Here is a 57,196-nt window from a genome sequence, read left to right on the forward strand (position 1 = left end):
GCGGATTGGGATACAGAGGCGTCGCTCAGGATGGGTGATGTAAACTATCTGGGTGCTTTGCGTGTGTTGGGTGAAAGCGTCCCGGACCTTGTTAAGGCAGGTCGGGGGGATATTACGCTGATCGGGTCGCTCGCGGGCTATCACGGGTTGCCAGCGGCCATCGGATATGGGGCCAGCAAGGCGGCACTGATTTCCCTGGCGGAAACGATGCGCCATGATCTGGCGGGCACCGGCGTGACCGTGCGGATCATTAATCCCGGCTTCATCAAGACCCGTCTGACTGAGAAAAACAGCTTCAGGATGCCCATGCTGATGAGCCCCGAGGATGCCGCGGGTCATGTGCTCAAGGCGATGTCGCGGCGTCGTTTCCGTACGGATTTTCCTGCACCATTCTCGTGGTTTATCCGTCTGATTGACTATCTGCCGGATCTGTTGGTGTACCGAGGGAAATAGACCCTAACCAAACTGCCCGTGACAGAACCAGCCTGCAGACATGGTTCCGCCATGGCCATAAAACAGCCACAACCGCTCGCCCTGCTGTGTCACCACAACCCAGTAGTCCCGCACGCCGCTGCGCCAGTTCGGGTCATCCAGCCACCATTCCGGTGCGATCCGTTCCGGGCCGGTGGCCTGCGCCAGCTGCCAGTTACGCCTGCGCCAGCGAAAGGCGCTGGGCACGTCAGGGGTTTCCGGTGCCATTACCGGCTCAGGCTGCCACATCAGCAGGGGGCGGGGGCGTGGCGGCGCAGGCCAGTCGCGGGGAGGTTCCGACCATGCCGCCGCCAGCGTTTGCGCCGTTTTCTCAGGGATGTGCGAGGCCGCGGGATGGCGCCGGGTGATCGCCTCAAGCCCCACCCGCGCGCCCAGCTTGCCGATCAGGTCATCCACGGCGGTATTGCCCGCCAGTCGGTTGCGGGCCACACGGCGGGCTTCGGCATGGCCGGCCACGGTGCGCGCGTGGATGGGTTCTGTCTGAACCGCCTCAAGCCGCAGCATGTCGATGCCGTAGCCTGCGTCGATCTTGTCAATTTTCATCTCTAACAAAGGACGAATGCGGTATTTATCGTAAGTTGGGCGGGCCAGACCGACCTCGATAATCTCAGCCGCCTGATCGGCGCGGTGCGCCTCCAGCCGCAGGGTGCGGGCACCGCGCCCCTTTTCTTCCAGCTTGGTGCAAAGCGTTGGCAGAACCCGATCAACCGCAGCCATGACATCCTCAACCAGACCAATCGGGTTGGGCAGGGTCATCCGCACCGCGAAATGGTGCGGCGGGCGGGCGGGCGAAACAGGCTCGGGCGCGCTGCCCATGGCCTGATCCAACCGCAGAACCAGCCTGCGTCCAAACCTCCGCGCAAGGCTGGCGCGGGGTTGACCCAGCAGATCGCCGATGCGGCGCAGGCCCAGACGGTTCAGCTGCACGACAACCTGATCTTCCAATCGCAGCGCGGCGATAGGCAGGGGGCTGAGTGCGCCATAAGATTGACCCGGCGGTGCGATCCGCGCGCCTCCACCCAGGGCCCTCACTTGCGGCGCGGTGCCGCCTTTGGTCCAGTGCCGCCGTTTGCCCGCCCGGGCGCGGGTGGCACGGGCCTCCTGACTGATGGCGTCGCCATTGCGGTCGGATGTGGCCGCCTGCCCCGCATAGCGCGCCAAAGCCCAGGCTGCGCCCAGCGTGTCGGCGATACCCATTTGTACGCTGAGACCCATATCCGCGCAGTCGGTTTCAAGAACGTTCAGCAACGCCTCCTCTCCGCCAAACAGATGGGCGCAACCTGACAGATCGACGATCAGCCCGTCCGGGGCCTCTTCGGCCACCCATGGGCTGAACTTTCCCGCCCAGCGACGCAACGCGGCCAGGAACGCGGCTTCGGCCGGGGCGTTACGGTGCCGCGTGATCAGGTTGGCACACATGGCATGAGCATCCCGCACCGGCTGGCCGATACGCAGCCCGGCAGCCTGCGCATCGGCATTCACCGAGGTAATAACCTGCATGTTCGACTGTTCGGCCACGATGGCCAAAGGCCCGGTATGCAGCCCCCGCGCAGCGCGGATCAGCCGTTCAGCCCCCAGACGGGGGAACCATAGCGAAAGTATTCGGCGTTTGGGCATTTGCAGGCATCACAATGTTCTTACTTTGTTCTTAAATGAGAATCGATGCCTGAGTCGAGTCCGCCCTTATCCGCAGGTCAGCCGCAGGATGATCCCGTCGCCATTCACGTACACGTTCAGCCGGTCGATGCGGTAATCCTGTGTGGCGATGCCATCCGGGCCCAGCACGCGCGACCGTGCGGGCAGGTTTGCCTGAATGTTCGAAACCGGCTGGCCAACGGTATCGGAAAAATCTTCTCCCTGACAAAAGGCCAGATCGACCGGGGCAGGTTCCGGCGGCAGCAAAGCGTCTTCGGGCGCGGGCGGGGTTTCAGCACAGGCCGCCAGAAAGAACAGGATCGGGAAAAATCGGTGCATTGGCGTTCCTCATTCTGGCAATGTCGTTTCTGCAATATCAATTAATTAGCCAACCTGCCATGAAAGCACGGTTGAAAACACCCTGTAATTGACGCAGGGTCGGGGCAAAAGTGACAGGGAGATAAGTAGCATGCGTACCCGTGCCGCCGTCGCCATTCAGGCAGGCAAACCTTTGGAAGTGATGGATGTGAACCTCGAAGGCCCCAAGGCGGGCGAGGTTCTGGTCGAGATCAAGGCCACCGGTATCTGTCATACCGACGAATTCACCCTGTCGGGTGCCGACCCCGAAGGCTTGTTCCCGGCCATTCTGGGCCATGAAGGCGCAGGCGTGGTGGTTGAAGTGGGTCCGGGCGTAACCAGCCTGAAGTCGGGCGATCATGTGATCCCGCTTTACACGCCGGAATGTCGCGAGTGTGAATACTGTCTGCACCCCAAGACCAACCTGTGTCAGGCGATCCGGGAAACCCAGGGCAAGGGTCTGATGCCCGATGGCACCTCTCGTTTCTCGACCTTGGATGGCGATCCGATCCTGCACTACATGGGCTGCTCGACCTTCTCGAACCACACAGTTCTGCCTGAAATCGCCCTGGCCAAGGTGCGCGAGGACGCGCCGTTCGACAAGATCTGCTATATCGGCTGTGGTGTCACGACCGGTATCGGCGCGGTCATCAACACCGCCAAGGTGGAAATCGGCAGCCGCGCAATCGTGTTTGGTCTGGGCGGTATCGGCCTGAACGTCATTCAGGGTCTGCGTCTGGCCGGAGCAGACCAGATCGTCGGCGTCGACCTGAACCCCTCCAAAGTGGAAATGGCCACCAGGTTCGGCATGACCGACTTCGTGAACCCGTCCGAGGTTGAAGGCGATCTGGTGCCGTATCTCGTCAACCTGACCAGGGGCGGTGCGGATTATACGTTTGACGCCACAGGCAATGTCGGCGTGATGCGCGCAGCACTTGAATCAGCACATAAGGGCTGGGGTGAGTCGATCATCATCGGCGTGGCACCTGCAGGGGCCGAAATCTCGACCCGGCCATTCCAGCTGGTCACCGGCCGTTCGTGGCGCGGTACCGCATTCGGCGGCGCGCGCGGGCGCACGGATGTGCCCAAGATCGTCGACTGGTACATGGAAGGCAAGATCGAGATTGACCCGATGATCACCCACACCATGGGTCTGTACGACATCAACCACGGCTTCGACCTGATGCATAAGGGCGAAAGCATTCGGTCGGTGGTTATCTACTAAGAGTAAAATCCACATTTTCCAACCACGGCGCGCTGATCGGCGCGCCGTTTTCGTTGGACCTACTTTCCAGGCCGTGACGCCCCGGTATCTGAACGCGGCGACCGAACCCGCAGAACCGGGGTATTGGCCGAGGTGGTGTTGGCCCGGCTTTCTCGCCAAACAACATAGACACCGGATGCGATGATGATGCTGGCACCGACGGCGACCCAGATGTCAGGGCGCTCGTCGAAGAAGATCATGCCAAACAGTGTTGCCCAGATGATCTGGCTGTATTGGCTGGGGGCGACGACACCGGCGGGTGCGGCGCGGTAGGCCAGAATGATCAGGTGTTGCGCGATGACCGAGAACACCCCAACCAACGCCATCATCGCCAGATGCAGCAGGGAAGGCGGCTGGTATACGGCCGGTTGGGCAAGGCTCATGACCACGATGGCCAGCAGCATCGGATAAAGGATCAGCACGGCCGAGCGCTCCTCATTCCCGATCTTGCGCACAAGGACCGAGGCAAAGGCGCTGCAAAAGGCGGCCATCAGGGCGGCCATATGGCCCAGTGTGATATCCGTTGCACCGGGGCGCAGAACGATCAGGACGCCGATCAGGCCGACGCCAACCGCAGCCCAGCGCTGAACGCGGACCACTTCACCCAGTATCGGGATCGACAGCACCGTGACGATCAGCGGGAATGAGAACAGCAGGGAATAGACCTCGGCCAGTGGCAGAACCGAAAACGCGTAAAACGCGCAGGACATAGCCGTTACCATCAGGCCCGAGCGCAGCAGAACGAGCCATGGATGATGCGGCAGAAAGTTTCCCGTCGTGCGGTCGGTCAGGATCGTGACGGCCATTGGAACGAACGAAAACAGCGTGGCGAAAAAGATGATCTGCATCACTGAATAGGTGCCGCCCAGCACCTTGATCAGCGCGTCGTGGCTGGCAAAGACGGCAAATCCCAGAAATGCATAGCCAAGCCCCCGCAGGGTGTTGTTTTGAGCACTCATCAATCCGGCCTCGGCCTATGTTGGTATGGTGACGATACATCATAGCAGCGCAGGCAGGGTTCCCGGCTGTCCGTAGTGCTGCTTAACCCTATTCCGAGGGCGCGAATAGCCCTTATTTTATCGCTAACATCGCATGGCCGCCATGATCCGGGATCATCGCAGGATCGGCGGCGCGTCTTTGGGCTGTCGTGCGGATTGGACACCTGCCTTCATGCCGACACCAATGCGGCGGGCCAAGGCGACCCACGGGGTGGCCGTTTCCGCGGGCAGAGTCCGGGTGGCGACCTCCTCGAACAGATCCAGCCAATGGGCAAAGAATTCCGGTTTCACATCGGGCCGTTCGATATGGACCCGTTGCGGATTGCCGTCATAGCAGCGCTCATACAGGATGGCATTGCGCCAGAAGGCGGCGATCTTGTCTTCATGCGCGGGCCAGTCGGTGACGTGGTTGGCAAATACGGGTCCAAGAACCGCGTCTTGCCGGACACGGGCATAAAAGGCGCGAACTTGCGCGTTGATCTGCTCGGGCGTCGCGGGAAAGCGCGGGGGAAGGATGGGTCTGGTCATGACGGCCTGAATTTCGACTCTGTTTTTGGCAGATAGGGTGTTCCGGCGTTACGGAACAGAGGTGGTTTTGTCGCGCCCATCCGGCGTCAGCAGATACCGCAGCAGGGCCACCGGGTGCGCCCGCAGGCTGAGGCGGGTGGCGACGTAATCTTCGACCACCTGCTCGCCCAGCGTCATTTGCGGCAGATAAGCCTCGGGTTCGTCCAGCGCCTCGCCCTCCAGATCTTGCGAAAACAGGGGCAGAGGCTTGGCTGTGGCAATTGCCTTGGCCTGCCACAGCGCCTCGCGCCGGGTCAGGTCGCAGGCGGCGAAGGCATCAGCCTCGGCCAGCCGTTCGATCACCGATGGTCCAAGGCCTGCGCGGCGCCAGACATCGTCGACCTGGGTGTAGCCGTTGCCGCGCGCGGCGGTCAGCCAGCTGGCGTCTTCCTCGCTCAGGCCCTTGATCTGGCGAAAGCCCAGCCGCAGCGCCAGCCCGCCATGGCCATCAGGCTCCATCACATTGTCCCAAAAGCTGGCATTGATGCAGACCGGGCGCACCTGTACCCCATGTTCGCGCGCATCCCGCACAATCTGGGCCGGCGCGTAGAACCCCATCGGCTGCGAATTCAGCAGGGCGCAGGCGAAGATGCCCGGATGGTGGCATTTGATCCAGGCCGAGGCATAGACCAGCAGCGCAAAACTGGCCGCGTGGCTTTCGGGGAAACCGTACGAGCCGAAGCCTTCGATCTGGGAAAAGCAACGTTCCGCGAAATCCTGTTCATACCCGTTGCGTTTCATCCCGCGCAAAAAGAGCGCGCGGAATTCGCTGACATTGCCATGTTTCTTGAAGGTCGCCAGCGAGCGGCGCAGCCGATCGGCCTGTTCCGGGGTGAAGCCCGCGCCGACAATGGCGATCTGCATTGCCTGTTCCTGAAACAGCGGTACGCCCAGCGTTTTGCCCAGCACCTCGCCCAGCGCGTCCGAGGGGAAGCTGACCTCCTCCTCTCCGTTCCGGCGGCGGATATAGGGGTGGACCATGTCGCCCTGAATGGGGCCGGGGCGGATGATGGCAACCTCGATCACCAGATCATAGAAATTACGCGGCCGCATCCGCGGCAGGAAGTTCATCTGTGCACGTGATTCCACCTGAAACACGCCGATGCTGTCCGCCTTGCAGAGCATGTCATAGACTGCCGGATCCTCGGGTGGCAGGGTGGCAAGGGTATAGCTGGTCTGGTGGTGCTGGCCGATCAGGTCAAACGCCTTGCGGATGCAGGTGAGCATCCCGAGGCTGAGGACATCGACCTTGAGGATGCCAAGACTGTCGATATCGTCCTTGTCCCAGCAGATGACCGTGCGGCCCTCCATCGTGGCGTTTTCGATGGGGACAAGCTCATCCAGCCGACCCTCGGTGATGATGAATCCTCCCACATGCTGCGAGAGGTGGCGGGGAAAGCCGTCGATCTCATAAACCAGCATTAGAGTCTGTTTCAGGCGCCGATCTTCGGGGTCGAGGCCAATTTCGCGCATCCGTTGCGCCTCAAGCCCCGAGGCCGAGAAAAAGCCCCAAAGCTGTGAGGAAAGCGCCGAGATTGTATCTTCGGTCAGGCCCATGGCGCGTCCAACCTCGCGGATGGCGCGTTTGCCGCGGTAATGGACCACCGTGGCACAGAGGCCCGCGCGTTCGCGGCCATAGCGGTCATAGATGTGCTGGATCACCTCTTCGCGGCGTTCATGTTCGAAATCGACGTCTATGTCTGGCGGTTCATCGCGCGCCTCGGAGACGAAGCGTTCAAACACCATGGTGCCCATCTCGGGGCTGACCTCGGTGATGCCGAGGCAGAAACAGACGACCGAGTTGGCAGCCGATCCGCGCCCCTGGCAGAGGATGCTGCGCGACCGGGCGAAATGGACGATATCGCGGACGGTCAGGAAGTAGGGTTCGTATTTCAGCTTGCCGATCAGCGTCAGCTCATGCGCCAGCATTTTTTTCGCCTTTTCGGACGCCCCGGCGGGATAACGCCATTTCAACCCCTCATGCGCCAGACGGTGCAGGCGCTGGGTCGGGGTTTCTTGCGTGCTGCCCTCGTTGGGGTATTCATAACGCAGCTCGTCCAGCGAGAACGTGAGTTGTTCGCTGAGCGCATAAGCGCGGGCAACGGCCCCCTCATGACCTTTGAAGATGCGTAGCATCTCGGCCTCGGAGCGCAGGCGCTGTTCACCATTGGCCAAAGCGTCCCGGCCCAATGCGTCCACCTTGCGGCGCAGGCGGATGGCGGTCAGCACATCGCCCAGTTTGCGGCGGGTGCCGTGGTGCATCATCGGTGTTGCGCTGGCGAGCGTGAGGATGCCAAGCTGCTTTGCTTCGGTCTCTAATAAAGAGAAATACGAACCATCGGCGCCATCATACCGGGGGTGCATCAACAGATGCATCCGCCCGGCAAAGCGGCGCGTCAGCTGCTGCGCCTGTGTCCGCCACGCGCCCGCGCCGCCCGGAGAGCCCGCCGCCTGTGGCCACAGCAGCAGGTGGAGGCCATCGGAAAATTCGAGCAGGTCAGACAGGTGCAGGATGCAGTCGCCCTTCTCGGCGCGCAGACGGCCTTTGGAGAGGATGCGGCACAGGTTGGCCCAACCCTGCCGGTTCAGGGGCAGGGCGGTGACCATGGGCGCATCGGTGAAGATCAGCCGCGCCGCCGGGATCAGGCGGGGAACCGCGTGGATGGGATAGGAGGGCGGCTTGGGGATATGATCGGGGCAGGGTGGCCCGATTGAGGTATTCTGCTCCTCCCACGCCAGCCGTTCGCGGACCTTGCGGGCGATCTCGCACGCCTGAGTGTGGGCGCGGACGATCCCGGCGACCGAGTTGTCATCAGAAATCGCAATGGCGGGCAAGCCCAGGGTGACGGCACGCTCCATATACTCCTCGGGGTGCGAGGCCCCGGTGAGGAAGGTAAAATTCGACGTGATCGACAGCTCGGCATACATGGCGATTCCACATTATATTCACGTTTTGTTCTTTTTCGAGTCCTTTGCGCAGGAAACGGGTCGATTGGGTCCGGTCGCACGGGCATGGTCAGCAAAAAAGGAGATCCGAGATGTTCAAAATCACCGCTTTGCCCACCAACGATGTACGCGCCCTTCAGGCAGGTGGCGCGGATGCATATGGTTCAACGCCGGAACGCGCTGTTTCGACGGGTGCAGGTAACCCGTGCCGCCACTGCCTGCGACATATCCCCGAGGGCGATGAGATGCTGATATTGGCACATCGACCTTTTTCAAAGACACATCCCTATGCGGAAACCGGCCCGATCTTTTTGTGTGCAACACCATGTGACCGGTACGAGGAAGACGCGCTGCCCGAAATTCTGTCCACCTCGCCCGACTATCTGATCAAGGGCTACGGTACGGATGACAGGATCGTCTATGGCACCGGGGCGATCACGCCGACGGATCAGATCGGCGCAAAAGTCAGGGATATCTTTTCCCGATCCGACGTTGCCTATATTCACGTGCGATCTGCGCGGAATAACTGCTATCAGGCGCGAATAGACCGGGCTTAAAGCTTGACGCGGTGGATGCCCCGGCGTGGCTGATCCTGATCATCCGCCGGATGATCTTCGGTACGGGACGAGGTCAGGGCAAGGAATACGTCCTCAAGATCGGCCTCTTCGGTGCGGACGTCGCGGATGCGGATATTCGCGGCGCGTACCGATTCCAGAACCTGTTCGGCGCTGGTCTGGATGTTTCGGTATTGCAGGACAAGGCTGCCATCATTGCGGAGAGCTGCCTCGACGCCTTCTGACGCAGGCAGATCAATGATCGGGCTGTCGGGCACAATCACCATGGTGCGGCTGTCCATGCGGCCCAGCAGGTTGGCGGTGCTGTCCTGCGCGACCTTTTCACCGTGGTTGATAATGGCGATCTCGTCGCACATCTCCTGCGCTTCTTCCAGGTAGTGGGTGGTCAGGATGATGGTCATGCCCTGTTCGTTCAGCTTGCGCACATTGGCCCAGAGCATCTGGCGCAGTTCGATATCCACTCCCGCTGTGGGTTCATCAAGCACAAGGATTTTCGGGTGATGCACCAGTGCCTTGGCCAGCAGCAACCGCCGCCGCATACCGCCCGAAAGAGTGCGGGCATAGGCCTCGGCCTTGTCGCTGAGACCGACCAATTCCAGAATCTGATCACTGCGCCGTTGGGATTTCGGAACGCCATAGAGACCGGCCTGAACCTCAAGCGCGCCGCGCGGGGTGAAAAACGGGTCGAGGTTGAGCTCTTGTGGCATTACACCAATGGCCGATCGCGACTGGCGTGGATTCTGATCCTGGTCGAAGCCCCAGATCGCCACGCGACCCGCCGATTTTACCACCAGACCAGCCAGAATATTGATCAGGGTCGATTTTCCGGCACCATTCGGGCCCAGCAGACCAAAAACCGAGCCGCGCGGGACGGTCAGGTCAATGCCTTTCAGCGCATGCTTTTCGGGCTGACCCTTGCCACCGCGATAGGTTTTGCGCAGCCCTTCGATCCTGATCGCCGCGTCGCACATGTGGCACTTGCCCCCGGTTTGATCATCGCTCATAAACGCACCTAATACATGCCCGCGTGGCCGACAACCGAAGAAGGATCGCCAGCCGTGACCATCGAAGCGCCGGAAACCAAGATCGTCGAAACCGCCCGTGTTGCCTGTGATGGCGGCGAAGGTGCGTTGGGCCATCCGCGCGTGTGGCTGCAAATTCCAGAAGACGCAGGCTGGGTCGAATGCCCCTATTGCGACTGCAAATATGTTCTGGCCGGGCATCAGACTGACGCCTGAGCCTGTGTTGCCCTGTGTGGGCATTGAGTATTTATGAAAAGATGAAGTTTGCGGCTGCGGTGCGGGTGGCTCTATCGTTGCACCCGTGGCATTAGTGTTTTCGCAAACGATCAGAGAGGGCGCGTAATGACCACGAATTTCGGAAAAGGGTGCCACCTGCATCTGATCGACGGATCGGCCTTTATTTTCCGGGCCTATCATGCGCTGCCGCCACTGACCCGCAAGTCGGATGGGTTGCCGATTGGGGCTGTTTCGGGCTTTTGCAACATGCTGCAGAAATATGTCGAGGGAAACACCGGGGCAGATGCGCCGACCCATGTGGCGGTGATCTTTGATAAAGGTTCTCATACTTTCCGGAACGATCTTTACGACCTCTACAAGGCCAACCGCGAGGCGATGCCCGAGGATTTGCGCCCACAGATGCCGCTGACCCGCGAGGCGACAAAAGCGTTCAACATCGCCTGCAAGGAGATGGAGGGTTATGAGGCTGACGACATCATTGCGACGCTCGCCGTTCAGGCGCGGGATGCAGGTGGCCGTGTGACCATCGTGAGTTCCGACAAGGACTTGATGCAGCTGGTCGGGGACGGCGTCGAAATGCTGGATGCGATGAAGAACAAACGCATTGACCGGGATGGCGTGGTCGAGAAGTTCGGGGTCGGACCGGAACGTGTGGTCGATGTTCAGGCGTTGGCCGGTGACAGCGTCGACAATGTTCCGGGGGCGCCGGGAATCGGGGTCAAGACGGCGGCTTTGCTGATCAACGAATTCGGCGATCTGGAGACCCTGCTGGACCGGGCAGATGAGATCAAGCAGCCCAAACGCCGCCAGACCCTGATCGAAATGCGAGACCAGATCGAGCTTTCGAAGAAACTAGTTCAACTGGACGAGAATACTCCGCTGGATTTCACCTTGGACGACCTTGAGGTGAGGGACCCCGATGCAGACACGCTGTTGGCGTTTCTGGCCGAGATGGAGTTCCGCACCCTCACCAAGCGCATCGCTGACAAGCTGGGGGTTGAGGCTCCGGTGATTGCCGACGCGCCTGCGCCAGCGGTGGCAGAGGTCGAGGCCGAGGTGATCCCGTTTGACAGTTCGAAATACGAATGCGTACGTGATGCAGCGGTCCTGCAAAAGTGGATTGACCAGGCCTATGAGCGTGGTTGGGTGGCTGTAGACACAGAGACCACGGGTCTGAACGAGATGATTGCCGGTCTGGTGGGTATTTCGCTGTGCGTCGAGGCCGGAGAAGCCTGTTACATCCCGTTGACCCACCGCGATGGATCAGCGGATGATCTGTTTGGATCGGATGCCTTGGCCGATGGGCAGATGCCATTGGATGAAGCCCTGAGGCTTTTGAAACCGGTGCTCGAGGATCCGTCGGTCCTCAAGATCGGGCAGAACATGAAATATGATGCTAAGATCTTCAGGCGGTATGGCATCGACGTGTCACCCATCGACGATACGATGCTGATGTCCTACGCCATGCATGGCGGTGAGCATGGGCATGGGATGGACACCCTGTCCGAGCGTTATCTGGGCCACACACCAATCCCGATCAAACCGCTGCTGGGGTCGGGAAAATCGGCAATTACCTTCGACAAGGTCGCGATTGACGAGGCCACGGCTTATGCCGCCGAAGATGCGGACATCACCTTGCGTTTGTGGCAGCTGTTCAAGCCGCAATTACACCGGGCGCAGGTGACCACGGTCTATGAGACGCTGGAACGGCCGCTTGTGCCGGTGCTGGCCGAGATGGAGATGCATGGCATCAAGGTCGACCGTGATGTCCTGAGCCGGATGTCCAACGCATTTGCCCAGAAAATGGCCGGATTAGAGGCTGAAATTCACGAGCTGGCCGGGGGAAGCTTTAATGTCGGATCGCCTGCTCAGCTGGGCGAAATTCTGTTCGACAAAATGGGTCTGGAAGGTGGCAAGAAAGGCAAGACCGGCAAATACTCGACCGGCGCTGATATTCTGGAAGACCTCGCAACCGAGCATGAACTGCCGCGCCGCGTTCTGGACTGGCGGCAGCTGAGCAAGCTGAAATCGACCTATACCGACGCGCTGCAGACCCATATCAACCCCGACACAGGTCGGGTGCATACGTCTTATTCGATCACCGGAGCAAATACAGGGCGTCTGGCCTCGACCGATCCGAACCTGCAAAACATTCCGGTGCGGACAGAAGAAGGGCGGCGTATTCGTGAGGCTTTCATCGCCGAGCCGGGCAATGTGTTGGTAAGCCTCGACTACAGCCAGATCGAGTTGCGGATTCTGGCCCATATCGCCGATATTTCGGCTCTGAAACAGGCGTTTTCGGACGGTTTGGATATTCACGCCATGACCGCGTCCGAGATGTTTGATGTGCCGTTGGATGAGATGACGCCTGATATCCGCCGTCAGGCAAAGGCAATCAACTTCGGCGTGATCTACGGCATTTCGGGTTTTGGACTGGCCCGGAACCTGCGTATTCCACGGGCCGAGGCGCAGGGCTTTATTGATCGTTATTTCGAACGTTTCCCAGGCATTCGCCGCTATATGGACGACACAGTCGAATTCGCGAAAGAGCACGGCTATGTGCAAACCCTGTTCGGGCGCAAGATCCACACGCCCGAGATCAATGCCAAGGGGCCACATGCCGGGTTCTCGCGCCGCGCGGCGATCAATGCACCAATTCAAGGTACTGCGGCGGATGTGATCCGGCGCGCGATGGTGCGAATGCCGGACGCGATCGCCGGATTGCCTGCCAGGATGCTGTTGCAGGTTCACGACGAGTTATTGTTCGAGGTGGCCGAAGATGCGGTGGATCAGGTGATCGACGTGGCCCGTGACGTGATGGAGGGCGCCTCGGATCCTGCGGTCAAACTGGATGTGAAGCTGGTCGTGGATGCCGGGAAGGGGGCGAACTGGGCCGAGGCGCACTAGCGGCGTTGTTCATCAGGTCTCGGCGGGCTGTGCATGCATCGGGTCAGCCCTGCGGCCTTACCATGCGGTTCACCATTCGTTGCACAGACGGGCCAAACAGCAGGATTACGGTGAAGGCGATGGGCCAGCAAAAAGCCCAGGACGCCATCCAGTCGCCAACTGTTCCAGGGTTAAACCCAATCGCTTTGACCGTCGCGATCCCTGTTACAATCAAGGACATGAGGCCGGACATGATCAGGCTGAAAACGGCACGGGCATAGCGGGCTGGTATCATGGCAGGCATCCTAATGGTCACAATGCCGCTGATGTGCGGTATTTGAATGAAAATTACCAGTGTCAGTCCCGCATCCAGTCAAGTGTGTCGCAGGTGCGTTGTGTTGTGGGTGTGTATTCCGCGCTGACCCAGCCGCTATAACCTACCGCGTCCATGGTCGAGAACAAGGCCTTGAAATCCGTTGGTCCACGACCCGGTTCCGTGCGATCCGGGGCTGCGCCAACTTGGGCATGGACCACCTGCGGATGAAAGCGGTCCCAGACAGCCAGCGCGTCGCCATGAATCATATGAGCGTGAAAGCTGTCAAATTGCAGGCCGACATTCGGGCGATCCACCTGGTTGAGCACATCTGCCGCCAGATCGTAATCGTTCAAAAAATACCCGGGCTGTGAAACCGGGTTGAGCGGTTCGATGGTGAATTTTTGCTGGGGGGCGAAATCGGCGGCCCATTGCAGGTTTTGCACAAAACAATTCAATGCATCCGGCCCTGTGGCGTATCCGGACATGACGTGGATCAGGCCGGGGCGCAGCACCCCGGCATATCGCAGGACACGGCGGATATCCGACTGGAACCGCGATTGACCGTCGGGGATCGCGGCGTAACCCGGCGCACCGCCGGTGTAGTTGGGCGGTGGCGCGTTGATCAGCACAAGCTCCAACCCGTTGGCAAGCAAGGCACGGCGGGTTTCCGTCGCGGCGATGTCATAAGGAAACAAGACCTCGACCGCTGTGAACCCAGCATCTGACGCAGCCTGAAATCGCTCCAGGTAAGGCATTTCGGTAAATAGCAGTGAAAGGTTGGCAGCAAATCTGGGCATGAGCGGTCAGTGGTTGTGTTGATCCGACCATAACCAAGGGATGATTTTCGGGGAAGGGATCGAAAACGACAGATTGTCGAAAATCGACCAGATCGCTTGCACCGAATCAGCAAGGGTCCGCTCAGCACGGCGCGTCATTACGGGTGCCGTCTTAACAAAAGGTCCGAATCCAATGGCGATGAGCCCGGAACCCGTACGCGGGGCAACTACCGTTTTGTCTGGTGGCCGAAACCCTGCGTTGTCAGGGAATGGGCTGGCGGTTGCCTCCATGATTACCTGGGCAGCGGGGTTCCCGGCGGCGGAAGTTTTGCTGCAAACCTGGCCCCCTGTTGCATTGCTGACCGCGCGCCTGGCGCTGGCGATTGCCGTTCTGATACCGGTCTGGATCCTGCTGGATGGCCCCAGCAGAGTGTTACGCGCAAGATGGGGTCGGGCGATGGTTGTCGGCGGCTTTGGTTTTGGCTTTGCCATGTTTCTGCTGATCGTTGCGCAGAAAATGACGGACCCGGTGACAGTCGCGATCATTGCATCCTGCGCGCCTTTGCTTGCAACGGTACTGGAGCTGATGGCAGGAACCCGACGGCTGAAGTGGACCTTTGCGTTGGGTGTTCTGGTGTCGGTTCTGGGTGGGCTGATTGCAACCAGCACCGCCGCGCCCGAACAGCTGGGGCTGGGCGCGGTTCTGGCGATCCTTGCAACGGGCCTGTTTTGCTGGGGTAGCATGGCCACTGCGCGCGACTTCCCCGAACTCAGTCAGATCGGGCGCTGTACAATTACTTTCGTCGGTGGGTTGCTCATGGCCGCAGTGCTGAGTTTTGGGGCGGCCCAGCTGGGCATGGATGTGCTGCCAACCGCCGCCATTGATGGGCAGCAATGGGGGATGCTTGGGATCTATGCCTTGATATCACTGGGGCTCAGCCAAGTGTTGTTCATCTCGGCCGTGGGAAAGCTGGGCGTGGCGCTGGCTTCGTTTCACATCAATATCGCCCCGTTTTACGTGATGCTGATCATGCTGATGCTGGGGGAAGACTGGAACTGGACCCGTGCGCTGGGCGCGGGCGTAGTTGCTTTGGCTGTCGTGCTGGCCCAGGATCGCGCGCCGCGGTCAGCCGAGATCGGCTGAAGGGATCAGCGGGAAGAACTGCCCACCTGACCAGACACCGAACCAGCCCTCATAGTGGCTGCCAATCTCGACAAGGCGATAGAAGCTTTTGCGATCTATGCGCGCTTCGAGGTTCGTGCGGATCAGTATGTAGGGTGACGGTTCTTCTGTTTCAGGATCGATTACAATCCGGATCGGATGCGCGGGCCCTGCAACAGCGATGTCGTCCACTTGTGTGCGAAAGGTCAGGTCTTGCGTCCGGCCTTCGCCGGTTTGCTCGAAATCCACGGCGATGAACGGCGCGTCCTCGACAGTGATTCCCACCTTTTCAACCGGCGTAACCAGATAGTATTTTCCGTCTTCTTTCTTAAGAATTGAGGAAAAAAGCTTCACAAGCTCGAACCGATTGATGGGCGAGCCTAAATAACTCCATGTACCATCTTTTGCGACACGGATGTCCAGATCGCCACAAAACGGAGGATTCCACAGGTGAACGGGCGGTAAACCCCGGGTTTTGGCGGCTTTTACCGATGCGGCCAATCCGTCGGGCGAGGGTTTCACAGGTTTTTGTCCGCTCATTGCTTTTGCCATTTCCTCTCAGCGCGATACACTTCAATCATATTCGTCCACGGAAGGGAAAGTCATGAACGAACCTGCCGACCTCGTAGCCGAGATCGAAGCGCTGGAAAACAAGCTGCAAGAGGCCAAGGCCTCGATCACCCGCCGCTTCATCGGGCAGGAAAGGGTCGTGGACCTGACTCTGGCTGCGCTTTTGTGCGGTGGTCACGCGCTTCTGATCGGTCTGCCGGGCTTGGGTAAGACACGGTTGGTCGAGACACTGTCGACCGTGATGGGCCTGCATGGCAATCGCATTCAGTTTACGCCCGACCTGATGCCCGCTGACATTCTCGGGTCCGAGGTGTTGGATACGGCCGACGATGGCAGCCGCCATTTCCGTTTCATTCCCGGCCCGATCTTCTGTCAGCTGCTGATGGCGGACGAGATCAACCGGGCAAGCCCGCGAACGCAATCCGCGCTGCTGCAAGCGATGCAGGAGCGTACGGTGACAGTAGCCGGTGAGGACCGCTCCCTTGGTGTGCCATTCCATGTTCTGGCCACGCAAAACCCGATCGAACAGGAAGGCACCTATCCCCTGCCCGAAGCGCAGCTGGACCGGTTTCTGGTGCAGGTCGATGTAGAATATCCCGACCGCCAGACCGAGCGGGATATTCTGCTGGCCACGACCGGTGTTGAAGAAGACAAAGCGTACCAGATTTTCAGCAAGGAAGAGTTGCTGGCTGCGCAGGTCCTGTTGCGTCGGATGCCGGTCGGGGACTCGGTTGTCGAGCTGATCCTTGATCTGGTGCGGGCCTTCCGCCCAGAAGAAGCTGGCGTATCCGAACGGGTTGCCGAAACCGTCGCGTGGGGTCCTGGTCCACGCGCGGCGCAGGCGCTGATGATGACGGTTCGGGCACGTGCGATGTTGCAGGGGCGTCTGGCACCCAATGCCGAGGATGTGCTGGATATGGCGCGCCCGGTGCTTAGCCACCGGATGGCTCTCAACTTTGCGGCACGGGCACGCGGTGACAGTCTGGCTGACCTGATCGACTCGACCGCTGTCGGGTTGATCCGGACCGAGGCGGCGGCGTGAATGCCGCGCTGACCCTTCGCGAAAGATCCGAGGCCGAGGCATCGCGGTTGCCGCCCCTTTTGGCGCGGGCGGAACATCTGGCTGGTACCGTTCTGCTGGGAGACCATGGTCGGCGGCGCTCTGGCATGGGGGATGATTTCTGGCAATACCGCCCCGCGCAGATCGGGGACAGCCGCCGGATGATCGATCACCGTCGTTCGGCGCGTGGAGATCAGCAATATGTGCGGGAACGCGAATGGCAGATCGCGCAATCGGTAATGCTTTGGGTCGATCAGGGGGCGTCGATGCGGTTTGCGTCCGACAAATCGTTGCCGACCAAGGCGGATCGCGCCCGGCTATTGGGGCTGGCAACGTCCATCTTGCTGGTCCGCGGCGGTGAACGTGTGGGCCTGACAGGGACGACCTTGCCACCCCGGCGTGGCAATGCACAGATCATCCGGCTGGCGCAAGCCTGGTCCGAGGATGATCAATCGGATTACGCGCCACCCGAACATCGCGCCATGATCCCGCATGCCCGTGCCGTGTTCATTTCGGATTTTCTTGGTCCAATGGATGAAGTTGAACTGGCCCTGACCAAAGCTGCCGACCGTGGTGTTCGCGGCGTGATCCTTCAGGTGCTGGATCCGGGAGAAGAGACATTTCCCTATCGTGGACGTACGATTTTCGAAAGCGTCGGTGGGTCCGTCCGACACGAAACGCTCAAGGCCGCAGAGCTGCGGGACCGCTATCTGCAACGCCTCGCCCACCGTAAGGATGCGCTGACGCAGCTTTGCCGGGCGACTGGCTGGCAAATGGGTCTGCATCACACGGGCGCTAGCGCGCAAGCGGCTCTGTTGTGGATATATCGTGCGCTGGACGGGGGAACGCGATGACGGTTCTGGCGGGCATCGGCTTTACCGCTCCATGGGTGCTGCTGGGTCTTCTGACCCTGCCGATCTTGTGGCTGATCCTGCGCGCGGTGCCGCCGGCGCCGATCCGCCGGATGTTCCCGGCGGTGACGTTGCTCTTGGGCCTGAAGGATGACGAAAGCGTTTCGGACCGCACGCCGTGGTGGCTGTTGCTGCTGCGGATGCTGGCAGCTGCGGCGGTGATCATAGGTCTGGCCGGTCCGGTTCTGAACCCGTCGCGGGATGAGATCGGGTCCGGGCCGCTGCTGATGGTGCTGGACGCCAGTTGGGCAGGCGCGACCCGATGGCCCGCCACGCTGGATCAGATCGATGCGCAACTGACCGAGGCTGGTCGCGCGGGGCGCACAGTGGCTATCCTGCGCCTGACCGAACCAGAAACACCCGTTTTTCAGGCGGCCGAGGCATGGCGAGGGCATTTGCCGGGATTGATGCCCAACCCATGGCAGCCGACCGAACCTCAGATCGCACAGACCATTGCGGCACTAAATTCAATTGATGGCGGGTTTGATACCCATTGGTTCAGTGACCGGCTGGATTACGCGGATCATGCGGCGCTGGTCTCCAGCTTGCAGGCTCGTGGCGATGTGGTGGTTTATCAGGCGGCGTCCCGGCCCATGGCGATCCTGCCTGCCGCTTATCAGGACGGGTTGATCCAATTGACAGTGCAGCGCGCAGGCCCCGGACCCGAGGAACGTGTGACTGTATTGGCACAAGGGCGCGACCCGGCCGGAACGGCGCGTGTGCTACATTCAGTGGAACTGACCCTGGAAGCCGGGAACGCTTCGGCGCAGGTCGATCTGGCGCTGCCTTCCGAACTCCGCGCCCGGATCACGCGGTTCGAAATCCAGGGCCAAAGGTCCGCCGGGACCGTGACCTTGACCGATGACAGCCTGCGTCGGCGCGAGGTCGCGCTGATTGCCGGGAGTTTGAACCGCGAAGGTCTGGAGCTGCTGTCACCCCTGCATTATCTGACGCAGGTCCTGAGCCCTACGGCGGATTTCGTCGATGGTGGCCTGACTGAGGTTCTGCCCGCCAATCCGGATGTCATTGTTCTGTCGGATGTGGCCCAGATGTCGGAACCTGAAAAGGCGGACCTGATTGAATGGGTCGAACAGGGCGGTTTGCTGTTGCGCTTTGCCGGCCCGCGTATGGCGGCCAGCGATCTTGGGCGTGACACCGAAGACACCCTGCTGCCTGCGCGGCTGCGCAGCGGTGGGCGATCTGTCGGCGGCGCGATGAGCTGGGGTGAGGCCAAGACCCTGGCACCATTCCCCGAAACCTCGCCTTTCTATGGATTGGACATCCCTGATGACGTGGTCGTTTCCACTCAGGTCATGGCGCAACCAGACCCTAACTTGGCGGATCGTGTGATTGCCTCGCTGTCTGACGGCACGCCTTTGGTGACACGTAAGGCGCTGGGGTTGGGGCAGGTGGTGTTGTTCCATGTGACCGCCGATGCAGAATGGTCCAGCCTGCCACTGTCGGGCCTGTTCGTTGAAATGCTGGATCGGCTGGCCGTGGCCTCGGCCGCAAAATCACGGCAAGAGGCTCAGTTACTGGGAACAACATGGGAGCCCGTACAAATCATGGACGGGTTTGGCACCTTGTCAGATGCCGGAACCCTGGCCGGTGTCGACGGGGTTGAACTGATATCGGGCCAGATCGGGCCGGAACTGCGCCCGGGTCTTTATGAAAGCGGCAAGCAGAAGCTGGCGTTGAACGTCGTCTCGGAAGAAACCCAGCTGCGTCCCGTTGTCTGGCCCGCGAATGTGCCGATCAAAGGGCAGGAGGTCAGTACGGAAACGCCGCTCGGTGGCCTGTTGCTCAGCCTTGCGCTGATTTTGCTGACAGTCGATGTTATTGCATCGCTTGCTTTGTCGGGCAGGTTGGGTCTGGCCCGGACGACGGCCGCTGCGCTGGCTGCCTTTCTGCTAGTACCCGAAGGTCACGCGCAAACGCCTGAGGACACCGAGTTTGCATTGGCTGCGACCCACGAACTGGTATTGGCGCATGTCCTGACTGGCGACGCTCAGGTGGATGATATTGCGCAAGCCGGGTTGCGGGGACTTGGTCAAACCCTGTTCTATCGCACATCGGTCGAACCGGCAGACCCCATTGGTGTTGATCTGGAACGGGATGAACTGGCGTTCTTTCCGTTGCTTTATTGGCCGATCTCAGCAAGCCAGTCGCAACCTTCGGCCGAGGCTTATGTGAAGCTAAACGCCTATCTGCGGTCCGGGGGGATGATCCTGTTTGACACGCGTGACGCGGATATCGCCGGTTTCGGTGCCTCCAGCCCAAATGGCCGCAAACTGCAACAACTGGCCGGACCGCTGAATATACCTGCATTAGAGCCGATTCCGCGCGATCATGTTCTGACACGCACGTTCTACCTGTTACAGGATTTTCCGGGCCGATATTCAGGCACCGAGGTTTGGGTTGAAGCCGCGCCGCTGGATGCAGAACAGATCGACGGGATGCCTTTCCGCAATCTGAACGACAATGTGACGCCGGTGGTCATCGGCGGCAATGACTGGGCCGGTGCCTGGGCGGTGGATCGCCACGGGCAGGCCCTGTTGCCCGTCGGGCGCGGTTATGCCGGGGAACGGCAACGCGAGTTGGCCAATCGTTTTGGTGTCAATCTGGTGATGCATGTGCTGACGGGGAACTACAAATCCGATCAGGTTCACGTGCCCGCCCTTCTGGACAGGTTGGGACAATGACAGGAACCGTCATCTTCGATCCGCTGATCCCGTGGGCGATGCTGCTTGTCGTGGGTATGATTGCCGTGGCCGGGGTCGTGATGGCCTTGTGGCGCGGATTGTCGGGATGGGCCTTGCGTGGGTTGGCGGCGCTGGTGATCATCGCTGCGCTGTCCGGCCCGGTCTATCAGATCGAAGATCGTGCACCGCTGACAGATATCGTTCTGATGTTCGAGGATGAAAGCGCCAGCCAGTCGCTTTCAGATCGGGCGGAACAAACAGCAATGGCCGCAGATGACCTAGCCGCAGAGATCGAGGCACGCGACAATACAGAACTGCGCCGTATCCGGGTTGGCGATGGTGAAGGTGATGAGGGCACGCAGATCATGGCAGCCCTGAACGAAGCCCTGGCGGAAGAGCCGCGCGCGCGTATCGCAGGTATCCTCGTGGTGTCAGATGGGATCGTGCATGATGCCGATCAGGCCCCGGATCTGCCCGCGCCGATGCACCTGCTGCAAACCGGGCGGGAAAGCGACTGGGATCGCAGGCTTATTGTCCGAAACGCCCCTGCTTTCGCCATCATTGGTGAATCGGTGACCTTGACCCTGCGCGTCGAAGACAGCGGAGCTGCCCCCGCAGGTGCAACATCTGCACCGTTGGAAATTTCGGTGGATGGGGGCGAGCCCGAGCAGTTCAGCATTCCAATCGGTCGCGATGTCGAACTGCCCGTCACATTGCCCCATGGCGGGCGCAACGTGATCCAGTTTTCCGTTCCTCAGGCTGAGGGCGAGTTGACCGACCGCAACAACACGGCCCTGATCCAGATGAACGGCGTAAGGGACCGCCTGCGCGTGCTGCTGGTCTCGGGTGAACCGCATCCGGGTGGTCGCACGTGGCGTAACCTGTTGAAATCCGACAGTTCTGTTGATCTGGTGCATTTCACCATCCTGCGCCCGCCTGAAAAGCAGGATGGTGTGCCGGTGGACGAGCTGTCGCTGATTGCCTTCCCGACGCGTGAGTTGTTTCTGGAAAAGATCAACGATTTCGACCTGATCATCTTTGACCGCTACAAGCGGCGCGGGATTCTGCCTGCGATCTATCTGGACAATGTCACAAGCTACATCAACGAAGGCGGCGCGGTCCTGGTTGCCGCCGGACCTGATTTCGCCGGTGCCGACAGCATCTTCCGCTCGCCCCTGGCGCCAGTTCTGCCAGCTCAGCCAACCGCGCGGGTGATCGAGGAACGATATGTGCCGATGGTCAGTGATCTGGGGCATCGTCACCCGGTCACGACCAACCTTGGAGAATCCGAGGATTGGGGGGCGTGGTTGCGACAGATCGACGTGAAACATCGCTCGGGCGACGTGCTGATGACCGGGGTCGAGGATCGTCCGCTGCTTGTCCTGAACCGTGTCGGCGAAGGGCGCGTTGCGATGCTTGCGTCTGACCATGCCTGGCTTTGGAGTCGTGGCTTCGAAGGAGGGGGTCCGCAGCTGGAGCTGTTGCGCAGGCTGGCCCATTGGATGATGAAGGAACCGGAACTGGAAGAAGAGGCGTTGTGGGCCGAGGCCAACGGTCAGTCCATGCGCATCATTCGTCAGACGCTCGGGACAGAAGTCGGCCCGGTAACAGTCACCTTGCCGAATGGCGAGACGTTGGAGATTACTTTGAAAGAGGTTTCTCCGGGTCGGTTTGAAGCGCAGTATTACGGCCCCGAGATCGGCCTTTATCGTTTGCAGGAAGGCGACCACATGGCTGTGATCGGCCTTGGCCCTGCTGCACCGAAGGAGTTCGAGCGCACCATCGCGACTGGTGATGTCCTTGAACCGGTGCTGGCCAGGTTGCGGGGCGGTGTGATCCGGTTGGAAGATGGGCTGCCGTCGATCCGCAACGTACGCGCCGGACGCCCCGCCGCCGGTCGGGGTTGGATCGGTCTGACCCCACGCAACGCGTATGAGACGCGGGATGTCACGCAGGCCGGGTTGCTGCCGCCCTGGCTTGTCTTGCTGCTGGCTGGAGGCTTTCTGCTGGGCGGTTGGCTGCGGGAAGGGCGGCGTTAACGCTGGCCCATTGCTGTTCTTTAACGGGAACCGGGCGCGCTCTGGTCGATCCGGAACGAGGCCCGGTCGGATTGGCCCTGTGCATCCACCACCACAAGTGAGGTAAATCCGGGTCCGGGATTGGGAATTTCGAATTCTCGCTGCCGTTGCCCGGTCAAGACAGGCACGCCGTTGGTCAAAACGGAAAACGGCCCGACACCACCGCGTAGTTTCACCGTGAGAGGGCTCCCGAAAGTCTCTAACACAGCGTTTTCTGGTGGAAACAACAGATCAGGTGCGGTTTGGTCCGTTTCGAAAGCCGCCGCGCGGGGCCGGAAACGTTGCAACGGTTGCGGCAATTGCGCCGCGCCAACCAACAGTGTTGATGGTGGCGGTGGGCGCAGGGGCGTGAGTTCGGGTTTCAGCAGGCCAAAAGCCTCGGTCAGAAGCGGCGCGGCAACGTCCCCTCCGAATGCGCCGGGAACAGGTGTGCCATCCGCGCGTCCCAGCCAGACCCCGATGACATGCTGCCCGTCAAAACCAATGGCCCAGGCATCGCGGTGCCCATAAGAGGTTCCCGTTTTGAAGGCCAGCGCCCCTGAAGTGCTGCCCGTGGGTGGTGTGATCCCGGATAGGATATCCGCAATCTGCCATGCTGAGGTTTCGGACAAAACACGAGAGGTGAGCCGTGCATCAGCCAGGGCGTCATGGCGCAGAATCGGGCCTTGCCCACCAGCGGCCAGCGTCACGTAGATCTGCACAAGATCATGCAAGCTCAGACCGACGCCACCCAAGGATATTGCCAATCCGGGTGTACCACTGCTCAGGCGCGGTTCTGATCCTGCTGTCCGCAGTGCCGCCATCACGCGCGCAGGGCTCAGCTCGTGCGTCAGGCGCACGACAGGGATATTCAGCGACAATTGCAGCGCGTCCCGAACCCTTACATCGCCCCGGAAAACGCCATCAAAGTTACGCGGGGCGTAACGCCCGAACATCACCGGGCTGTCGCTGATCAGGGTTTCCGGATGGGCCAGCCCCTGATCGAATGCCAGCCCGTAAACCAGAGGTTTCAGCGTCGATCCGGGCGACCGCACGGCTTGCGTCATATCCACGAACCCTTGTCGCGCATCCCGATACCCGGCTGACCCGACCGAGGCCAAAACCTTGCCGTCGCGATGATCTGCCACGATCAGGGCCCCGGACACGCGCGGCCCTACGCGCGCCGCGGCCCGAGCGACCAAAGTTTCCAACCGGGCTTGCACCCCTGCATCCAGGGTCAGATCAAATACACCGGTTGCACGGGTTTGGCCTTTCACGCGGTCGGTCAGATGGGGTGCAAGGCGCGGAAACGGGATCATTCGATCAGGAATGGTTTCCGTCAGGGCAGCGTGCATTTCAGGCTTGGTCAATACGCCGTGGCGCTCCAACCTGCGCAAAATCCGGTCTCGGGCAATTTGGGCTGCCTCGGGTCTGCGATCCGGGCGTCGTGCCTCCGGGGATTGCGGCAAAGCGACCAGCAGGGCCGCCTGTGCGGCGGTCAAACGGGTTGCTTCTTTGCCGAACCAGGCGCGGGCACCGGCACGGATACCTTCCAGATTGCCGCCATAGGGGGCATGGGTCAGGTAGAGGTTCAGGATCTGTGTCTTGCTCAGCTGTCGCTCCAGCGCCAATGCGACCCTAATCTGGCGAAACTTGCCACTCCAGCGTCCGGTCGATCCATCTTCGATCAGCCGCGCGACCTGCATGGTCAGGGTTGACCCGCCTGAAACAGCGCGCCCGCTCCAAAGGCTTTGCCCGGCTGCGCGCAGCAACGCGACAGGGTCCACGCCCGCGTGGGTCCAGAAACGTTTATCTTCGTACCGGATCAGCATAGCGGTGAAATTGGGATCGACCGCGCCGGGCTGCAGCCTCCAGATGCCATCTGCAACCGGAAACACACGCAGGAGGTCACCGTTACGATCCCGCATCTCGACCGAAGTTTCAGTCAGAATGGGCGGCAGCACTGTGGCGTCGACCCAGCGGTCAACACCATCCCGCGCCAACGCCGCCAGATAGAGAGCACCGGCCAACGCAAATAACAGGCGCGGCACCCTAGGCATGAGAGCCGCCCAAACAGGGGTATGAAAGATGGCCGGTCACTGCACCTCGACCCGTCCCGTCGCCGTTCGCGCACGGTTCTGGGGGCGGTACATATCCTCGACCGAGGCCGCGGGACGGTGGAACACGCCCGGTGTGACGGCACGGGCGACATAAGCCAAAGTCACGGTCTGGCGTCCAGACAGGTCAACCGCAGCCAGGAACCTGTCAGAGCGGAACTCGGTATGCGTGGCATCAGACAGATTCAACCAGTCCAGCGACCGTACATCGCCCGATCGCAGCAGGTTCGGGTTGTCGATCTCGATCCCGGCGGCAAGAGGATCGTCTACCATCAGACGCGCCCCACCGCTTTCAAACGGCGTGACCGTCAGAACCGTTACAAACCGGTCCCCCACGGCAAAGCGGCTTGCGTCAATCAGATCACCGTCCATCGAATAATACTGCCGTTCGATAGCATAGCCGGTGCCACCGGCCTCAGGCGGATCTTCGGGGATTCCGGTCACCGTCAGGGTGATATCGGTGGCCTGACCGTCGGTCGCAGTGATGTTGACCTCTTCCGCCTGCCCGGATTGCAGAACCTGAACAAAGGGGCCGGAAACTGACACGCCGTTGACCGTCAAGCCGGACCCGGAAGGGTCTGACACCAGCGCGTGCGCTGCTAACAGGGACCACGCGGCCTCTTGTGTGGACAGGGGCGTTCGGCCCGTGCTTACCCGTTGGATCAATGCGTTGCGGTCAATCGCCTCGCTGCCTGCATCTATGGCCAGGGTCAGCAGGCCCGCCGCATCCCGCAGGCGGGTGCCGTAATCCGCGCGCCAGTGGTTTTCTCGATCGTTCGGCACCTGGTGCAGCATCCGTGCCGCACGAGTGAACATCGCGTCTGCGCGGGTCTGGTCCCCGTACGACGCCAGCGCTGCGCCCAGCTGTGCGGCGGCCAACGGCGTGTCGAAAGCATCCCCTTTGACATCCGCATAATAGCGCAGATCGCCCATCGCCGCCGCGCCTTCCCGCGCAAGAACCATCAGGGCATAAGCGATATCCTGACCACCTTCGTCGAAGTCCGGCGCATAGTTGACCCGATTGCGCAGGTTATCCATGGCCTGCGCAAAAGCCCGATTCGGCACCGGGTTCCCCTGCGCACGGGCGCGCGACAGGAAATCGGTCACATAGGCGTCCAGCCAGAAATCACCGCTGCCTGCGCGCCACAGGCCAAAGGCACCGTTTGCAGCCTGACGAGTCAGAATGCTTTGGATCGAATCCGTGATGCGCTGTTCCACCTCCGGGCCATTCCCCAGCCCCGAGGCCTGCGCGACGGATGACAGGTAGAGCAGCGGCAGTGCCTTGCTGGTGATCTGTTCGGTGCAGCCATAGGGGTAATGGTTCAGCTGATCCAGCAGACCGGGCGTGTCAAATTTGGCCAACGCTCCGGCTGACAGAATGGCCTTGGCCGAGCCAGGTTGAAACCCATCAAAAACATCCTGCGAAAACAGAAAGCTGTCCCCCGCACCCAGCGCAAAGCGCCGCGTCCGGGCAATTACGGGATCGTTGGCCCGCACCGGCATCCGCAGGGTTTGCGACAGATCGCGCCCGTCTGATGTGGTGATGGAAACGCTGATCTCTGGATCGCCAATAACATGGGCCGTTACAGGGATGTCGAACACCGCTTTGCCACCGTCCTCCAGCTGAAAGCGTGCCGGTACCGGGCCCAGTTCCAGCCCACCGGTGGTGGTCAGGCCAAGCGCCATGTCTCCGGATGCGCCATCCGCATGGACAATCTCAAGCCGCATCCGACTGTGATCGCCGGGGGCCAGAAACCGCGGCAGGCTGGCCGTAACCACCACCGGGTCGCGGACGATCATGTCAGCCTCGGCCTGACCGACGGCTTTTTGTGACCACGCGATGGCCATCAGGCGGACTGTACCATTGAAGGCGGGCAGGGGGATGTCGACCTCAACCTTTCCATCCGCACCGACCTGAACCGGGCCGCTGAACACCGCCATCAGATCTTGCGTCGGTGGCGGGGATTGGCGGCGCATCCCGTTGTCATTGTCGCCGCCAGAGCGAACCGTACCCATCGCTCCGTTCATGCCGTCGATCAGCCGCCCGTAAACATCACGCAGGTCCACACCCAGCCGACGTTGCCCGAAATAGTACTCTTGCGGGTTTGGGCTTTCGAACCCCGTCAGGTTGAGGATGCCCACATCCACAGCGGCAAGGGTCAGCCACACTGGATCATCGCTTATAAAATTTTCGACCCTAACAATGGCCTTCTGTGTTTGACGGGGCGAGGTAACCTCGGGCACCTCAATGGCAACTGACAGCGTGCGATCCGCGGGATCAACGGCGGCATAGGCGACGCCCATGGCGCGTGCCGGGTTCTGACCACCCGAAACATTCATCGGTCGGATCACTGTGGCCGTGACATAGGCACCTGCCCCCCAATCTTCTGTCACCTCTATCGGGATAACTGTCTCGCCTTCCGTTACGGCAACCATCTGGCGATGGATCAGACGGTTCGAAAGCACCTCGACCTGAGCGATACCTGCCATGCGCGGAACGATGCGCAGCTGTGCGGTTTCCCCGGCGCGATAGCTGTCGCGATCCAGCGACATCTCAAGCCGGTCAGGCGTGGTCGAAGCATCTGCGGCCTGATACCAGCCTGCGTGGAAATCGACAGCGGTTTCCGTAAAGGTGCCATCAATACGTTGGACCACCAGTTCATAACGGCCCCAGTCCACGGGCTGGGACAACGCCAAAGGATCAGTAGCGACGTCAATCTCTCCGGTGGCAACGCGAGTGCGTCTGGTTGTCGGTTCCCAATTCCAGTTTCCGTAAAGCTGATACCATTGATACCGCGTTTCGATCTTGTTCAGCGTCCAGCGCAGGCGCATCGGGCTGGGGCTCAGGTCGGGTGCAAGGCCAATGATCTGAAACGCTGCCTCGGTACCTTCGGGGAGTACGTCCTCGAACAGGGGTTTGACACCGATTACAGGTTGCGGCGGCAGGACAGGAACGCTCAGGCGACGTTCAACAGGGCGGCCTGAGCCGTCAGCCAGTCGCGCAATAACCTCGGCTTCAATTGGTTTCCCTTCCGTCTCTAACAAAGGGATTTCAACGGCAATAGATGCTTTGCCGTTTGCATCTGTGCGCATGTCACCAAAATAGGTGCTTTTGATCGATGTCTCGGCGTCATAGCGGCCAAAGCGATACCCGTCGTAGCCCGGCACTGTGTCCGCCGGGCGTGCGATAACCTGACCGTCGATGCTCAGGTCGGACCCCGGCGCACCAAACAAATAGCGCGCGTCGATCGAAAGCGGAGGGCTGTCGCCGGGACGCAGGGGCGCGTCCGGCAGGGTCAGCTCAAAATCTATACGTTCCGGCAGGAAATCTTCTACCAGCACTGTCTGACTCGCCAACGCATCGCCTTTGGGATCAGACCTGATCTCGATCCGCCAAGCGCCGCGTGGTGCATCCTCCGCAACAGGCAGGGCAAAGATATGTCCCCCGGCGACGCCGCCATCCGAGACGGTTCGGCGGTATTCCACGCCGTCAGGGCGATACAGGATCGCAATCAGGGGCAGGCCCTCGATAGCCTGCGCCTCACCATCGCGCGACAAGGCGGTGAGGTGTATCACCTCTCCGGCCCGATATGCGCCGCGATCCGTGGCCAGAAAAACATCAACCGGCCCCGCAGGTGCACGCCCTTCAACACCACGATCTGACAGGTCAAAGGCGGGATCGGTCAGGGATAGAAAGCTGAAATCGCTGTCTCCAGTTGACGCCATCACCAGTGCGGGAGCGCTGGCCCCCTTGCCGCGCGTCAGACCGGGATCGAACCGGACATAACCTGATTCATCCGTTCGCGCTTGGGCGATGACCGCATTTGCGCTTGTGACCAGTGAAACCTCGACACCTTCACGGGGTGCCGCGTCGCTCAACCCGCGCACCGTGACGTGCAACCCGTCGGTGCCAAGCACGCTGCTGATCCCAAGATCGGACAGAACAAACCATTGCGTCGCGCCCGGGTCGTCATAGGGATCAGCCCCCGGAACACGGGCGGTCAGAGCATAAATACCGGCGGGCTGATCCGCGATCGCCTCGGCCATGGGCAGGCGCGCCGTCATGGTCTGGTTCAGTTCGTTGGCCACTTCGGCGGTACCGGTCCAGATATCCTCGGCAATCTCTTCGGAAAATTCTGCTTCCTGCCATTCACTGAGCGGGCGACCGAAGAAATCCTGCTGAACCGCGCGCAACAGGTTCCGGTCGCTGACCCTCCGCAGGATCAGGTTCAGCTCGGTGACGTTGACCGTTTCAACGGGCAACGCAGCATCAGCGGATTTCGGCAGAACGTAGCTGCGCCCGGGAAACCGGACCGAAGGCGCCCGGTCGCGCACGTAATGGGCAAGCTCAACATTGCGGTTCAGCGCCTCGCCCGAGGCGGAGGGCAAGCCTTCGCGTAGCGTCAGGCGATAGCGCTGACCATGGGCGACACCGCCAACGCACAGCTGCCTGCCCTCAGCCTGTACCACCAACCCGTCATCGTTGCGCTGGACAAACGGATCATAGTCGACCCCCGCCTTGACCAACGGTTCCGAAAACTCGACGCAGATCCGCGGCGCGGCGGCGTCGCTTTCGACAGAACTGTCGACCACGCGAAACCCGTATTTCCCGATGGCATCATTCAGTGCGGCCAGTACATCCTCGCGCGGTTGGATTTGCTCGGCCAGCCGCAGCACCGGGATCATATCGCGCCCACGCTCGACCTCCTCCAGGGCGCGGGCCAATGTCATCAGGGCGGCAATCTGCGTGCCGGGAGCGTCCGCGCGCAGATAGCCATTGGTTGCGGCATTCAGCGCACGGTTGCGCAGGTCGCGCCTTTCACTCCAGTCCGAAGAGTTTGTCTGCAACAACAGGCGCGCGTATTCCACCCACAGATCAGGCGCATCGCTGAGCGATACGGCCACACCAGTCCAATTCATCACCTGCCGCGGGCTGCTCGCGCTGCGCGCCGCGTCCAGAACAGCCTGCAGGTCGTTACCCTGTGCCATATGCAAAAAGCCCAGATCGCGTGCCTGATCTGCGGCCTGCTTCAGGTCAGCAGTACCAAGTACATTCAACGCATTTGCGCGCGTTTTTGCCAATGTTTGGATCTGATCTGGAGTAAGCACCTTCTGAGCAGACACAGCCCCCTGATAGGTCTCTTGCCGGTTTACACCGCTTTTTGGAAAACAGGCATTGGATCGGGTGTTGTAGGTGAACGCGGTGCAAAGTGTATTGGCGGAACAAGCCTGAATGCAGGACTTCAGATCGGTATCGAAAAGGGCGTCCAGATCCGAGCCATAAAAATCTGCGTCCCGTGTCGTGATGTAGCGGAAATCAGGCACTGCATCTTGCGCCTGGGTGGCGCCGGGCAGGACCAAAAGTGAAAAGACGTAAGTTATTGAAATAAAAACAAAGCGGCGCATGGTGCCCTCCTCTTTGGGCACAGCGTTGCATGGTGTACGCCTGTTGTGCAACGGCTTAAACAGTTTTTCATCTTCCATCGGGATGCTGGGAGCAGAGCGTTCTGGAATCAATCAAATGAGTCTTGCACATAAATTGGCACAGGAACGGCGCGCGCGTTTGGCAGCTGAACGGATGCTGGCCCTGAAACAGGCCGAGCTTTCGGCAGCCAATCGCAAACTGGGTCAACATGCCATGGCGTTGACCAAACGAATTGGCGAAACGCAGGCTGAGGTTGAAACCGTTCGGGATGAAAACGAAAAGGTCAAATCCGATCTCTGCGTGGCCAACGCCAAGATCGAGGTTGCCGAACGCCGTTTGTGGCACTCGATTCAGACAATTCAGGACGGATTTGCCTTTTTTGACGGTGACAACCGGCTGATCGGCGCAAACACCGCGTATCTGAGCGTTTTTGAAGGCCTGGACGAGGTCGCGCCGGGGATATCATACCCGCGTATTCTGCATTTGCTGACGTCAGAAGGTATTGTCGATATCGGGGATGAATCCGCGGAAGACTGGCAGGACAGAATGCTGGCCCGCTGGAGCCGCGCCAACCCGCCACCAATCGTCATGCAGCTTTGGAACGGTCACTATATCCGCCTGATCGACCAGCGCGGCAGCGGTGGCGATATGGTGAGCCTTGCTCTCAACATCACAGCGTCGGTCCGGCACGAAATCGAGCTTAAGGCGGCGCGCGAGAGGGCCGAAGCAGCAAACCGGGCCAAGTCGGCCTTTCTGGCCAATATGAGCCATGAAATCCGCACCCCGATGAACGGCATCGTTGGCATGTCCGAATTGCTGGACGAGACACCGTTGGACGAAGAGCAACGGCTATACGTCAACACGATCCGCAATTCGGGCGAGGCGCTGTTGGTCATCATCAACGACGTTCTGGATTATTCCAAGATTGAGGCGGACAAGCTGACTCTGCACCCCGAACAGTTTGATCTTGAACGTTGCATTCTTGAGGTTGCGATGCTGCTACAGCCCAGCGTGCGGGATAAGGGGCTGACATTGCTGGTGGATTACGACTTGTTCTTGCCAACCCTTTTTGTGGGCGATCCTGGTCGGATACGGCAGGTTCTGACCAATCTGGTCGGCAACGCCGTCAAGTTCACTTCTGAAGGGTATGTGCTGGTCCGGGTGACCGGGGTGCCCAACCCGGATGCGCAGATCTGCGACATCCATATTGCCATTGAAGATACTGGAATTGGCATCGACGCCAAGAAAATCGACCACATATTTGGCGAGTTCAATCAGGTCGAAGACGAGCGTAACCGCCAGTTTGAAGGCACCGGGCTTGGTCTTGCCATCACCAAGCGGCTGATCACCTTGATGGGCGGCACAGTCTGGGTTGAAAGCGAACCGGAACAGGGATCCTGTTTCGGTTTTCGCGTGACACTGCCCACGGTAGAAGGCCTGCAACCCGAACCTCCGAACTTGGCGGATTGTTTGAAACATGTCCTGCTGGTCGAAGATCTTGCCGTGAACCGGGCCATTCTTGCCAAGCAGCTTGGACGACTGGGGGCCGAAGTGACGGTTTGCACGTCGGGGACCGACGCACTGTCACAGATGAATGATCAGATTGATCTGGTTCTTTGCGACCACGATCTGCCGGACATGGATGGGCTGGACCTTGCGGTTTCACTCAGGGATCGCGGGTGGGGTGATATTCCGGTGGTTGTGATGTCCGCAAACCCCGGATTGATTCACGCGCATCCTGCCCGTGACCTGATCGACGGTGTCTTGCAGAAACCCATCCCGCGGTCCGAGTTGTATGGCAGGCTGATGGCACTCGACGGCTCATCGTTGGAAACGGGCGCTCTAGATGTGGGTAAAACTGTCTCTAAAAAGCGAGATTCTGAATCTGCGCACCCCCGACGCATGAGGGTTCTTGCCGCAGAAGACAACCGCACCAACCAATTGATCCTGAAGAAGATGGTCAAGGATCTGAATATCGATCTTCGCTTTGCCTCCAATGGGATTGAAGCGGTTGAGATCTTTCAGGCGTTCGAGCCAGATCTGATCTTCATGGATATTTCAATGCCGAAGATGGACGGCAAACAGGCAACAGCGGAAATTCGCGGGCTTGAGGTTGCAACCGGTCGTCACGTTCCTATCGTTGCCCTGACGGCCCATGCCATGGCGGGGGATGATCAGGGTATTCTGTCAGCCGGCTTGGACCACTACCTGACCAAACCGCTACACAAGAACCGAATTCACCAGATGATCCTGCAACACCAACCCGATTGCGTCTGCTCGGTCGCGGACACCATGCCCAGTGTCAAAATCCGGCGTGAGCGGGGCGAAAACCCAAATCCGACCTCGTCGGGCTGACACTTCAGGCGTTTGTCATCGGGATGCAAGTTCAAGTGACCTGGGTTTCAGGCCGCATAAGGTCTGACGAAAACGGGCTTATCCGCTTCCGACAGATCAGGGCGGTATTCATAGCCGCCACTGTCGAAATCCAGCAGTCCCTTAGGGTCGGTCAAGCGGTGTTGGATGATATACCGCGCCATGGCACCGCGCGCCTTTTTGGCAAAAAAGCTCACAATCTTTGGGGTGCCGCCCTTATCTTCCATGAAGACCGGTGTGATGACGCGCAGGTTCAGGGCATTCAAATCCACCGCACCAAAATACTCCTGACTGGCACAATTCACCAGAATGTTGCTGTTAATCTCGGCACCTTGTGCATTCAGTGCCTTACTCAGCTGATCGCGCCAGTATTCGTAAAGGTTCTTCCCTCTTCGGGTTTTCAGTTTGCTGCCCATCTCAAGCCGGTAGGGCTGTATCGCATCGAGTGGTCGCAACACACCATAAAGGCCGGAAAGGATGCGCAAGTGGTCTTGCGCCCATGACAGCTCGTCTTCGTCCAGCGATGCAGCTTCAAGTCCTTGATATGTGTCGCCAGCAAAAGCAAGCGCAGCCGGGCGTGTGGCCTTGGCGTCGGGTGCATCCGAAAAAGCGCGATACCGGTCGCGGTTCAGGCGTGCCAGATCGTCGCTCAGATCCATCAGTTTCTTCAGATCACTCAGCGTCAGGTAGCGAGCGGTTTTGGACAGCCGGATCGCATCCTCCTGAAAATCGGGCTGCGTTACCCCGACATTCCGCTCTGCCCAGTCCAGCCGTTTGGCCGGGGAAATCACGATCAGCATATCCGCCCTCTTTCTTGCCTGTTCGGGGGTATCTAGCCCGCCTCACGCAGCACGTCCAGAAAAGCGGCGCCAAACCTTTCGTGACGTCGATCACCCAGCACCTGCGCAATCCCACGGGGATCGTCTGGGCGGAGTTGCGCAACTTTTGCCAATTGTGAGGCCGAGCAGGTCAGGGGCTTGTCGATCCCGGCTGGACCGCGCGACAGCAAGGACTGAACTTCCATCAAACGGTCGTAAATCTCACCCTGATTGCGGCCAGCCAGTTTTCGGCGCGCCGGATGAACGCTTTTTGCTTCGCCCGCGATTACTTCAAGGAACGTATCGCCATAGCGTTCCAGCTTTTTGGCGCCTACACCGCCGATCCGGGCCATATCGTCCAGCGTTACAGGGCGCTTTTCGGCCATCTCGATAAGCGTGCGGTCGGGAAAGATGACATAGGCCGGAACACGTGCAGCTTCGGACAGGGCACGGCGTTTGGCCTTGAGCGCTGACAGCAGCGGGGCGTCTTCTTCGGACACCATAGCCTTGACCGCAGGCCGACGTACCGCATTGCGCAGCGTATCCTTGCGCAGGTTTATCTTTGCCTCGCCTTTCAAAATTGGTTTGGCCGCCTCGGTCATGCGCAATGCGCCGTGACGTTCAGGGTCTGGGCGCACCAGATCGTGGCCCATCATCTGGCGGAAAATGGCCTGCCATTGCGGGCGCGTCCAATCTTTGCCGATGCCAAATGTGGACAAATCCTCATGGCGGCGGGCGCGGATTTTGTCGGTCTCGTTTCCCAGAAGGATGTCGATCAAGTGGCCTGTCCCGAACCATTCCTCGGTCCGAAGGATCGCGGACAGGGCCATGCGTACCGGAGTTGTGCCGTCGAAAACTTCGGGCGGGTTGTCGCACAGATCGCATTTGCCGCAGCGTGCTGTGGCCTCGCCAAAGTAACCCAACAATGTCTGGCGGCGGCATTCCAATGCCTCGGCCAGACCCAGCAAGGCGTTCAGGCGCGCATGATCGGCCATGCGCCGCTCGGGCGGCGCTAGACCCTCGTCAATCTGTGATCGCCGCAGGCGAATGTCATCGGGGCCAAACAGGGTCAGCGTTTCGGCCGGGCCGCCATCGCGTCCGGCGCGCCCGATTTCCTGATAATAGGCTTCGATCGATTTGGGCAGGTCCGCATGGGCGACCCAACGGATATCGGGTTTGTCGATGCCCATGCCAAAAGCCACGGTTGCGACCACGATCAACCCGTCCTCGCGCGCGAAACGGGTTTCGACAATGCGGCGATCTTCGGGGTCCATCCCGCCGTGATAGTGGCAAGCCGAGTGCCCCTCGGCGCGCAGGGCCTGAGCAATCACCTCGGTTTTATTTCTGGTGCCGCAGTAAACGATACCGGACTGGCCTTTGCGCGCATCTGCGAAATCAAGGATCTGCTTGCGCGGTCCGTCCTTTGCGGCGAAAGCCAGATGAATGTTAGGCCGGTCAAATCCGCGCAGAAATTTGCGTGGCTCAATGCCATCGAACAGTTTTTCGACAATCTCATCCTGCGTTTCGGCGTCCGCCGTGGCGGTAAACGCGGCCAGCGGAACCTTCAGGGCGCGCCGCAACTCTCCGATCCGCAGGTAATCAGGGCGAAAGTCATGCCCCCATTGACTGACACAATGGGCTTCGTCCACGGCGATCAGGCTGACGTTGATCCGACGGAGCATCCCAAGCGCCGACCCGGCAGCCAGACGTTCGGGTGCCATGTAAAGCAGCTTTAGCCGCCCGTCCTCCAGCGCGTCCCAGACGGCCTCGGTTTCCTCGGGCGTGTTGCCGGATGTCAGCGCACCGGCCTCGACCCCGGCCTCTTGCAGCCCCCGCACCTGATCACGCATCAGGGCAATGAGCGGAGATATAACGACCGTCACGCCATCGCGGAGCAGTGCAGGGAGTTGAAAGCAAAGAGACTTCCCGCCACCTGTGGGCATGATCGCCAGCACGTTTTCACCTGCCGTCACGGCGTCGACAATCTCTTCCTGCCCGGGGCGGAAGGCGTCGAATCCAAAGACATCTCGCAGCAAGGGTGCGGCGTCGAACATATGCGGGGGTGCCCTGTTTTAAGGTTTATCTGCTCTTAAAACAGGACAATCACATACTAAGATTCAGTGAACAAGAGGTCAGTAGAAATAGGGCGCGTTGTTGATAAGGATGATCCGCAAGGCATAAACGCCGATCAGCACCACCAGCGGGGTCAAATCCAACCCACCCATATTGGGTAGAACGCGGCGGATCGGCCCGTAAATAGGCTCTAATATCCGATTTAATCCGTACCAGATTTGTGCAACCAGTTGTTGGTGCAGGTTGAGAACCTGAAAGTTGATCAGCCAGCTCATGATCACATGGGCCAGAATGATGAACCAGACAATGTCCAGGATCAGCAGCAGGATTTGGATCAGCGACAGCATGGGATCTCCGTTTTCTTGTTGGACGAGACCTAAGCACCCTTTCAGCAAAGAGCAAGTAGGCTGAACTCTGCGCTTGCGAATTGCCCCAAAGCCCCGTCTTATGACCGCAACAAGAAAACAGGGGCAGAAATGGCAGAAATATCCAAGCGCAGGCGTATCTGGGGCTGGTGGTTCTTCGATTGGGCCAGTCAGCCCTATCACACTCTTTTGGTCACGTTCGTGTTCGGCCCTTACTTCGCGGGCGTCGCTGCGGAATATTATCTGGCATCCGGCCTGGACGCGGGGTCTGCGGATGCACAGGCGCAGGTGGTCTGGGCCAACTGCATGACCATAGTTGGTTTGATTATTGCCTTCGGTGCACCGCTGATGGGGGCGATGGCCGATGTGTCTGGTCGGCGCATCCCCTGGATATTCGCCTTTTCCGTGATGTACGCAGTAGGTTCCGGCGCGCTTTGGTACACGATGCCCGATGGCTCGAACATGTGGTTGATGCTGTCTGCCTTCGGTCTGGGTTTCATCGGCGCGGAATACGCCCTGATCTTCATCAATTCCCAACTGCCCGATCTGGGTGACGACAGCGAAGTGGGCGAAATCTCCGGCTCGGGCTTTGCTTTTGGCTATTTCGGCGGCCTGATCTCGCTGGCGATCATGCTTGCGCTGTTTGTGGAGCAGGCCAACGGCAAAACGCTGATCGGGATGGACCCCTTGTTTGGGCTGGATGCGTCGCAACAGCAGGGTACGCGCTTTGTTGGGCCGTTTACCGCCGGATGGTTCATTCTGTTCATGGTGCCCTACTTCCTTTGGGTCCATGACGACGAAACGACAAACAAAAAGGGCAGCGTTGCCGAGGCGCTGCGGCTGTTGGCAAAATCAGTGTCTAACCTGCGCCATCGCACCAGTTTGGCCAGTTACCTGGGCTCATCCATGTTCTATCGGGATGCGCTGAACGGGCTTTACAGTTTTGGCGGCGTCTATGCCCGGCTAGTGTTGGAATGGGACCTGATCAAGATCGGTGTTTTCGGCATCGTCAGCGTTCTGGCTGCAGCGGCATTTTCCTGGGTGGGCGGCAAGCTGGACAAGAAATATGGTCCCAAGCCCGTGATTATCGTTGCGATCTGGGTGTTGATCCTTGTCTGCATCACCATCGTTTCAATGGACCGGTCCCAGATATTCGGTATCGCCATGTCCGAAGGGTCGGGCTTGCCGGATATGGTTTTCTTTGGTTGCGGTATCCTGATCGGAGGCATGGGCGGCATTCTGCAATCCTGTAGCCGGTCGATGATGGTCCGGCATACGGACCCGGCAACCCCCGTCGAAAGCTTTGGCCTTTATGGTCTGTCGGGTCGTGCCACCGCCTTTGCTGCGCCACTTCTGATCGGGATCGCCACCACGGTGACAGGAAGTGCTCGTCTGGGGGTGTCACCCATCGTTCTGTTGTTTATTCTGGGTCTATTCCTGATGCGCTGGGTGAGACCGGAAGGGGATCAGAGCAGATGATAATAAAACGTTTTTTGGTAATTTTGGCGGCGCTTGCTTTTGCAGGCACTGCGACGGCAGAACCGCTGGCAAAGCAGTTGTTCGGGGCGCAGAAACAAGGTTCACAGCAAAAACCGGCCGCTTTCGGCAGTTATTCGCGCGGATGTGCTGCGGGGGCAGTTCAACTGCCTGAAACGGGGCCTACTTGGCAGGCGATGCGCCTGTCGCGTAATCGCAACTGGGGGCATCCGCAGACGATTGACTACGTGCAGGACCTCAGCAGGTTTGCAGCCAGTCAACCGGGATGGAACGGTCTCTATATAGGGGATATCAGCCAGCCACGCGGCGGGCCGATGACCTCGGGCCATCGCAGCCATCAGCTGGGGCTGGACATCGATATCTGGATGCTGCCGGGCGAAAACATGCGCCTGAGCCGCAAGTCACGCGAAAACATCTCGTCCATCTCTCTTCGTCGTTCCAATGGCGCTTACGTCAACGGCAACTGGACCAAGCAGCATCATGCACTGTTGCGTGAAGCGGCAAAAGACAAGCGTGTGGCCCGGATTTTCGTGTTTCCCGGGGCCAAGGTTCAGATGTGCGATGACGAAAAAGGCAATCGCGCCTATCTGCGGAAAATCAGGCCCTGGTGGGGGCATCACTATCATTTCCACGTGCGCCTGAACTGCCCCAGAGGGTCAAAGGGTTGCGTGAATCAAGACCCACCCCCCAAAGGCGATGGCTGCGCCGAGGCCCGGCAATGGGTGCAAAACATTTTGAACCCGCCGCCACCCGATCCGAATGCACCGCCGCCGAAGAAACGCCGGGAATACGTTCTGGCCGACTTACCGCAACAATGCTCCGCCGTTTTGCAATCCAACTGAGTGCTGCGCTGATCCTTGCCCCGGTGGCTGCTGCGCTGGATGTGAAATCCGCTGCCCACTTGAACAGTTTCGCGTGGCACTATCCAGCAAGTTGGTTTGGCGGGTTTTCTGCGCTTCACGTCTCGGATGACGGACGCCAGATGATTGCGCTTAGCGACCGGGCGCGGATCGTGACCGCGCGGATTGAGCGGCGCGAAGGCCGGATCGCGGATATTAACGTACTTGGTCAATGGCCGGTGCTGTCCAGCAATGGGCATGTCATGAAAGGCGGCGTCGGCGATTCCGAAGGCATCGCGGTGACGCCGGATGGCGGGATATTCATCTCGTTCGAAGGGGTGCATCGTGTCGCCTATTACCCTGCACCGGGCTCAAGCGCGCGTGTGTTACCTCGCCCGAATGCGTTTCGGGACCTTGCCGACAATGGTTCTTTCGAAGCTCTGGCCATTGATGGGCGCGGCTGGCTTTACACTTTGCCGGAAAAGAACCGCACCGCTAAAGGGGACATTCCGGTTTACCGTTGGAATGGCGGCACATGGTCGACCCCGTTTGTTCTGCCACAGCGCAGCGGCTTTAAACCCGTTGCCGCGGATTTCGGTCCCGATGGACGGTTCTACGTTTTGGAACGCAAGGTATCCTTGGTCGGTTTTCGATCGCGACTGCGGCGATGGGACGTGGTAGACGAGAAACCAGGCACCGAGGAAACCCTGTTCGAAACCGGAACGGGCGCGCATGACAACCTCGAAGGATTGTCGGTCTGGCGCGACGGGCAGGGCCGGTTGCGCGCCACGATGATTTCAGATGACAACTTTCTGGCGTTGCAGCGGACCGAACTTGTGGAATACCTGCTGCCCGATTGACAGAGCGCAGGCAAAGGTCTAAAGGCACGGCTTGCCTTGGGACGGTCCCTTGGCCAAGTCGCCGCTACCTTGTCAAAACGGGCATCAAAACATGCAACGTAACTTCATTCCCGGCATTATTGCCATGGCCACCATTGTTGTGGCCTCGAACATTCTGGTCCAGTTCCTGATCCTTGACGGGCTGCTGACATGGGGTGCTTTCACCTATCCGCTGGCCTTTCTGGTTACAGACATCATGAACCGCGTCTATGGCGTGGGTCCGGCCCGTAAGGTCGTGTTTGCCGGCTTTGTCACCGGTGTTATCTGTTCGCTGATCGGCAGCCAGATCATGTTGCAGGGTGACGGGTTCACCTATGCTGCCGTACCGCTGCGCATCGCCGTTGCATCGGGAACCGCCTTCCTGATCGCGCAACTGACGGATGTCACCGTGTTCAATTCCCTGCGCGGTGGTCGCTGGTGGCGTGCACCGCTGGTGTCGACGCTGGTGGGGTCGGCACTGGATACCGCGATCTTCTTCACCCTCGCCTTTTCGGCTTCGGTCACCTTCTTCGGCGCCAATGCTGACGCCGCAATCAACTGGGCGTGGGAACCTGTTCCGTTCATGCTGTCCGGCCCGATGGCACCACTTTGGGTGACGCTGGCTTTTGCGGACTGGTTGGTGAAGCTTTCACTGGCGCTGATCGCCCTGATCCCGTTCAAGGTGATCGTTGCGCGGCTGACTGTGCAGCCTGTGTAAAAAAACGCTTTGAGAATGGCACAACTTGTGGCACGCTTCTTTTCAACCGCAACAGATAGAAAAGGAGGTGATCCAGTGTCAAGAAAGAGATTGGAGAGAGGTGTCGGAACAACCGGGGGGATCGCCCGTTAGGGCAGCCCTTGGCGGAGCGCTCGCTCCGGCTGGTCGATTGATCTAACCGACCCGACCTCCTGAACTTTCGAAGGGCCGTCCCGCTGGGGCGGCCCTTTTTGATCCCTTCACTTTCTGGGGGTGTTCAAAACTTACCGTGCGCGGAGGCTGGCTGCGTTCGACGCAGCATAAAGCTTGGTCGCGGCAACGGCGTGAATACGTGTCGTCAAAGCTTCGGTGTCTGGCCGCGTGCACTTGATGTCTGGCAAAGCTGCCGCGCGGCCTGACCCGGATATCCTTCTTCCTCGCTTTCATCGAACACGACATAGGCGGCATAAGCGAATCTGGGTGCCATTTCGATCAACTTGAGCCACCCGTTGCAAAGCTCCGGTTCGACAACACGCCGTGGGAAATATCCGGCCGAGGGAACCGACCGAAGATATTGCAGGCCGAGGGTGCCAATGCCCAGCTGAAGGCGCGGTGCATCAAGTTCCGGAAAGTTCAACATATGATCGGCGCGAAACTCCGGGCCCCAGTCTATCAGGACATAAGCGTTGCCCAGATCAGCGGGCAGGGCTTCCGGGCCGCTGCTGACAAGAACAAACTCGTCCTCGAAAAGCTGGAGCGCGGACAAGCCCGGTGCGTTTCGCGGCCGGTACATGATGGCAAGATCCAGGCTGCCTTCCTCGATTTCGCGCGTGAGTGTTTCCGACGAGGCCGCTGTCGCCCGGATGGCGACGTCAGGGAGTGCCGCCATCAACTCGGGCAGGGCGTTGATTAGATAGCCGTCCCAAAGACTTGGTGTTGCGCCGATTTCCAAGGCGGCTGCCATCGAAGCAGGCAGACCGGCATCCAGCTTAGCCTGGGTCCACGTTCGCACCAGAACCTGCGCATGTTTGAGGAAATGCCGCCCGGCAATGGTCAGGGTCGCACCAGACTTGCTGCGTTCAAAAACGGGCTGTCCAAGCTGTTGTTCGAGCGTTCGAATCCGCATGCTGACAGTCGATTGCGTAACATGGACCTTGTCCGCTGCGTCAAGAAAAGTACCGGTTTCAACGACCGCAAGGAAAGTTCGGGCGAGCTCAATGTCCATCGTTCACCTATTTGAATATTCGATATTATGGGTGATATAAATTCGTTATTCAACGCTATGCGGATGTGCGATATATGCTGCGTAGCGCGAAAGTGCCCCCACCGGATCGGACCGCCAATCAACAGTTTTCATCGTATAGTGGACAACCCGATCTGCGGAACAGGTGTAATCTGTCTGCCGTAGATAAGCCTCCGACACCCAAGCGCTGCACCAACCCCTCAATGGGTAAACTGCCCTTTCCCTGATGGAGAACAAAATGAGTCGAGTTTCTGTTGTTGCTCTGCTCGCGTCATTCCTTGCCCTTCCGGCCGCTGCCTTGCCGGTAGGACTGGACACGGACGGTGATGGTCTGGCTTCGCTGACCGAGCTACAGACAAAGTATCCCGATATTACCAGTGAGAGCTTTGCCGAAATTGACACGGATGCCGACGGTTTCGTCAATGACGAAGAAATGGTCGCTGCGGTCGAGGCAAAGTTGCTTCCTGATCCCAAAGGTGACGAATAAGCCAGGGTTGCCAAGAACATGAGAAACCCCTCTCCACCCTACAGGTGGATGCTTGCCGGAATGGGTATCTGGTTAGTGCTGTCCCCATTTGTACTGTTCAGCCAGAAAACCCTAGCTCACGGTTCGTCTGACCGTGAGTCGCTCGCCTTCATGACGATCGGTATTGGTGTGTTGGTCATGTCAGGCGCTAGCGGCCGGGGCCACCTTCTCGCACGGGTGGCTCCGGTATTGGCGGTCGGGGCATTGCTGATCGCCGCGCCCGAGGTGCTGCATTTTACCGGTCATGGTGTGGCAGTGGCAAATGCTTGGCTCACGGGATCTGCGCTGATCGCGCTCGCCGCTTGGGAGGCGCTGGCGAGTAACAGATTGCGTGCGATCCTGTAGGCTGGCGCGGGGCAGGCAACTGCCCCGCGTTTCTTTCGGCTCCGGCGTCTAAATGATCTCGTCTTCATCGAACATCGGATCGCCTTCAAGCTGGCTGGCGATTGTATCGACCCGCATTTCGACATCCGAGCCGGTCGTTTCCGCAATATGAAACAACGCGTCACCTTCATGAACGACAGGCAGATTAGTGCGCCCCACGATGATACCCGTGGTTTCGCAGATGATATCGGTCCTGAGTTCTCCGAACGGGTCGGAAATGCGTCCAAGCAGGTCACCGGAAGCCACATATTCTCCGGTCGCTTTGAAAGTCCGCAACAGGCCACCGGCGGGCGCGCGCATCCACGAGCTTGACCGGACATGGACAGGCTTTTCGCGCACAGCGGCGATGCCACGCTTGGCAACCATGCCCTTTGCGTTCATCACCCGAAGGATGCCAGCGACCCCCGCCCGTGCAGACAGTTCGTCGAAACGCAGACCCTCACCGCCCTCGAACAGCAGGATATCCACACCACGCTCTTGCGCGGCCTTGCGTAGCGACCCGTCGCGCAGCTTTGAGATCATCACCACGGGCGCACCGAACGAATCCGCGTATTTAAGGGTGACATCCGAAGCCGGAGAGACGCGGATCTGCGGCAGATTGGTGCGGTGAATCGCGGCAGAATGAAGATCGATCCCCAGGTCCGACCGCTCGACGATCTCGGTCATGAAAAGATGCGCCAGCCGACCGGCCAGCGATCCCCCCTCACTGCCGGGGAAGGAACGGTTCAGGTCGCGCCTGTCGGGAAGGTATCGGGAATGTGTCATGAAACCAAAGGCATTCACGATCGGTATAACCAGCAAGGTACCCGCAAGCTTGTCAAGCTGTGGCGCCCGAAGCAGTCGCCGCGCGATTTCCACGCCGATCACCTCATCACCGTGAACGGCGGCACTGACGAACAGGACCGGTCCGGGGCGGCGGCCGTGAACCACGTGTACTGACATGCTCACCGGTGTATGATCCGACAGAACGCTAACCGGCAAATCCAGAGTGGTTCGTGTACCGGGCGGTACGCGAAAACCTCCGATTTCAAAGGGACCGCGCATTGCCTCTACCCACGGCCTCGTGTCTTTGTGTTGCCTTTGGCTGCATTCTTTTCGAGAAACTCGATGATTTTGCCCGCGACATCAATGCCGGTGGCCTTTTCAACCCCTTCAAGCCCGGGTGAGGAGTTCACTTCCATCACCACCGCACCGTGATTGGCGCGCAGCATATCGACACCACACACATTAAGACCCATGGCCTTGGCCGCACGCACGGCTGTCGAGCGTTCCTCGGGTGAGATTTTGATAGGCTTGGCGCTGCCACCGCGATGCAGATTTGATCTGAACTCGCCCTCGGCCCCTTTTCGCTGCATCGCCGCAATCACTTTTCCACCAACCACAAGCGCACGAATATCCGTGCCGCCTGCTTCCTTGATGAACTCCTGTACCATGATGTTGACCTTGGCGCCGCGAAACGCCTCGACCACGGATTTTGCCGACCGGTTTGAATCCGCAAGCACCACGCCGATGCCCTGCGTGCCCTCCAGCAGCTTGACCACCAGCGGAGCGTCCCCCGCCAGTTTGAGAACTTCGTCGGTCTGTTTCGGGTCATGCGCGAAGGTGGTGACCGGCAATCCGATCCCGTCACGCGCCATCAGCTGCATGGATCGCAACTTGTCACGGGATCTGCCAATCGCAACCGACTCGTTGAGCGGAAAGACACCCATGATCTCGAACTGCCGCAAAACGGCCAGCCCATAGAATGTGACCGAAGCGCCGATCCGCGGGATCACAGCGTCATAGCGCCCTAACTTCTTACCATCGTAATAAACCTCGGGTCGGCGCGACGCGATATTCATGTAACAGCGCAGCGTGTTCACAATATCCAGCTGGTGCCCGCGTTGTTCTGCAGCCTCTTTCAGACGCTGGTGGGAATACAGGTTTGGGTTCCGGGCAAGCATGACAAATTTCATTAGCGTCGTTCCTCTGCGTCCTTGGATCTTGTCTTGCTCTTCATCTTTTCCGGGTCTTTTCTTGCATCCAAAAGATATGAATGACCGGGATCGACAAGGATCCCGCGCCTTCGAATGGCGGTACGGCCAAGGATCAGATCAAACTCCATCTTCGCACGATTGGCCAGCGAAACGTCGATCAGCCAGCGATGCCGTCCAAGCAGAAGTTGCGTTCTGACAATCAACCGGCGTTCCGGAATGCCACCAGTGTTCTTGATTTCCCGCTCGTCTACAACCCGCGTGCGCACCCGACCCGATGAACGGCGATTATGGACCGGGATCATGAACTCGACCCATCGTTCGCCATCAACCTCGAACACGGTCTGGTCCACGGCATGCAGGGCCGCGGTTCTGGCGCCTGTGTCTATCTTTGCTGGAATATGCTCGATCCCGAACTCGGGCAGGCTGATCCGCTCGCGCCATCCTATGACTTCGGTGTATCCTGTTTGTTTAGCCATGGCGACTAAGCCACGCAGTCATCATTGGCGCGCCGGTAATTCACAAACGAATTCGCGCTCATCACAACGTAAAAACTATCCATATCGATTAACACATACCCAAGTTCAAAAAGTGCGATCGACAGGGCGCGGATATCTGCTTCATACAAACGCCTGCGCCCGGCGATCCGACGCACCAACTTGTCCGGAATGCGATACCGTCCGCTGGCCTTGCCGCCAAACTCCTGATCGTACAAGACCGCCAGACGCTCGGCTGCGGCGGATATCCAGTCATTTTCCTGCATGCGCCTTCTTACAAATCAAAAATTTTTTTGTCTATAGGCAAAAAATTTCTGCTATATCGGCGTAAGTTAAGAATCTTGTACCCCCACAGGTCGGCGGATGAGCGATACGGACTCCTTACCAAAGGAAACAGGGACGCAGCTTCAGCTGGCGTTGGAAAATCGCGACGGGGCGGCGCTGGCAAACCTGCTTGATCCGCTTTCGTTAAGCGATGCACTGCGGGAATTGCTCAACCTGCCCGTTGACCAGCGAAGCGCCGCGCTCTCGTTGCTGCCACCGGAACGTGCGGCCGAACTGGTCGAAGAAGCGCCAAACGCGCTGGCGGTCGATCTTGTCGAACGCTTGGTATCCGATCAGGCCGCCGAGATCATCCTTGAGCTGGATTCCGACATTCAGGCGGATGTGATCGGTGAACTAGAAGACGCCGATGCAGAAGCGATCCTTGCCCGGATGGACCCGGAAGATGCGGCGGATGTCCGGCGGCTGGTTGAATATGACGACGATGTCGCCGGCGGTCTGATGGTGGCCGAAGCCTTTACCTTTTCCGATGGCGATACAGTCGGAAAGGTTCTGCGGCGTTTCGCTCATGAAGAATACGATCTGGAACGTTACCGTGGCCAGCACCCCTACGTTTTGAATTCCGATGGCGTGCCTGTCGGGGTGCTGTCCTTACGCAGCCTGCTGTCCACACGGCGAAGCATCAAACTCACCGATATCATGGTGCCCCCTATCACGGTTCCGGCCAGCATGCCGCTGGAAGAACTGGAGGACCTTTTCGATGAGCACCCTTTTCTTGGGTTGCCGGTTGTCGAAACGGACGGGAACCTTGTGGGTGTCGTTTCCCGCTCTGCCGTGGATGAGGCCCTGCTAGAGCGCGCGGAATCGGCAAGCCTGAAACGTCAGGGTGTCTTTGGGGACGAACTGCGATCGATGCCCTTGCCGCTCAGGGCGCGGCGGCGGCTTCAATGGCTGTCGGCCAACATCGTGCTCAACGTGATCGCGGCCAGCGTGATTGCCGCCTATGAACAGACCCTTGCCGCCGTGATCGCTCTGGCTGTGTTTCTGCCGATGGTCTCGGATATGAGCGGTTGTTCCGGCAATCAGGCCGTTGCTGTCAGCATGCGCGAGCTGTCGCTTGGTCTGGTTCGGCCCATTGATGCTATGCGGGTCTGGTTAAAAGAGGTCTCGGTCGGCATCATCAACGGCTGTGTCCTTGGCCTGCTAATCGGACTCGTTGCTTGGATGTGGAAAGGAAACCCGTTTCTGGGTTTGGTGATTGGCGGCGCGCTGGGCCTGAACACGATCATCGCGGTATCGATCGGTGGCGTTCTGCCATTGTTGTTAAAGCGCATCGGTCAGGACCCGGCGGTCGCCAGTGGCCCTTTGCTGACAACGATCACTGACATGGCGGGTTTTTTTCTGGTCCTGAGCCTTGCAACGGCGATGATGCCGCTCCTGAATTAGTGTTTTTCATGCGCCCTGATCAACACAAGGGTCGGGCGCTCAGCCACGAGGAAGACATGACGATCTCAAGCATTGTCAAAACGCAGAACCTGAAAAAGCCGCCATTTTGCGATACTGACACAACGGTGTTCGATGCGGCCGTCACCATTGCGTTGCTGGACGTGAATGCGCTGGCGGTTCTCAGCGATGGGAAGCTGGTCGGGATTATCACGGATCATGACGTGCTGCTGTGCCTGGCGGATTCCGGCTCGGCTTTTTACAAGCAGACTGTGGGTGACTGGATGACGGAAAAACCCGTCACCTGCGCGCTGGGCTCGAAGTTGTCCAATGGCCTTAATCTGATGGCCAAACACAAGATCCGAAACCTTGTCGTAACTCAGAATGGAAAAGCAATTGCCGTTGTGAGCAGTAAAGAAATCCTGGCACGGGTGCATGAGGAAGACGAGCTGGAGCTGAAGGTGTTGCGCGATATCGCCCGCGGGGCTCAGGGCCAGTCAATAGCCTGACATGCCGACCCCATGGCTGCTCACGCCGATGTTTTCCTTCATTCTTTCCTTATAGGCTTCGATGAACGCTTCGCGCCCGCGCAGCAGGGCTCTCTGGGCGCCAACAACATGACGTCTTCGGTAAAGAACGCGGCTGACGCGAACAAACGGCCCGGCCACCGCCAGGATTCTGAATTGCGCGACCTGCCAAAGCAGGCTTGATCGCACATATGCACTGCGTTAGGCACCGAGGATGAGGAGACTTGCTGAAATGCTGTGCCGCAATGGCTTACGCCCGCCCGCATGTTGCGGGTATCCGACGGCACGGGTCGGGATCGCCACTCTTCCTTTTCATTCGCCCAAGTCACCAAGCTGACACTGCCATGCTGCACATCACCGATGATATCGCGCTGCAAGACTGGGAAATGACCGAAAGCTTTGTACGGTCGTCCGGTCCCGGAGGGCAGAATGTCAACAAGGTGTCGACCGCAGTCGAGCTGCGCTTCGAAGCCGCGCGCTCGCCGTCCCTGCCCGATCCGGTCAAGACCCGGCTAAAGCGACTGGCCGGGCGACGCTGGACCAAAGACGGCGCAATCATCATTCAATGTGAGGAAACACGCTCGCAGGCCCGCAACCGTGAAATCGCGCGTGCAAGGCTGGCAGAACTGATCTCCCGCGCGCTGGTCAAACCCAAACGGCGGATCGCAACGAAACCGACCTATGGTTCGGTCAAGCGTCGACTTGCCGCGAAAAAGGCGCGCGGCGACGTCAAGGCGCTGCGGGGCAAGGTGTCTGAAGATTGATCTGGCATCTTGCCGGGGCGTTGATAGTCTAGCCCGCAAAGGCTGCAAAAGGGCAACGTCATGAGGCTGGAGGGAAAAACCGCAATCGTCACCGGTGGCGCATCGGGGTTCGGTGCGGGGATTGTGAGGAAATTCCTGACCGAAGGCGCACGCGTCATGATTGCGGATATCAACGGTGACGCAGCCGCTGAGATGGCGGCGCAACTTGGGGCCGGGGCATTGGCGCATCAGGTCGACGTCGGCGACGGGGCTTCGGTTCAAAGGATGGCGGACACGGCACTCACCGCCCTTGGGGCGCTCGATATTCTGGTGAACAACGCAGGTGTTACCCATTTGCCAACCCCTCTGGAAAACGTCACCGAGGACGATTTCGACCGGGTCTTCAACGTGAACATGAAGTCCGTCTATCTGACCGCCCGGGCATATGTTCCCCATATGAAGGCGCGCGGCGCGGGCGCAATTCTGAACGTGGCCTCGACAGCGGGCCTGTCACCGCGCCCAAATCTGAACTGGTACAACGCGTCCAAAGGGTGGATGATCACGGCAACCAAAACCATGGCGGTCGAATTGGCCCCAACCGGCATTCGCGTGAACGCGATCTGTCCAGTGGCGGGCGAAACACCGCTGTTGAAATCTTTCATGGGCGAAGACACGCCCGAGATTCGCGCCAAGTTCCTGGCGACCATCCCACTGGGACGGTTTTCAACACCCGAAGACATGGCCAACGCCGCCTGTTTCCTGTGTTCGGACGAGGCCAGCATGATCACCGGCACCGCGCTCGAGGTTGATGGCGGCCGATGTATCTGATCCGCTCTTCATCTGGCCAAAAATATCCCCGCCGGAGGCAGCGCGCGCCCGCGCGCTTCCCCGCTCCAATCCCGAGCTCAAGATGATCCCTGGACCAAGAAACCTGATTACCGATGTCCCCGGCCTGAAGGTTGGAAACGCCCAGGACGATGCGCTGAAGTCCGGGACCACGGTTCTCACGGCAGATCAACCGTTTGTTGCGTCGGTTCATGTCATGGGCGGGGCACCGGGTACGCGCGAAACTGATTTACTCGCGCCTGATAAAACCGTCACAGGGGTGGACGCGCTGGTTCTGTCCGGCGGATCGGCCTTTGGACTGGACGCCTGCTCGGGTGTTTCAGATGCGATGCGGGCCGAAGGGCGCGGGTTTCCCGTCGGGTCCGCGAAGGTTCCGATCATTCCCGGCGCGATCCTGTTTGATCTGCTCAATGGCGGTGCAAAGGATTGGGTGGAAAACCCCTATCGTGCGCTGGGGCGAGCCGCTTATCTGGCCGCTTCAAAAGATTTTGATTTGGGGTCCGTCGGGGCGGGCACCGGGGCGTTGGCCGCAATGCAGAAGGGCGGGCTTGGCTCTGCTTCGTCCATTCTGCCTGGCGGGGTCACGGTCGGGGCCCTCGTTGCGGCGAACCCGCTAGGCAGTGTCACAACACCGGGTGACCGGCATTTCTGGGCAGCACCCTTCGAAGCTGGCGATGAATTTGGCGGGCTAGGTCCCGATATGTCGCCGGATCAAAGCCGGATCCGCCCCAGCCGCAAAGCGATGGCCATGAGTCCAGCGCAACCCGAACAGACAAACACGACCATCGCCATCGTTGCCACGGATGCCGCATTGACCAAACCCCAATGCCAAAGATTGGCCGTTGCCGCCCACGACGGAATTGCCCGGGCGATCCTTCCCGCACACACACCCGGCGACGGTGATCTGGTTTTTGGCATCAGTACCGGCGCCCGCCCCATCGCATCCGAAGCCGATCTCGCTCTGATCGGGCACGCGGCTTCGCTGTGCTTGTCCCGCGCCATCGCGCGGGCGATTTTTCTGGCGACTCCGGCAAAAGGAGACCTGTTGCCCTGCTGGACCGCTGTACATGACTTAAGTTAAGGACACACCATGTGTCGCAGTGGCACTGTAGATGCGCGCGGCAATCCGCGCGTTGACACTTTTATGCGCCGGGGGTCCATTCGGTGCAGCCAATTTGTATCGGAGCACAAGCTATGAATCGTATCCTCACTATCGCAATCGCTGGCCTGCTGGCGCTGCCCGCCTATGCCGAAGGCGATGCCGAAGCCGGTGAGAAAGCTTTCAACAAATGCAAGTCCTGCCACATGATCGCTGACCCGGCCGGAGAAGTCATTGTCAAAGGCGGAAAAACCGGCCCCAACCTCTTTGGTGTCGCCGGCCGCACTGCCGGAACCTACGAAGACTTCAAGTATGGCGACAGCATCGTCGCAGCCGGTGAGAAGGGTTTGGTCTGGGATGAGGCCTCCTTTGCGGAATACACGCAGGACCCTAAGGGCTTCCTGAAATCGTATCTGGACGACACCGCTGCCAAGTCGAAAATGACCTTCAAGTTGAAAAGCGGCGGTGAAGACGTCTACGCCTATATCGTCAGTGTATCAGGCGAATAAACGCTAGCATTGTGCACCCACGCACAAGGACCAAAGGCCGCAGCCCCTGCGGCCTTTGGTGCGATTGATACCAGTGTAGAACAGCGCCACTTTGGTATCTGACGGCAAACCGCAGAGTGTGCCGCAACGCCAAGCCGACCCGGCAACAGCTAAACCCAACATCAGCGCCCGTCAGGCGGATTGGCAACAGGAGAGGACAGATGGGCATTATGATCCCGGCTTGGGTCAATGGTGAATTGACTCCGGTAGACAAACTTGAAGCTCACGAAAAGGGCCTCAAGCACAAGGCCGTGTCGGTGTTTGTCGTTAGGGGCACCGAGATTTTGTTGCAGCGTCGGGCGCTGGGCAAGTACCACACGCCCGGCCTGTGGGCGAACACTTGCTGTACACACCCCGACTGGGACGAAAGCTCGTCAACCTGCGCCGTGCGCCGTTTGAACGAAGAACTGGGGATCACAGGTCTTTATCCTGAATACCGTCACCGTTTGGAATACCACGCCGATGTTGGGAACGGCATGGTGGAAAACGAAGTGGTCGACGTTTTTCTGGCCCATGTGCGCGGACCGCTGAAAATCGCGCCTGATCCGGACGAAGTCATGGATATCCGCTGGATCGACTACCATGACCTGTTGGCCGAAGTGGCCCGCCACCCGGATCGGTTTACACCGTGGCTCAAGATCTACCTGCACAACCATGCGGACACGATTTTCGGCCCGGACCTGATCATTTCAGCTAAATCCTGAGGCACTCCGAAAATCCCTGCCTTGCAAGGGCGGCTCAAGCCGCCTAAATCAACGCGTCATGGCCAAGCAGAAGACAGACCCGAATTACAAGGTAATCGCCGAAAACCGGCGCGCCCGCTTCGATTACGCAATCGAAGAGGACATTGAATGTGGCATCATCCTGCAGGGGTCCGAGGTCAAATCCCTGCGCGCGGGCGGCTCGAACATCGCCGAAAGCTATGCCACGGTCGATGACGGAGAACTTTGGCTGGTCAACAGCTATATCGCGCCGTATGAGCAGGCCAAGATGTTCAAGCATGAAGAACGTCGCCGCCGGAAACTGCTGGTGTCCCGCAAGCAGATGTCGAACCTGTGGAACGCGACGCAGCGCAAGGGCATGACGCTGGTGCCGCTGGTTCTGTATTTCAACCACAGAGGACTGGCCAAGGTCAAAATCGGCATCGCCAAGGGTAAAAAAAACCACGACAAGCGCGAAACCCAGGCCAAGCGCGACTGGTCACGGCAAAAGCAGCGCTTGTTGAAAGATCACAGCTAGAACGCCATCGCCGCCTGAACCGCCCGTTGCCAGCGATCATAGGCCGCGTCGCGTTCGGCTTGCTCTTGCGTTGGCTCGAACCGGCGGTCCAGCGCCCATGTTTCGGCAAAACCGGCCTGATCCGGGTATATCCCGGCTTTCATACCCGCCAGCCATGCGGCGCCAAGGGCGGTCGTTTCCTGCATAACCGGGCGATCCACCGGGGCACCCAGACAATCTGAAAGACCCTGCATGGTCCAGTCAGATGCACTCATCCCGCCGTCGACGCGCAAGATGACATCCGCCTCGGCCCCCCAGTCGCCCTGCATGGCGTGCCACAGGTCGCGGGTCTGAAAGGCGATGCTTTCCAGCGTGGCGCGGGCAATCTCGGCCCGGCCGGAATTGCGTGTCAGCCCGAACATCGCACCGCGGCAATCCGGCTTCCAGTAAGGAGCCCCAAGGCCCGTGAACGCCGGCACCAGAATCACATGCTGGTTCGGGTCGGCCTGCGCCGCCAGATCGCCGCTTTGCGGGGCCGAATCGATGATCTGCAACGCATCGCGCAGCCATTGCACGGCGGCCCCGGCGATAAAGATCGACCCTTCCAGCGCATAGGTGCGCTGACCGTCCAATTGGTAAGCGATTGTTGTCAGCAGGCGGTTTTTCGATTCAACCGGCTGCGCGCCCGTGTTCAGCAGCGCGAAACAGCCCGTGCCATAGGTGGATTTCATCATACCGGGCTGGAAACAGGCCTGACCGATGGTGGCTGCCTGCTGATCGCCTGCCACACCCAGAATGGGGATATTCCCACCAAGCAAGGTGGTTGCGCCGAAATCCGAGGCGCAATCCTGCACGGTCGGCAACATTTGAACGGGTACATCCAGCAATTCGCAAATCTCAGCGCTCCAGGCGCCTTTGTGAATGTCGAACAGCAGGGTGCGGGCGGCGTTGGTGGCGTCAGTGGCATGGACACGACCTTCGGTCAGACGCCAGATCAGGAAACTGTCGATGGTGCCGAACAGCAACTCTCCGGCCTCTGCCCGCGCGCGTGCGCCTGAAACGGTGTCCAGCAGCCATTTGACCTTGGTGCCCGAGAAATAAGGGTCCAGCAGCAGGCCGGTCTGGGCGGTGACGTCATCTTCACACCCGGCTTGCTTGTATCGGGCGCAGATTTCGGCGGTGCGGCGGTCCTGCCAGACAATCGCGTTATGGATGGCCTTGCCGGTCTGCTTGTCCCAGACCACGGTGGTTTCACGCTGGTTGGTGATACCAATACCCGTGATCTGGTCAGCCGAAACACCGGCGCTTTCCATCACCTCGCGACACACATGCATGACGCTGGACCAGATATCCTCGGGGTCGTGTTCAACCCAACCTTCTTGCGGGAAATGCTGGGGGAACTCCTGCTGAGCGGTGCCAACACGGTTCATCTGCCCGTCGAACAGGATCGCGCGCGAGGACGTGGTGCCCTGATCAATTGCCAGAATAAAGGTCATGTCCGCTCTCCCCGGTGTCATTTTGCGCGACTTTAGCGCAAACAACGGCGCCGGGGCCAGAGCAGAAATCAGACCGGATCGACGGGAATATTGTCGATCAGGCGGACGCCATCGGCCCAGGCCGTAACGAACAAGCGCGCGGGTTTGCTGGCATTGGGCAGGCTTTCCAGCGTCTCGGCGCAGCGCAGATCGATATATTCCACTTCGGTAAAACCAGCGTCCAGCAATGCGGCTTTTGCGTCTTGCGCCAGCGCCGCGAAATCCTTGCCAGCGGCAAGCTTATCTGCCACCCGCCGCATGATCTCGTTCATGCGGGACGCGACCTTTACACCCTCAGGCGACAAAAGCAGATTGCGCGACGACATTGCCAGCCCAGAAGGCTCGCGCACGGTTGGGCAGCCGACAACCTCGATGGGAATGTCCAGATCGCGGGCCATGCGGCGCACCACCAGCAGTTGCTGATAGTCTTTTTCCCCGAAATAGGCTCGATCCGCCTGCGTTTGCAGGAACAGTTTGGCCACTACAGTGGCCACGCCTTCGAAATGGCCGGGGCGAAACGGGCCTTCCATCATGTCGGTCAAACCGGTCACGGATACCGTGGTGGAAAAGCCGTCGGGATAGATTTCCTGAGGGTCCGGCACATAGATCGCATCCACGCCATAAGGGGCCAGCTTTTGGGCGTCTTCATGTTCCGTGCGGGGATAGTTCGCCAGGTCTTCGGGGTTGTTGAACTGCTTGGGGTTCACAAAGATCGTCACGATCACCCGGTCACAGTTTTCCTTTGCGGCCTGCGCCAGCGACAAATGCCCTTCGTGCAATGCGCCCATGGTCGGAACAACGCCGATAACGTCACCTGCGCGGTGCCATTCTGTCGTCTTGGTCCGCAGTTCCGCCAGCGAGCGCAGGATCGGCGCGGTCACGTCTTTGGTCCTTTCGCCGGAGCCTGATCAGCAAAGACATGTTCGTCCGCCGGAAATGTTCGCGCACGCACTTCGGCCGCGTAATCTGCGATGGCGGCTTCGGCCAACGGGCCAAGCTCGGCATAGCGTTTGACGAATTTGGGTTTGAAGGCGGTGAAAAAGCCAACCATGTCATCGACGACCAGAATCTGCCCGTCACAACCGGCGGACGCTCCGATTCCGATGGTGGGGATGGCAACCTGTTCGGTGATCCTGTCGGCCAGACCTTGCGGCACTTTCTCAAGCACCACGGAAAACGCGCCGGCCTCGGCCACGGCGCGGGCATCTGCCATGACGGTTTCGGCCTGTTCGTCGCGCCCCTGCACCTTGTAGCCGCCCAGCGTGTTGATCGATTGCGGGGTCAGACCGATATGCGCCATCACCGGGATGCCGCGCTTGACCAGAAAGCGGATGGTTTCGGCCATCTCGACACCGCCTTCCAGCTTGACCGCCCCTGCACCGGTTTCCGCCATCAGCCGCGCCGCGTTGCGAAACGCCTGTGCCGGGTTTTCCTCATAGCTGCCAAACGGCATGTCGATGACCATCATCGCCGTGCTCAACCCGCGTGCGACGGCCTGACCGTGCAGGATCATCATCTCCATCGTGACACCAAGGGTGGATTCCAGCCCGTGCAAAACCATTCCGACGCTGTCCCCCACAAGAACAAAGTCACAATACGTGTCCATCAGGCGCGCCATAGGCGTTGTGTATGCGGTCAGCGAGACCAGAGGCACGCCGCCTTTTCGGGCGCGAATATCTTCGGCGTTCGGGGCCTTTTTGCGGGCGGTGGCGCTCATGGTTGGCTCCTGCAGGGCTTATGTTGCAGTGCGGCATAGCAGATCGGCCGGGGCCAAAGAAACCCCGGTTGCGCGAACATTCCCTTGATTGACCTCAGGTTTAAAGGAACACTGCCGATAAAATGGCCCGGAAAACATGGGCGCAGATTTTCAGTTGGGAGAGTTCACATGACAAAACACGTGCTTCGAACATTCGCGTCGACCGTGGCGATTGGCGCCAGCCTGTTGGCGACGCAGGTTTTGGCCAAATCCGACATCACCATCGCCATGCAGTTGGAACCCCCGCATCTGGATCCGACCAGCGCCGCAGCTCAGGCCATCGATTCGGTTGTCTACACCAACATCTTCGAAGGTCTGACCCGTTTCATGGGCGACGGCTCGGTCGTGCCCGGCCTTGCGGAAAGCTGGGAGATTTCCGAAGACGGCAAAACTTATACCTTCAAACTGCGCGACGGCGTGACCTTCCATGACGGCACGACTATGGATGCCGAGGATGTCAAATTCAGCCTTGACCGGGCCACGGCCGAGGACAGCGCCAACGCGCAGAAAGCTCTGTTTGCAGGGATCGAAAGCGTCGAGGCCGTGGATCCACTGACGGTCAGGATCACCCTGGCCGATCCGAACGGCAACTTCCTGTTCAACCTTGCCTGGGGTGACGCGGTGATCGTCGCGCCCGAAAGCATCGAGAACATCAAGACAAACCCGGTTGGTACAGGTGCATTTACCTTTGGCGACTGGGTTCAGGGCGACAGCATAACACTGAACCGCAACCCCAATTATTGGGGCGATCAACCCGCTTTAGAGACTGCGACGTTCAAATTCATCTCAGACCCGACCGCCGCTTTCGCGGCCATGATGGCCGAAGACGTGGACGTGTTCGACAACTTCCCGGCACCGGAAAACCTGCCCCAGTTCGAGGCTGACCCGCGGTTTCAGGTTCTGGTTGGATCGACCGAGGGGGAAACGATCCTGTCCACCAACAACAAACAGCCGCCATTCGATGATATTCGGGTCCGGCAGGCGTTGGCCCATGCGATTGACCGGCAGGCCATCATCGACGGCGCCATGTTCGGGTACGGCACCCCTATCGGCACGCATTTTGCGCCACACAACCCCGCTTATGTCGATCTGACGGGCCAGTCCGCGTATGATCCCGAAAAGGCCAGGGCTTTGCTGGCAGAGGCGGGATTTGAAAACGGGTTCGAGACAACTCTGCACTTGCCACCGCCATCTTATGCGCGCCGGGGCGGTGAAATCATCGCCGCACAGCTGGCCGAGGTCGGCATCACGGCCGAGATCATCAACGTCGAATGGGCCCAGTGGCTGGAATCGGTGTTCAAGGGCAAGGAATTTGGTCTGACCATCGTCAGCCATACCGAACCGATGGATATCGGCATCTATGCGCGGCCCGACTATTACTTCCAGTATGACAGCATCGACTTTCAGACGCTGATGGAGACGCTGAACACCACCACCGACCCCGAGGAACGGACCCGTCTTCTGGGTGAGGCGCAGCGCCTCATCTCGAACGATTATGTCAACGGGTACCTGTTCCAGCTGGCCAAGCTGGGCGTCGCCAAGGCCGGTGTTCAGGGCCTTTGGGAAAACGCACCAACTGCGGCAATCGACCTGACCGCCATTTCCTGGTCTGAATGACATCAGTTGACTGGGCCTGCTTAACGGGCCCAGTCTCACCATTGCGAAATGCGTTTCTAACGATCATGAAAAGCTTGTTTGCAGGTTTCGTTCTTTTGCTTTTCGCGTCTGTCCTTCCAGGCGCTGTTTTTGCGCAGGGCTTGTTCCAAGGGCAGCAGGATACGCTGGTGGGAACCCCGGACAACCCGCTGCAGGTCGGGGTTGGTATCAAGATCGACCAGATTACCGGCGTCGATCAGCAATCCGAAAACTATGGTGCCGTGGTTGTACTGCGGTTCGAATGGACAGACCCGGAACTGGCGTTTGATGCAGCAAGCCTTGGTCGTGATTTTCGGGTTTTTGAACCTCCCGCTTTCGTGAAATACGCCGCTGAGCTGGATGTGGTAACCCCGGCTTTTGTTATCCACAACCAACAGTCCAATCGATGGATTCATGAATCCGCAGTTGCCGTGCGTCATGACGGTCATGTGACCTTTGTCGAAAAATCCTCGCTGACCTTGCAGGCTCCGCATTTCAACTTTCGCAAATACCCGTTCGATACGCAGGAATTTCACTTCGAGGTCGTATCGGTGTTTCCTTCGCAATTCGTTCACTATCACTCGCTTGATGAATACTCCGGCCTGGGTGACATGCTGGGCGAAGAGGAGTGGATACTTGGCAATGCCAGGGCTCTGACGTCAACAACGACCGGTTTGTCAGGAAATGAAAGCGACCGGGTGGAACTTGTCTTCGAAGGCACCCGGCACCTGACATATTACACCATCCGCATTTTCCTGCCGATGCTGGTGCTGATCACAGTGGGATGGGCGCTGTTCTTTCTGGATGAATACCGGAAACGGATCGAGATCGCAGGCGGCAATCTGTTGGTCTTTGTGGCCTTCAACTGGGCCATTTCCGCTGACTTGCCCAAGCTTGGCTATCTGACGTTTCTGGATTTCATTCTGCAATGCATGTTCCTGATGACAGGAACGATTATCGTCTTCAGCGTGATGCTGCGCAAATTGAAAACGTCCGGTCGGGAAGAGACGGCCAGAAAGCTCGACAATTACGCGATCAAATGGATTTACCCGATGGGATATGCCGCCATCATCGGCTATGCCGTTTTTGCCTTTCTGATGACGTCTTAGGGCTGAACCCCACATTCTATGTATTTCTGAAATCGTGTGGATAGCCATGGGCTACCGGCTTTTCTGACCCTTGTCGGCGTTGCAGGACTAAGGTGGCGCACACCGCGCGTTGCCAGCGATAGGAAAATCGCAAGATTTAGCAAGCTCTGCTGATTGCCGTGGTGTCTGATTCAACACAACAGATGTCGGATTCAAGAGTATCCAAAACCCGTTTTTT

General features: G+C 59.4%; 50 protein-coding genes (1 of these 50 cut by a window edge). 28 read left to right on the plus strand and 22 right to left on the minus strand.

Going from position 1 to position 57,196, the window contains the following annotated elements; genetic code table 11:
* A protein-coding gene (locus ACR0BZ_RS09350; protein ID WP_480506585.1) for an SDR family NAD(P)-dependent oxidoreductase crosses the window boundary here: on the plus strand, positions 1 to 453 show its 3' portion. Its footprint begins 273 nt before the window's first position; 453 of the gene's 726 nt are visible here — the last part of the coding sequence; its start codon lies off the left edge, out of view; the stop codon is at positions 451 to 453.
* Between the two features lie 3 nt (positions 454 to 456).
* Here ACR0BZ_RS09350 and ACR0BZ_RS09355 read toward each other — a convergent pair whose 3' ends face one another.
* Entirely contained in the window at positions 457 to 2,109 is a 1,653-nt protein-coding gene (locus ACR0BZ_RS09355) for a Y-family DNA polymerase (RefSeq protein ID WP_480920081.1), read from the minus strand.
* Between the two features lie 66 nt (positions 2,110 to 2,175).
* Complete coding sequence (locus ACR0BZ_RS09360) at positions 2,176 to 2,466, minus strand: I78 family peptidase inhibitor (protein WP_267364411.1); 291 nt, start codon at positions 2,464 to 2,466, stop codon at positions 2,176 to 2,178.
* Between the two features lie 130 nt (positions 2,467 to 2,596).
* On the opposite strand from ACR0BZ_RS09360, the gene ACR0BZ_RS09365 reads away from it, so the two are divergent.
* Entirely contained in the window at positions 2,597 to 3,709 is a 1,113-nt protein-coding gene (locus ACR0BZ_RS09365; protein ID WP_480920082.1) for an S-(hydroxymethyl)glutathione dehydrogenase/class III alcohol dehydrogenase, read from the plus strand.
* Positions 3,710 to 3,768: 59 nt separating this feature from the next.
* Here ACR0BZ_RS09365 and ACR0BZ_RS09370 read toward each other — a convergent pair whose 3' ends face one another.
* The 3 genes from ACR0BZ_RS09370 to ACR0BZ_RS09380 all read right to left on the minus strand — a co-directional run bounded on the left by ACR0BZ_RS09370 (position 3,769) and on the right by ACR0BZ_RS09380 (position 8,241).
* Entirely contained in the window at positions 3,769 to 4,707 is a 939-nt protein-coding gene (locus tag ACR0BZ_RS09370) for a DMT family transporter (RefSeq protein WP_480920083.1), read from the minus strand.
* Positions 4,708 to 4,860: 153 nt separating this feature from the next.
* Complete coding sequence (locus ACR0BZ_RS09375; protein WP_480474472.1) at positions 4,861 to 5,274, minus strand: group III truncated hemoglobin; 414 nt, start codon at positions 5,272 to 5,274, stop codon at positions 4,861 to 4,863.
* 48 nt (positions 5,275 to 5,322) lie between these two features.
* Positions 5,323 to 8,241, minus strand: a complete 2,919-nt coding sequence (locus ACR0BZ_RS09380; RefSeq protein WP_480920084.1) for an error-prone DNA polymerase — start codon at positions 8,239 to 8,241, stop codon at positions 5,323 to 5,325.
* 110 nt (positions 8,242 to 8,351) lie between these two features.
* On the opposite strand from ACR0BZ_RS09380, the gene ACR0BZ_RS09385 reads away from it, so the two are divergent.
* Positions 8,352 to 8,816 carry a DUF1203 domain-containing protein gene (locus ACR0BZ_RS09385; RefSeq protein ID WP_480506580.1) on the plus strand — a complete coding sequence of 155 codons (465 nt, stop codon included), beginning with the start codon at positions 8,352 to 8,354 and terminating at the stop codon, positions 8,814 to 8,816.
* Here ACR0BZ_RS09385 and ACR0BZ_RS09390 read toward each other — a convergent pair.
* Positions 8,813 to 9,805: an ABC transporter ATP-binding protein gene (locus tag ACR0BZ_RS09390; protein WP_480538568.1), complete on the minus strand. Its 993-nt coding sequence runs from the start codon at positions 9,803 to 9,805 to the stop codon at positions 8,813 to 8,815. The genes ACR0BZ_RS09385 and ACR0BZ_RS09390 overlap by 4 nt on opposite strands.
* Before the next feature lie 87 nt (positions 9,806 to 9,892).
* Here ACR0BZ_RS09390 and ACR0BZ_RS09395 point away from each other — a divergent pair, with 87 nt between their 5' ends.
* Both ACR0BZ_RS09395 and polA read left to right on the plus strand, forming a co-directional pair.
* Positions 9,893 to 10,072 (plus strand): zinc-finger domain-containing protein, encoded by a 180-nt coding sequence (locus ACR0BZ_RS09395; protein ID WP_267364399.1) that lies wholly within the window; start codon positions 9,893 to 9,895, stop codon positions 10,070 to 10,072.
* A gap of 126 nt (positions 10,073 to 10,198) precedes the next feature.
* On the plus strand, positions 10,199 to 13,000 hold the full coding sequence (gene polA, locus ACR0BZ_RS09400) for a DNA polymerase I (protein ID WP_480914818.1): 2,802 nt from the start codon (positions 10,199 to 10,201) through the stop codon (positions 12,998 to 13,000).
* A 43-nt stretch (positions 13,001 to 13,043) separates the two neighbouring features.
* Here polA and ACR0BZ_RS09405 read toward each other — a convergent pair whose 3' ends face one another.
* Together ACR0BZ_RS09405 and ACR0BZ_RS09410 are read right to left on the minus strand one after the other, a co-directional pair.
* Positions 13,044 to 13,274, minus strand: coding sequence for a DUF2798 domain-containing protein (locus tag ACR0BZ_RS09405; RefSeq protein WP_480474477.1), 231 nt, complete (start codon positions 13,272 to 13,274; stop codon positions 13,044 to 13,046).
* A gap of 62 nt (positions 13,275 to 13,336) precedes the next feature.
* Positions 13,337 to 14,092, minus strand: a complete 756-nt coding sequence (locus ACR0BZ_RS09410) for a hydroxypyruvate isomerase family protein (RefSeq protein WP_480920085.1) — start codon at positions 14,090 to 14,092, stop codon at positions 13,337 to 13,339.
* Positions 14,093 to 14,360: 268 nt separating this feature from the next.
* Between ACR0BZ_RS09410 and ACR0BZ_RS09415 the strand changes: the two genes are divergently transcribed.
* Positions 14,361 to 15,215 carry a DMT family transporter gene (locus ACR0BZ_RS09415; RefSeq protein ID WP_480920086.1) on the plus strand — a complete coding sequence of 285 codons (855 nt, stop codon included), beginning with the start codon at positions 14,361 to 14,363 and terminating at the stop codon, positions 15,213 to 15,215.
* Here ACR0BZ_RS09415 and ACR0BZ_RS09420 read toward each other — a convergent pair.
* Complete coding sequence (locus ACR0BZ_RS09420; RefSeq protein ID WP_480920087.1) at positions 15,198 to 15,773, minus strand: DUF1285 domain-containing protein; 576 nt, start codon at positions 15,771 to 15,773, stop codon at positions 15,198 to 15,200. The two genes, ACR0BZ_RS09415 and ACR0BZ_RS09420, sit on opposite strands and share 18 nt — an antisense overlap.
* 64 nt (positions 15,774 to 15,837) lie before the next feature.
* Between ACR0BZ_RS09420 and ACR0BZ_RS09425 the strand changes: the two genes are divergently transcribed.
* From ACR0BZ_RS09425 to ACR0BZ_RS09440, 4 genes are read left to right on the plus strand one after another with little or no spacing between them, the layout of a single operon-like run.
* Complete coding sequence (locus ACR0BZ_RS09425) at positions 15,838 to 16,845, plus strand: AAA family ATPase (protein WP_480920088.1); 1,008 nt, start codon at positions 15,838 to 15,840, stop codon at positions 16,843 to 16,845.
* Positions 16,842 to 17,717: a DUF58 domain-containing protein gene (locus ACR0BZ_RS09430; protein ID WP_480920089.1), complete on the plus strand. Its 876-nt coding sequence runs from the start codon at positions 16,842 to 16,844 to the stop codon at positions 17,715 to 17,717. The genes ACR0BZ_RS09425 and ACR0BZ_RS09430 overlap by 4 nt, the downstream gene beginning before the upstream one ends.
* Complete coding sequence (locus ACR0BZ_RS09435) at positions 17,714 to 20,476, plus strand: DUF4159 domain-containing protein (RefSeq protein ID WP_480920090.1); 2,763 nt, start codon at positions 17,714 to 17,716, stop codon at positions 20,474 to 20,476. Before ACR0BZ_RS09430 ends, ACR0BZ_RS09435 begins: the two co-directional genes overlap by 4 nt.
* Complete coding sequence (locus ACR0BZ_RS09440) at positions 20,473 to 22,515, plus strand: hypothetical protein (protein WP_480920091.1); 2,043 nt, start codon at positions 20,473 to 20,475, stop codon at positions 22,513 to 22,515. The genes ACR0BZ_RS09435 and ACR0BZ_RS09440 overlap by 4 nt, the downstream gene beginning before the upstream one ends.
* Before the next feature lie 20 nt (positions 22,516 to 22,535).
* On the opposite strand, the gene pbpC is transcribed toward ACR0BZ_RS09440, so the two are convergent.
* Positions 22,536 to 24,593, minus strand: a complete 2,058-nt coding sequence (gene pbpC, locus ACR0BZ_RS09445; RefSeq protein ID WP_480920092.1) for a penicillin-binding protein 1C — start codon at positions 24,591 to 24,593, stop codon at positions 22,536 to 22,538.
* Between the two features lie 36 nt (positions 24,594 to 24,629).
* Entirely contained in the window at positions 24,630 to 30,056 is a 5,427-nt protein-coding gene (locus ACR0BZ_RS09450; protein WP_480920093.1) for an alpha-2-macroglobulin family protein, read from the minus strand.
* Positions 30,057 to 30,171: 115 nt separating this feature from the next.
* Here ACR0BZ_RS09450 and ACR0BZ_RS09455 point away from each other — a divergent pair, with 115 nt between their 5' ends.
* Positions 30,172 to 32,430, plus strand: coding sequence for a response regulator (locus tag ACR0BZ_RS09455; protein ID WP_480920094.1), 2,259 nt, complete (start codon positions 30,172 to 30,174; stop codon positions 32,428 to 32,430).
* Between the two features lie 47 nt (positions 32,431 to 32,477).
* On the opposite strand, the gene yaaA is transcribed toward ACR0BZ_RS09455, so the two are convergent.
* From yaaA to ACR0BZ_RS09470, 3 genes are all read right to left on the minus strand, one after another.
* Positions 32,478 to 33,248 (minus strand): peroxide stress protein YaaA, encoded by a 771-nt coding sequence (gene yaaA / locus ACR0BZ_RS09460; protein ID WP_480920095.1) that lies wholly within the window; start codon positions 33,246 to 33,248, stop codon positions 32,478 to 32,480.
* Between the two features lie 32 nt (positions 33,249 to 33,280).
* Positions 33,281 to 35,320, minus strand: coding sequence for a DNA helicase RecQ (recQ, locus tag ACR0BZ_RS09465; protein ID WP_480538464.1), 2,040 nt, complete (start codon positions 35,318 to 35,320; stop codon positions 33,281 to 33,283).
* Positions 35,321 to 35,398: 78 nt separating this feature from the next.
* Positions 35,399 to 35,686, minus strand: coding sequence for a YggT family protein (locus tag ACR0BZ_RS09470; protein ID WP_170382138.1), 288 nt, complete (start codon positions 35,684 to 35,686; stop codon positions 35,399 to 35,401).
* A 129-nt stretch (positions 35,687 to 35,815) separates the two neighbouring features.
* Here ACR0BZ_RS09470 and ACR0BZ_RS09475 point away from each other — a divergent pair, with 129 nt between their 5' ends.
* From ACR0BZ_RS09475 to ACR0BZ_RS09490, 4 genes are all read left to right on the plus strand, one after another.
* Positions 35,816 to 37,183, plus strand: coding sequence for an MFS transporter (locus tag ACR0BZ_RS09475; RefSeq protein ID WP_209598483.1), 1,368 nt, complete (start codon positions 35,816 to 35,818; stop codon positions 37,181 to 37,183).
* Positions 37,180 to 38,043, plus strand: coding sequence for a penicillin-insensitive murein endopeptidase (gene mepA / locus ACR0BZ_RS09480; RefSeq protein WP_480920096.1), 864 nt, complete (start codon positions 37,180 to 37,182; stop codon positions 38,041 to 38,043). The genes ACR0BZ_RS09475 and mepA overlap by 4 nt, the downstream gene beginning before the upstream one ends.
* Positions 38,016 to 38,900: an esterase-like activity of phytase family protein gene (locus ACR0BZ_RS09485; RefSeq protein WP_480920097.1), complete on the plus strand. Its 885-nt coding sequence runs from the start codon at positions 38,016 to 38,018 to the stop codon at positions 38,898 to 38,900. Before mepA ends, ACR0BZ_RS09485 begins: the two co-directional genes overlap by 28 nt.
* Positions 38,901 to 38,991: 91 nt before the next feature.
* Positions 38,992 to 39,636, plus strand: coding sequence for a queuosine precursor transporter (locus tag ACR0BZ_RS09490; RefSeq protein WP_480772988.1), 645 nt, complete (start codon positions 38,992 to 38,994; stop codon positions 39,634 to 39,636).
* A gap of 337 nt (positions 39,637 to 39,973) precedes the next feature.
* Here the strand turns inward: ACR0BZ_RS09490 and ACR0BZ_RS09495 are convergent, their stop codons facing one another.
* Entirely contained in the window at positions 39,974 to 40,840 is an 867-nt protein-coding gene (locus ACR0BZ_RS09495; protein WP_480487880.1) for a LysR family transcriptional regulator, read from the minus strand.
* 256 nt (positions 40,841 to 41,096) lie between these two features.
* Between ACR0BZ_RS09495 and ACR0BZ_RS09500 the strand changes: the two genes are divergently transcribed.
* Entirely contained in the window at positions 41,097 to 41,345 is a 249-nt protein-coding gene (locus tag ACR0BZ_RS09500; protein WP_480487879.1) for an EF-hand domain-containing protein, read from the plus strand.
* 150 nt (positions 41,346 to 41,495) lie between these two features.
* On the plus strand, positions 41,496 to 41,729 hold the full coding sequence (locus tag ACR0BZ_RS09505; RefSeq protein WP_480616831.1) for a hypothetical protein: 234 nt from the start codon (positions 41,496 to 41,498) through the stop codon (positions 41,727 to 41,729).
* A 48-nt stretch (positions 41,730 to 41,777) separates the two neighbouring features.
* Here the strand turns inward: ACR0BZ_RS09505 and ACR0BZ_RS09510 are convergent, their stop codons facing one another.
* Genes ACR0BZ_RS09510 through ACR0BZ_RS09525 form a run of 4 tightly spaced genes read right to left on the minus strand, consistent with a single transcriptional unit; the run spans position 41,778 to position 44,504 of the window.
* Positions 41,778 to 42,812 (minus strand): succinylglutamate desuccinylase/aspartoacylase family protein, encoded by a 1,035-nt coding sequence (locus ACR0BZ_RS09510; RefSeq protein WP_480920098.1) that lies wholly within the window; start codon positions 42,810 to 42,812, stop codon positions 41,778 to 41,780.
* Positions 42,813 to 42,817: 5 nt separating this feature from the next.
* Positions 42,818 to 43,723 carry a 30S ribosomal protein S6--L-glutamate ligase gene (gene rimK / locus ACR0BZ_RS09515; protein WP_480482701.1) on the minus strand — a complete coding sequence of 302 codons (906 nt, stop codon included), beginning with the start codon at positions 43,721 to 43,723 and terminating at the stop codon, positions 42,818 to 42,820.
* A complete protein-coding gene (locus tag ACR0BZ_RS09520; protein ID WP_480920099.1) occupies positions 43,723 to 44,220 on the minus strand; it encodes an ATP-dependent zinc protease family protein in 498 nt (165 codons plus the stop codon). Before ACR0BZ_RS09520 ends, rimK begins: the two co-directional genes overlap by 1 nt.
* 5 nt (positions 44,221 to 44,225) lie before the next feature.
* The gene (locus tag ACR0BZ_RS09525; RefSeq protein ID WP_480482704.1) at positions 44,226 to 44,504 is read right to left on the minus strand and encodes a hypothetical protein; all 279 of its coding nucleotides are present in this window, start codon (positions 44,502 to 44,504) and stop codon (positions 44,226 to 44,228) included.
* A gap of 97 nt (positions 44,505 to 44,601) precedes the next feature.
* On the opposite strand from ACR0BZ_RS09525, the gene mgtE reads away from it, so the two are divergent.
* The 9 genes from mgtE (at position 44,602) to smpB (ending at position 50,965) form a co-directional block, all read left to right on the plus strand.
* The gene (mgtE, locus tag ACR0BZ_RS09530; protein WP_480920100.1) at positions 44,602 to 45,966 is read left to right on the plus strand and encodes a magnesium transporter; all 1,365 of its coding nucleotides are present in this window, start codon (positions 44,602 to 44,604) and stop codon (positions 45,964 to 45,966) included.
* An 8-nt stretch (positions 45,967 to 45,974) separates the two neighbouring features.
* A complete protein-coding gene (locus ACR0BZ_RS09535; RefSeq protein WP_480898813.1) occupies positions 45,975 to 46,472 on the plus strand; it encodes a CBS domain-containing protein in 498 nt (165 codons plus the stop codon).
* 12 nt (positions 46,473 to 46,484) lie between these two features.
* Positions 46,485 to 46,673: a hypothetical protein gene (locus tag ACR0BZ_RS09540; protein ID WP_480920101.1), complete on the plus strand. Its 189-nt coding sequence runs from the start codon at positions 46,485 to 46,487 to the stop codon at positions 46,671 to 46,673.
* 161 nt (positions 46,674 to 46,834) lie between these two features.
* Positions 46,835 to 47,254, plus strand: a complete 420-nt coding sequence (gene arfB / locus ACR0BZ_RS09545; protein WP_480920102.1) for an alternative ribosome rescue aminoacyl-tRNA hydrolase ArfB — start codon at positions 46,835 to 46,837, stop codon at positions 47,252 to 47,254.
* A 60-nt stretch (positions 47,255 to 47,314) separates the two neighbouring features.
* Complete coding sequence (locus ACR0BZ_RS09550) at positions 47,315 to 48,061, plus strand: SDR family oxidoreductase (protein ID WP_480920103.1); 747 nt, start codon at positions 47,315 to 47,317, stop codon at positions 48,059 to 48,061.
* A gap of 82 nt (positions 48,062 to 48,143) precedes the next feature.
* Entirely contained in the window at positions 48,144 to 49,160 is a 1,017-nt protein-coding gene (locus ACR0BZ_RS09555) for a P1 family peptidase (RefSeq protein WP_480920104.1), read from the plus strand.
* Positions 49,161 to 49,273: 113 nt separating this feature from the next.
* Positions 49,274 to 49,687, plus strand: coding sequence for a c-type cytochrome (locus tag ACR0BZ_RS09560; protein ID WP_267365869.1), 414 nt, complete (start codon positions 49,274 to 49,276; stop codon positions 49,685 to 49,687).
* Positions 49,688 to 49,887: 200 nt separating this feature from the next.
* The gene (gene idi, locus ACR0BZ_RS09565) at positions 49,888 to 50,430 is read left to right on the plus strand and encodes an isopentenyl-diphosphate Delta-isomerase (RefSeq protein ID WP_209505166.1); all 543 of its coding nucleotides are present in this window, start codon (positions 49,888 to 49,890) and stop codon (positions 50,428 to 50,430) included.
* A gap of 58 nt (positions 50,431 to 50,488) precedes the next feature.
* The gene (gene smpB / locus ACR0BZ_RS09570) at positions 50,489 to 50,965 is read left to right on the plus strand and encodes an SsrA-binding protein SmpB (RefSeq protein ID WP_480482719.1); all 477 of its coding nucleotides are present in this window, start codon (positions 50,489 to 50,491) and stop codon (positions 50,963 to 50,965) included.
* On the opposite strand, the gene glpK is transcribed toward smpB, so the two are convergent.
* From glpK to panB, 3 genes are all read right to left on the minus strand, one after another.
* Positions 50,962 to 52,440 carry a glycerol kinase GlpK gene (gene glpK / locus ACR0BZ_RS09575; protein ID WP_480487857.1) on the minus strand — a complete coding sequence of 493 codons (1,479 nt, stop codon included), beginning with the start codon at positions 52,438 to 52,440 and terminating at the stop codon, positions 50,962 to 50,964. The two genes, smpB and glpK, sit on opposite strands and share 4 nt — an antisense overlap.
* Positions 52,441 to 52,508: 68 nt before the next feature.
* Entirely contained in the window at positions 52,509 to 53,360 is an 852-nt protein-coding gene (panC, locus tag ACR0BZ_RS09580; RefSeq protein WP_480482723.1) for a pantoate--beta-alanine ligase, read from the minus strand.
* Complete coding sequence (gene panB, locus ACR0BZ_RS09585; RefSeq protein ID WP_480920105.1) at positions 53,357 to 54,196, minus strand: 3-methyl-2-oxobutanoate hydroxymethyltransferase; 840 nt, start codon at positions 54,194 to 54,196, stop codon at positions 53,357 to 53,359. Before panB ends, panC begins: the two co-directional genes overlap by 4 nt.
* A gap of 168 nt (positions 54,197 to 54,364) precedes the next feature.
* Between panB and ACR0BZ_RS09590 the strand changes: the two genes are divergently transcribed.
* The gene (locus tag ACR0BZ_RS09590) at positions 54,365 to 55,852 is read left to right on the plus strand and encodes an ABC transporter substrate-binding protein (RefSeq protein ID WP_209505161.1); all 1,488 of its coding nucleotides are present in this window, start codon (positions 54,365 to 54,367) and stop codon (positions 55,850 to 55,852) included.
* 65 nt (positions 55,853 to 55,917) lie between these two features.
* A complete protein-coding gene (locus ACR0BZ_RS09595) occupies positions 55,918 to 56,979 on the plus strand; it encodes a ligand-gated ion channel (protein ID WP_480920106.1) in 1,062 nt (353 codons plus the stop codon).
* Positions 56,980 to 57,196 lie beyond the last annotated feature (217 nt).

The organism is Ruegeria sp. P8, assembly GCF_056534665.1.

Bases quoted from the DNA above. Each gene is read 5' to 3' on its own strand.
- ACR0BZ_RS09355 (WP_480920081.1), bottom strand. From the start codon at position 2,109: ATGCCCAAACGCCGAATACTTTCGCTATGGTTCCCCCGTCTGGGGGCT.
- ACR0BZ_RS09360 (WP_267364411.1), bottom strand. From the start codon at position 2,466: ATGCACCGATTTTTCCCGATCCTGTTCTTTCTGGCGGCCTGTGCTGAA.
- ACR0BZ_RS09365 (WP_480920082.1), top strand. From the start codon at position 2,597: ATGCGTACCCGTGCCGCCGTCGCCATTCAGGCAGGCAAACCTTTGGAA.
- ACR0BZ_RS09370 (WP_480920083.1), bottom strand. From the start codon at position 4,707: ATGAGTGCTCAAAACAACACCCTGCGGGGGCTTGGCTATGCATTTCTG.
- ACR0BZ_RS09375 (WP_480474472.1), bottom strand. From the start codon at position 5,274: ATGACCAGACCCATCCTTCCCCCGCGCTTTCCCGCGACGCCCGAGCAG.
- ACR0BZ_RS09380 (WP_480920084.1), bottom strand. From the start codon at position 8,241: ATGTATGCCGAGCTGTCGATCACGTCGAATTTTACCTTCCTCACCGGG.
- ACR0BZ_RS09385 (WP_480506580.1), top strand. From the start codon at position 8,352: ATGTTCAAAATCACCGCTTTGCCCACCAACGATGTACGCGCCCTTCAG.
- ACR0BZ_RS09390 (WP_480538568.1), bottom strand. From the start codon at position 9,805: ATGTGCGACGCGGCGATCAGGATCGAAGGGCTGCGCAAAACCTATCGC.
- polA (WP_480914818.1), top strand. From the start codon at position 10,199: ATGACCACGAATTTCGGAAAAGGGTGCCACCTGCATCTGATCGACGGA.
- ACR0BZ_RS09405 (WP_480474477.1), bottom strand. From the start codon at position 13,274: ATGATACCAGCCCGCTATGCCCGTGCCGTTTTCAGCCTGATCATGTCC.
- ACR0BZ_RS09410 (WP_480920085.1), bottom strand. From the start codon at position 14,092: ATGCCCAGATTTGCTGCCAACCTTTCACTGCTATTTACCGAAATGCCT.
- ACR0BZ_RS09415 (WP_480920086.1), top strand. From the start codon at position 14,361: ATGATTACCTGGGCAGCGGGGTTCCCGGCGGCGGAAGTTTTGCTGCAA.
- ACR0BZ_RS09420 (WP_480920087.1), bottom strand. From the start codon at position 15,773: ATGAGCGGACAAAAACCTGTGAAACCCTCGCCCGACGGATTGGCCGCA.
- ACR0BZ_RS09425 (WP_480920088.1), top strand. From the start codon at position 15,838: ATGAACGAACCTGCCGACCTCGTAGCCGAGATCGAAGCGCTGGAAAAC.
- ACR0BZ_RS09435 (WP_480920090.1), top strand. From the start codon at position 17,714: ATGACGGTTCTGGCGGGCATCGGCTTTACCGCTCCATGGGTGCTGCTG.
- ACR0BZ_RS09440 (WP_480920091.1), top strand. From the start codon at position 20,473: ATGACAGGAACCGTCATCTTCGATCCGCTGATCCCGTGGGCGATGCTG.
- pbpC (WP_480920092.1), bottom strand. From the start codon at position 24,593: ATGCCTAGGGTGCCGCGCCTGTTATTTGCGTTGGCCGGTGCTCTCTAT.
- ACR0BZ_RS09450 (WP_480920093.1), bottom strand. From the start codon at position 30,056: ATGCGCCGCTTTGTTTTTATTTCAATAACTTACGTCTTTTCACTTTTG.
- ACR0BZ_RS09455 (WP_480920094.1), top strand. From the start codon at position 30,172: ATGAGTCTTGCACATAAATTGGCACAGGAACGGCGCGCGCGTTTGGCA.
- yaaA (WP_480920095.1), bottom strand. From the start codon at position 33,248: ATGCTGATCGTGATTTCCCCGGCCAAACGGCTGGACTGGGCAGAGCGG.
- recQ (WP_480538464.1), bottom strand. From the start codon at position 35,320: ATGTTCGACGCCGCACCCTTGCTGCGAGATGTCTTTGGATTCGACGCC.
- ACR0BZ_RS09470 (WP_170382138.1), bottom strand. From the start codon at position 35,686: ATGCTGTCGCTGATCCAAATCCTGCTGCTGATCCTGGACATTGTCTGG.
- ACR0BZ_RS09475 (WP_209598483.1), top strand. From the start codon at position 35,816: ATGGCAGAAATATCCAAGCGCAGGCGTATCTGGGGCTGGTGGTTCTTC.
- mepA (WP_480920096.1), top strand. From the start codon at position 37,180: ATGATAATAAAACGTTTTTTGGTAATTTTGGCGGCGCTTGCTTTTGCA.
- ACR0BZ_RS09485 (WP_480920097.1), top strand. From the start codon at position 38,016: ATGCTCCGCCGTTTTGCAATCCAACTGAGTGCTGCGCTGATCCTTGCC.
- ACR0BZ_RS09490 (WP_480772988.1), top strand. From the start codon at position 38,992: ATGCAACGTAACTTCATTCCCGGCATTATTGCCATGGCCACCATTGTT.
- ACR0BZ_RS09495 (WP_480487880.1), bottom strand. From the start codon at position 40,840: ATGGACATTGAGCTCGCCCGAACTTTCCTTGCGGTCGTTGAAACCGGT.
- ACR0BZ_RS09500 (WP_480487879.1), top strand. From the start codon at position 41,097: ATGAGTCGAGTTTCTGTTGTTGCTCTGCTCGCGTCATTCCTTGCCCTT.
- ACR0BZ_RS09505 (WP_480616831.1), top strand. From the start codon at position 41,496: ATGACGATCGGTATTGGTGTGTTGGTCATGTCAGGCGCTAGCGGCCGG.
- ACR0BZ_RS09510 (WP_480920098.1), bottom strand. From the start codon at position 42,812: ATGCGCGGTCCCTTTGAAATCGGAGGTTTTCGCGTACCGCCCGGTACA.
- rimK (WP_480482701.1), bottom strand. From the start codon at position 43,723: ATGAAATTTGTCATGCTTGCCCGGAACCCAAACCTGTATTCCCACCAG.
- ACR0BZ_RS09520 (WP_480920099.1), bottom strand. From the start codon at position 44,220: ATGGCTAAACAAACAGGATACACCGAAGTCATAGGATGGCGCGAGCGG.
- ACR0BZ_RS09525 (WP_480482704.1), bottom strand. From the start codon at position 44,504: ATGCAGGAAAATGACTGGATATCCGCCGCAGCCGAGCGTCTGGCGGTC.
- mgtE (WP_480920100.1), top strand. From the start codon at position 44,602: ATGAGCGATACGGACTCCTTACCAAAGGAAACAGGGACGCAGCTTCAG.
- ACR0BZ_RS09535 (WP_480898813.1), top strand. From the start codon at position 45,975: ATGCGCCCTGATCAACACAAGGGTCGGGCGCTCAGCCACGAGGAAGAC.
- ACR0BZ_RS09540 (WP_480920101.1), top strand. From the start codon at position 46,485: ATGGCTGCTCACGCCGATGTTTTCCTTCATTCTTTCCTTATAGGCTTC.
- arfB (WP_480920102.1), top strand. From the start codon at position 46,835: ATGCTGCACATCACCGATGATATCGCGCTGCAAGACTGGGAAATGACC.
- ACR0BZ_RS09550 (WP_480920103.1), top strand. From the start codon at position 47,315: ATGAGGCTGGAGGGAAAAACCGCAATCGTCACCGGTGGCGCATCGGGG.
- ACR0BZ_RS09555 (WP_480920104.1), top strand. From the start codon at position 48,144: ATGATCCCTGGACCAAGAAACCTGATTACCGATGTCCCCGGCCTGAAG.
- ACR0BZ_RS09560 (WP_267365869.1), top strand. From the start codon at position 49,274: ATGAATCGTATCCTCACTATCGCAATCGCTGGCCTGCTGGCGCTGCCC.
- idi (WP_209505166.1), top strand. From the start codon at position 49,888: ATGGGCATTATGATCCCGGCTTGGGTCAATGGTGAATTGACTCCGGTA.
- smpB (WP_480482719.1), top strand. From the start codon at position 50,489: ATGGCCAAGCAGAAGACAGACCCGAATTACAAGGTAATCGCCGAAAAC.
- glpK (WP_480487857.1), bottom strand. From the start codon at position 52,440: ATGACCTTTATTCTGGCAATTGATCAGGGCACCACGTCCTCGCGCGCG.
- panB (WP_480920105.1), bottom strand. From the start codon at position 54,196: ATGAGCGCCACCGCCCGCAAAAAGGCCCCGAACGCCGAAGATATTCGC.
- ACR0BZ_RS09590 (WP_209505161.1), top strand. From the start codon at position 54,365: ATGACAAAACACGTGCTTCGAACATTCGCGTCGACCGTGGCGATTGGC.
- ACR0BZ_RS09595 (WP_480920106.1), top strand. From the start codon at position 55,918: ATGAAAAGCTTGTTTGCAGGTTTCGTTCTTTTGCTTTTCGCGTCTGTC.